Source organism: Sphingopyxis panaciterrae (genome assembly GCF_011762125.1).
In the GTDB taxonomy this organism is placed as follows: Bacteria; Pseudomonadota; Alphaproteobacteria; order Sphingomonadales; family Sphingomonadaceae; genus Sphingopyxis; species Sphingopyxis panaciterrae.
Genome location: NZ_JAASQN010000004.1, coordinates 225,398 through 283,068, shown reverse-complemented (window position 1 = coordinate 283,068; position 57,671 = coordinate 225,398). Strand labels below are relative to the sequence as shown.

Below are 57,671 nucleotides of genomic sequence, written 5' to 3'. Positions count from 1 at the left end.
GCGGCCGCGGAAGCGGTCGTACGGTTCCTTGTCGGAGCCAAATTCCTTGGGCGCGATCAGCATCCCCGATTCGACAAGCATCGCGGTCGGGAATTTCTTGAGCGCCTCTTTCAATGCGCTGCGGCTTTCGGGCGCGAGGCCGAAGCCGAAGGCGGCGCGGGTCGCATCCGATATGCCGCGCTTGGCGAGATATTCGCGCGCCGGGGCGCCGTTGCTGCTGCCGAGCTGCTGGGTGAACCAGTCGGCGGCGGCCTGCGTCACGTCGCGCAGGCTTGCCTGCTCCTCGGCCTTTTTCGCGGCGCGCGGGTCGGCGGCGGGGACCTCCATGCCGGCTTCGGCGGCGAGTTCCTTCACCGCGTCCATGAACGACAGGCCGCGCTGGTCGGTCATCCAGCGGATGGCGTCGCCATGCGCGCTGCAGCCGAAGCAGTTGCCGGTCAGGATATTGTCATCGAGCGCAAAAGCATGGTGGCGGGGAACTTCGGCGCAATAGACGGTTTCGACGCGATTGCTCGGTTCGACAGAGCGAACGACCCAGCGCAGGCGATCAAACTTCTTTCGTTGGAGCGCAAAGCGCTCGCGCGCGGTCTTTAAAAGAAACAGTGCGTCTGACAGGGTCGATGTGACGAAGTGAATTCGATGCAGCGCGCTCGGTCCGGCGCCATATCCTTTTCGCAATAGCGTCGTGCGACCGTAGGTTGCGATACCAAGTTTTGTCGCAATATCGCGAACCGCTTCCAGATGTTCCGGTCGCGCCGAATTCAGCATGACCGTCCCGTCCTTTGCCACATGCCCATCGGCGGCAAGATACCCAGCCAGAAACCCGAGCAAATAGGCCGTTGGACGATCCAGTCCGGGCAGGTTTTTCATATGGGAAAAGGCGCGACCTCCATATATTCGGAGGTAAAGCGCACCGCCCTTTCGTTCCTGCACATGACGCTCTTGGTCCGGAAACCAATGGCGCAGTTGCGCATCCTTCTCGCCATGGAGGTTCAGCGTGCCGTATACGCTCTTGTACATGCTGCCGTCGCCAAACACGATACCATGGCGAACGCCTTCGGGGTCGAGCGACCAATCCGTTACGGGTTGCGGCAGGATGGATTCGAGCGCGTGACCCGGCCGCAGTTCTTCGGTGGTATAGGCGCGGGCGCGGTCGTTGATGAACCAGCGGTGGCCTGCCGTGGCGTGGATTTCCTTTGCAACGCCGTTACGCGAGAGCGTGATTTTCCAAAGACGCTGCTTGCCATAGGATTTGAACGGAGCCGTTATCCATTCGCCGCCGCGTGACAGGATTGTTGCGGTCTTGCCCGCCAGATCGGCAATCGCCACGCGACCGTTGGCTGTGAGGACGGCCGTTTCGCCTGCCAAGCAGTGATAGAAGCCCTTCTCGTCGTTGATCGTGAAGCTGGGCGTCTTCTCGTTATGGAAGGGGCAGCAGGCCTTGTATTCGCGGCCGGCGCGGGTGACCTTCACCGTGCGACCGATGAGGGTCGACAGCGTGATCCGCGATCGCAGTTCGTCCAGCCATTGCGGGGTGAGCGCCATAATCCGGATATGCCCACCCCCGCGCCCGCCCGCAAGCGGGCGCGGCGCCAGATATCAGGAGAGCGCCGCCTTCACCCACCCGCTCGCCTTGCTCATATCGAGCTGGCTCCCGAGCCGGTCCTTCACCGCGGCCATCACCTTGCCCATATCCTTCAGGCTCTCGGCGCCCAGCTCGACGACGATCGCCTTGATCGCCGCCGTCGCTTCGTCGTCCGAAAGCTGCGCGGGCAGGAAATCCTCGATCACGGCGACTTCGCCCGCCTCGATATCGGCAAGCTCCTGGCGGCCACCCTGTTCGAACATAGTGATCGATTCGCGGCGCTGCTTCACCATTTTCTGCAGCACGTCGGTGACCAGCACATCGTCATCGGCCGGCGCGGTGCCGGTGCGCAGTTCGATGTCCTTGTCCTTGATCTTGGCCAGCATCAGCCGGATGGTGCCGAGCCGCGCCTTGTCGCCGCTCTTCATCGCGGTAACCTGCGCAGCCTTGATGTCGTCACGAATCATGCGTGTCCCCATGCGCTGCAAATTTCGGAAAGGCCCTCTCTAGCGAGAAGTTTCCTAATCCGATAGCTTGTGAATCACTTTTTTGCCGCCTACTTGGTCGGCCGTTTAGCCCCCCGTCCGGAGCATGTTGAATGGCACCTGCCAACCCCACAGTCGCGCCCAAAACCGCGCCCGCAAGCCAGCCCTCGGGCGCCACCGGCGTTCTCGTCCTTGCCGACGGCACCGTGCTGTGGGGCGTCGGTTATGGCGCGAGCGGTGCGGGTGTGGGCGAGATTTGTTTCAACACTGCGATGACCGGCTATCAGGAAATCCTGACCGACCCGAGCTATGCCGGGCAGATCATCACCTTCACCTTCCCGCATATCGGCAATGTCGGCGCGAATCCCGACGATATGGAGCGCGAAAAGCGCGCCGCGATCGGCTGCATCACGCGCGAATTGCCGACGCTGCCGAGCAGCTTTCGCAGCGTCCAGACGCTGCCCGAGTGGATGGCGGCGCAAGGCCTGATCGGGCTGGCGGGTATCGACACGCGCGCACTGACCCGGCGCATTCGCGATGGTGGAGCCCCGACCGGGGTTGTGGCGCACAATCCCGACGGCAAGTTCGACCTCGACAAGCTGTTGATGCTGGCGCAGGGCTGGCCGGGGCTGGAGGGCATGGACCTCGCCAAGACCGTGACCCGCGAGCGGCAGGGCGCGTGGGATGCGGGCGTGTGGCATCTTGGATCGGGTTACGAGGCGTCGGACCACAAGCGCGCGGGCGATCCCGCGCCGCACGTCGTCGCAGTCGATTATGGCGCGAAAGACAATATCTTCCGCAACCTGGTGAAGGCCGGCGCGCGCGTGACGGTGGTGCCCGCGAAGACCAGCCTCGAAGAGATCGTCGCGCTGCGTCCCGCGGGCGTCTTCCTGTCGAACGGCCCCGGCGACCCCGCGGCGACGGGTGAATATGCGGTGCCGGTGATCAAGGGGCTGCTCGAACGCAATGTGCCGATCTTCGGCATCTGCCTCGGTCACCAGCTGCTCGGCATCGCGGCGGGCGCCAAGACGGTGAAGATGCATCAGGGGCATCGCGGCGCCAATCATCCGGTGCAGCGCGTCGGCGGCGACGAGGGCGACGGCGTGGTCGAGATCACCAGCATGAACCACGGTTTCGCGGTCGACGCCGCGACGCTGCCCAAGGGCGTGGTCGAAACGCACAAGAGCCTGTTCGACGGGTCGAACTGCGGCATCGCGATCACGGGAAAGAACGCGTTCAGCGTGCAATATCACCCCGAGGCGAGCCCGGGGCCGCAGGACAGCTTCTATCTGTTCGAGAAGTTTGTTGGTGGGTTGAAGTGAGGCGGAAGCGCTTTCCCTATCCGCCCGAGCGTGTTCTCGAAATGCTCTATCATAGAGAGCTGGGTTATGGTCTGGGCCAAGGCGACGATACCCATTGGAGCTTCGCTAGCGCGTTCAAGGCATTGAATTTGAACGTGACGTCTGCCGATCTGGATAGCTACCGATCCCATTTTATAGAGTTTGGGTGGGGCAAGTTCGACGGTAAAGACGATCCGTGTTTCGGCATCACGCCTTTAGGCGAAGAGGCTGCTCGAACATCGATCTCGCGAAGGAAGCCGATCTATTCTTTCCGACGACTCCGCACTTATGACTGGTCGTTCATCGGTGCGATTGCCGCAATAATCGCAGCTATTTTTTCCATCGCCCCAATTTTCAAGGCACAATAATGCCCAAAAGAACCGACATCCAATCCATCCTCGTCATCGGTGCCGGCCCGATCGTTATCGGTCAAGCGTGCGAGTTCGACTATTCGGGGACGCAGGCGATCAAGGCGCTGAAGGAGGAGGGCTATCGCATCGTCCTCGTTAACTCCAACCCCGCGACGATCATGACCGATCCCGAGCTGGCCGACGCCACTTATGTGGAGCCGATCACGCCCGAGATCGTCGCCAAGATCATCGAAAAGGAGCGCCCCGACGCGGTGCTGCCGACGATGGGCGGGCAGACGGCGCTCAACACCGCGCTGGCGCTGTTCAACGACGGGACGCTGACCAAATATGGCGTCGAGATGATCGGCGCCGATGCCGAGGCGATCGACAAGGCCGAGGACCGGATCAAGTTCCGCGACGCGATGGACAAGATCGGGCTGGAAAGCGCGCGCAGCGGCATCGCGCACACGCTCGACGAGGCGTTCGCGGTGCTCGAACGCACCGGCCTGCCTTCGATCATCCGCCCCAGCTTTACCATGGGCGGCACCGGCGGCGGCATCGCGTATAATCGCGAGGAGTTCGAACATATCGTCCGCGGCGGCCTGATCGCCTCGCCGACCACCGAGGTCCTGATCGAGGAATCGCTCCTCGGCTGGAAAGAATATGAGATGGAGGTGGTGCGCGACCGCAAGGACAATTGCATCATCATCTGTTCGATCGAGAATGTCGATCCGATGGGCGTGCATACCGGCGACAGCATCACCGTCGCCCCGGCGCTGACGCTGACCGACAAGGAATATCAGATCATGCGCAACGCGAGCATCGCGGTGCTGCGCGAGATCGGCGTCGAGACCGGCGGGTCGAACGTGCAGTTCGCGGTCAACCCGAAGGACGGCCGCCTGATCGTGATCGAGATGAACCCGCGCGTGTCGCGTTCGTCGGCGCTCGCGTCGAAGGCGACCGGCTTCCCGATCGCCAAGGTCGCGGCAAAGCTCGCGGTCGGCTACACGCTCGACGAGATCATGAACGACATCACCGGCGTGACCCCGGCGTCGTTCGAACCGACGATCGATTATGTGGTGACCAAGATCCCGCGCTTTGCCTTCGAAAAGTTCAAGGGTGCCGAGGCGACGCTGTCGACCGCGATGAAGTCGGTCGGCGAGGTGATGGCGATCGGGCGCACGATTCACGAGAGCTTGCAAAAGGCACTGCGCGGGCTGGAGACGGGTCTTTCGGGCTTCAACTTCGTCGATCGTCTCAAGGGCGCGACGCATGACCAGCTGCGCAGCGAGCTTGCCAAACGCACCCCCGACCGGCTGCTCAACACCGCGCAGGCGATCCGCGAGGGGCTGCCGCTCGCCGAGATCAACCGCGTTGCGGGCTACGACATGTGGTTCCTCGAACGCATAGCGGAGATCGTCGCGGCCGAGCAGGATGTGTGCGCCAACGGCCTGCCGCGCGATGCCGAAGGGCTGCGGGGGCTGAAAGCGATGGGCTTCTCCGATAAAAGGCTTGCTTATCTGGCGCTCCAGTCGGCGAACCTGCGCCCCGGATCGAAGCAGGCGACCGCGCGCGGCAGCGGGCTGATCCACGAAGCGGTGAAGGCGATGACCGGCGGCGTGACCGAAGCCGAGGTGCGCGCGCTGCGCCACAAGCTGGGCGTGCGGCCGGTGTTCAAGACGATCGATACCTGCGCCGCCGAATTCCAGGCGAAGACACCCTATCTTTACTCGACCTACGAAGCGCCGACCTTTGGCGAGCCCGAGAATGAGGCGAACCCGTCGGATCGTAAGAAGGTCGTCATCCTCGGTGGCGGTCCGAACCGGATCGGGCAGGGGATCGAGTTCGATTATTGCTGTTGCCACGCCTGCTTCGCGCTCGAGGAAGCGGGGTATGAAACGATCATGATCAACTGCAACCCGGAGACGGTGAGCACCGATTATGATACGTCGGACCGGCTCTATTTCGAGCCGTTGACCGCCGAGGACGTGCTCGAAATCCTGCACGTCGAGATGTCGAAAGGCGAGCTGGTGGGCGTGATCGTCCAGTTCGGCGGGCAGACGCCGCTCAAGCTGGCGCAGGCGCTGAGCGAGGCGGGCATCCCGATCCTCGGTACCTCGCCCGACGCGATCGACTTGGCCGAAGACCGCGAGCGCTTCGCGGCGCTGGTCAACAAGCTGGGCCTGAAGCAGCCCGAAAACGGCATCGCGCGGAGCCGCGAGGAGGCCGTCGCGGTCGCGGCGCGCATCGGATATCCGGTGCTGACGCGCCCGTCCTATGTGCTCGGCGGCCGCGCGATGGAGATCGTTGACGATCAGGCGCAGCTTGAAAATTATATCGAGACGGCGGTGCAGGTGTCGGGCACATCGCCGGTGCTGATCGACCGCTATCTGCGCGATGCGATCGAGGTCGATGTCGATGCGCTGTGCGACGGCACCGATGTCGTCGTCGCGGGCGTGCTCCAGCATATCGAGGAAGCCGGGGTCCATTCGGGCGACAGCGCCTGCTCGATCCCGCCGTACAGCCTGTCGCCCGCCATTGTCGCCGAAATCGAGCGCCAGACCGAAGCGCTGGCCCGCGCGCTGGGCGTGCTGGGGCTGATGAACATCCAGTTCGCGGTCAAGGGCGAGGAAGTTTACCTGATCGAGGTCAACCCGCGCGCCAGCCGGACCGTGCCCTTCGTCGCCAAGGCGGTGGGTTCGCCGATCGCCAAGATCGCGGCGCGCGTGATGGCGGGCGAGAAGCTCGCCGACCTGCCGAAGATCAACCGCGACATCGCGCATGTCGCGGTGAAGGAAGCGGTCTTCCCCTTCGCGCGCTTCCCCGGCACCGATCCGGTGCTGTCGCCCGAGATGAAGTCCACCGGCGAAGTCATGGGAATCGACAGTGATTTCAACCTGGCCTTCGCCAAGGCGCAGCTTGGTGCCGGCGACCGGCTGCCGACCACCGGCCGGCTGTTCGTGTCGGTCAAGGACAGCGACAAGCCGCGCATCCTCGATGCCGTGCGGCGGCTGACCGGCTGGGGGTGGCAGGTGATCGCGACCGGCGGCACCGCCGACTATCTGGCGAGTGAAGGGATCGCTGTCGAGCGCGTGAACAAGGTCGCCGAGGGACGCCCGCATATCGTCGATCGGATCAAGGACGGCGACGTCCAGCTGATCTTCAACACGACCGAAGGATGGCAGAGCCTGCAGGACTCGCAATCGATCCGCGCGTCGGCGCTCGCGGCCGACGTCGCCTATTACACCACGGCGGCGGCAAGCGATGCATCGACCCAGGCAATTGGCGCTCTTCGCGCGCACTCTCTTGAAGTGAAGCCGCTTCAGGACTATTATTGAAATACCGCTCCACCCCCCGACATTGACGGAAAAAGCGGCGCAGCCGCCCGGCGATACTTCGCTGGCGGCGGATTATTGACGAAGGACAACAGGATAATGGCAAGCGTTGAAAAGGTACCGATGCTGGCAGAGGGCTATGAGAAGCTGAGCACGCAGCTTTCCGCCCTCAAAGCCGAGCGCCCCCTGATCGTCGATGCGATCGAGGAAGCGCGGGCGCACGGCGACCTTTCGGAAAATGCCGAATATCACGCCGCGAAAGAACGCCAGGGCCAGGTCGAAGCGACGATCGGCGACATCGAGGACAGATTGTCGCGCGCGCAGGTGATCGACCCGACGACGCTGACCGGCGACCGCATCGTGTTCGGCGCGACCGTCACCCTTGCCGACGAGGACGACAAGCCGGTCCGTTACCAGATCGTGGGCCAGGCCGAAGCCGATGCGAAGGACGGCAAGATCAGCTATAACTCGCCGCTCGGCCGCGCGCTGATCGGCCGCCGCGTCGAAGACGAGATCGAAGTCACCGTGCCCGCGGGCGACAAATATTATGTGGTGACGAAAATCGAATTCATCTGACGGGGCGGGGACGATGAAGCCGCAGGATGCACCGCTCGTCACGGGCTATGCGCTCGTCTGCGTCGTCGTCTTCGTGCTCCTTTCGATCACCGGATTCCAGGCCGATGCGATCGTGCGCGCAGGGTTCATCCCTGCGCGTTTCGGCAGCGAGCTGATCCTGCCGCCGGGGACGATGGTTCCCTTCGTGCTGACCCCGCTATCGTCCGCCTTTCTGCACGGCGGGGTGCTGCACATCGTCTTCAACATGCTTGTCCTGCTGTTCATCGGCCGCCAGCTCGAGGCGCCGCTGGGCGCGAAGGCGATGGCGGTGCTGCTCGTCGCAGGCGCCTATGGCGGCGCACTAGCCCAGTTTCTGGCCGATCCGGCGTCGGCGGTGCCGATGATCGGCGCCAGCGGGGCGATTTCGGCGGTGATCGCGGTGTTCGCACTGATCTTCAGCCGCAGCAAAGCGCCGGCGATCGGTCCGATTCCCGACCACTGGGTGCGCGCACTGTGGCTCGCCGCGGCATGGATCGGGGTCCAGCTGCTCATCGGTTTTGCCGGCGGCGGCGGTTTTGGCGCGATCGCGATCTGGGCGCATGTCGGCGGGTTTCTGGCGGGGCTATTGCTCGCGCGCCCGCTGCTGCGCTGGCGGTTCGGCGGTAGATAAGCCGGACAGGGCCTGCCGCTCAGGGATGGTTTGCTGGCCGTCTATCGTCTCGGCGCATCAGTTGATGATTTCGGCTCGTTCGTCCGAGCGCAGCGCGGCCAGTCGCTCTCTCCACATCTGCAGGGCTTCGGGCGTCAACCTGGTCCAATGCGTGATTTCGCCAAGGACCTTGAGCGGGGCGCTGCTGCGATACGACCGGGTGGGGTTGCCGGGAAATTTCTTGTCGGTCACGTTCGGGTCGTTCTCGAATGCCCCGGTCGGCTCTATGGCATAAACACGCGGGGCTGCATTGCCTTTGGTGAGCTCCGCCGCGATTTCAGCGGCCAGCCCCGCACCATCGACAAGGGCAGTGAAGTAGATGTGGTTCATCACCACGTCGGAACGATAGTTCGAGCGGAAGCCCGCTGTCAGGAAATCGCCCACGCGCAGATCCGCAATCGTGCCGTGAAAGAACGGACCCTCGTCCAGCACTTCGGTCATCGTCATCGTCCTTGTCTTGCGAGCCTGCTTTAGCCCGTGAGCCAAATGGTGCCAACGTCCGCGATCGGTCGAGAGCGGCTATCGGGTCAGCACCTCGCCCGCCAGCAACATCGCCACCCGTACATCGATGCCGCAGCCTTCGGCGCGTTTCGACGCGACAAAATCGGTGATGCCGTTCAGCGGTACGCGGTGGACGATGATGTCCTCACTGTCGACGCCGCCGCCTTTGCCCACCTTGGCTAGGCCGGTCGCGATGAGCAGGGTGAAGCTTTCGCTGACCATGCCCGGCGAGCTGAAGAACTCGCCGACCGTGCGCCAATTCGCGGCGCGATAGCCGGTTTCCTCCTCAAGCTCGCGTTCGGCGGCGACCCCGGCTGCTTCACCCGCGATGTCGTCGCCGACGAGGCCCGCGGGGAGCTCAAGGCAATTCATCTTCAGCGGTACGCGATATTGTTCGACGAGGATGACATGGCGGCCGTCCGGCGCCTCGTCGATCGCGAGGATCACCGCCGCGTGCATTCCGCGCGAGCGGGAGACATATTCCCATGTGCCCTGCTGTTTGACGGTGATGAACTTTCCTTCCCACCGGGTCTCGATGGGGGCGTCGGCAGCGGGGCGGGGCATCATTTGTCCTATCGTCATTGCGAGCGGAGCGATCCAAGGGCGGCTCCGTATCGCTCTGGATTGCCACGGGCCCGCGGCCCTCGCAATGACGAAGCGTCTATAGTTCGATCAGGCGGTCGGGCAGTTCGTTGGGATTGTCGTCGCTCTTGGGGAAGTGCTCGGCGAGGACGATGCCCATCTGGCGGACCGCTTCGGCCATGCCTTCGCCGGGGCGGCCCGCACGGACGCGTTCGACCAGCGCCGCCATCGCGTCGCCCCAGACTTCGGCTGTCACCTTCGCGGCGATGGCTTCGTCGGCGACGATGTCGGCGCGATGTTCCTTGAGGCTGAGATAGAGGAGCACGCCGGTGCGGCCCAATGTCTTCGCCTCGGTGCCGACCTTGAACAGGTCGACCGCGCGGGCGCGCACGCGCTGTGCCAATATCGTTCGCGGGGTCAGCGCCATGCGCAGCGGGCGCCACAGCAGGATCAACCACATACCGATCCATTTGAGCACGCCGACCGCGATCACTGTGCCAAGCCATTCATTGGCCGTCAGTTCATGCCCCCAGCCTCCGGTGACGCGATAATAGAGGCCTTGGTAGAAGTCGGGAAAGAGCGCGATGACCGACATGGCGAGAAAGGCGATGATGCTCGCCCAGACGAGCGCGACATCGTCATAGTCGTTCGATCTGCCCGCAACGACGGTGACGATCTCGCCGCTGGTATGCGTCTCGGCCGCCGCGACCGCTGCGGTGACGAGGTCGTGGTCGGCTTCGCTGACGTGGCTGATTTTCCTTGGCATGATCTGTGCTTCCTACCAGCCGCCCGACGCGCCGCCGCCGCCGAAGCTGCCGCCGCCACCGGAAAAGCCGCCAAAGCTTCCGCCTCCTCCGCCTCCTCCGCCCCACGACGATCCGCCGCCCGACCCCCAATGATCGTCGTCGTCGCCGCCCCAGATGATGATCGGAGCGCCGCCCCACGGGCGGTTCTTGCGATGCTTCTTGCCGCGCCGCCCGAGGCCGGAGAGCATCGGCAGGATGAAGAAGAAGAAGACGATGAAGCCGATGAAGATGAGCCCGCCGATGTCGCCATTGCCGTCGCGGTCGCGTTCCTGCGTCGCCGCAGCCTGCGCGCGGGCTGCGGCTTCCTCGGGCGGCAGCACGATCTGCTGCGCGATCGCGTTGACGCCGTCCTGAATGCCGCCGGGCATGTCGCCAGCCTTGAACTTGGGCGTCACCACATCGCGGATGATCCGCCCCGACAGCGCATCGGTGAGGACGGGTTCAAGCCCCAGTCCGACCGAAATATTCATGCGCCGTTCGTTGGGCGCGATCAGGAAGACGACGCCGTCGTCCTTCTCCTTGTCGCCGATGCCCCAGGCGCGGCCGAGCTTGTAGCCGTAATCGGCGATGTCATTGCCTTCGAGATCGCTGATGGTCGCGACGACGAGCTGGTGGCCGGTCGTTTTTTCAAGCTCGAGGAGCTGCGTGTTGAGCGCGGCTTCCTCGGCGACCGGAATGATGTCGGCCTGATCGACGACGGGGTTGCCCGCGAGTTTCGGGAAGGTTTGTGCGAGCGCCGGGGCAGCCGTCAGCAACAGCAGCCCGGCCAGGGCCGCTGTTGCGAGTGGACGGAAAAGAGTGGGCAGGCCCACCTTATTGCCCGAAGTCGACCTTCGGCGCCTGGTTGGCGTTCGGCGTGACCGCGCGATAGGGCGTCATCGGCTTGGCGCCATGGACGATCTTCGCCCCGATGATGTCGGGGAAGGTGCGGATCGTCGTATTATAGTCCTGCACCGCGCCGTTATAGTCCTGCACCGAAACGTTGATCCGGTTTTCGGTGCCCTCGAGCTGGGTCATCAGGTCGGCGAAGCGCGCCTGGCTCTTGAGGTCGGGATATTGCTCGACGGTGACGAGCAGGCGGCCGAGCGCGCTCGACACATTGCCCTGGGCCTGCTGGAATGCCTGCACCTTGGCGGGATCTTCCAGATCGTCGGTGCTGAGCTTGACCTGCGTCGCCGAGGCGCGCGCCTGAATGACGCCTTCGAGCGTCGATTGTTCGATCTTTGCCGCACCCTTGGCGGTTTCGACCAGATTTGGAATCAGGTCGGCGCGGCGCTGATAGGCCGCCTCGACATTGGCCCATTTGGCTTTTGCGGCTTCTTCCTTGGTCGGAACGCTGTTGATGCCGCAGGCGGAAAGGCTCATCGCGGCGACGGGCAGGATCAACCAGCGGGCGTTACGATAGGTCATGGTCATCAGACTCCCTCCGGCGGCGTTTTGCCGCAACAATACACATAATAGGATGGCGCTTGCCTTTGTGCAATCCACGCGGCAGTTTCGATGCGGACCACCAACCAGCCGGGGAGCAGCAACATGTTGGGAGAATTCAGGGAATTTATCGCGCGCGGCAATGTCATCGATCTCGCGGTCGGTGTCATCATCGGCGGCGCCTTTGCGACGATCACCGGTTCGCTGACCGAAGATCTGATCATGCCGGTCGTCGGCTGGATATTCGGCGGGGTCGATTTTTCGAGCCAGTTCATCCTGCTCGGCAGCGTTCCCGACGGGATCGCGGCGACGGATTATGCCGCGCTGAAGAAAGCGGGCGTCGCGATGGTCGGCTATGGTGCCTTCATCACCGCGGTGATCAACTTCCTGATCCTCGCCTGGATCATCTTCCTGCTCGTGAAGACGGTGAACAGGGTGATCCGCAAGGCCCCCGACGCGCCGGCTGGCCCGACCGAAGTCGAATTGCTTGCCGAAATCCGCGACGAACTGAAAAAGAAGTAGTTTCGTTTCCGCGACAAAATGCCCGCCCGCTCTTTCCAAATGTGGGCGGGCTCCCTATATAAGTCATGCCGGTTTCGGCCGGCTATGGTGATAAATGGTGTCGTGGAATAGACACAGCGGACCCGGGGGCAGTACCCGGCGGCTCCACCACAAACCCGCGTTTCTTGATGGGGACACGGGTTTCTGACGGGGCCGAACCAGGATCGACGTGTGTTCAAAGACGATATTTTTGCCCGGGCTGAGTAACCCGTTCAAGGCTCAAAACCAATAGGTGCTAACGATAACGAAGCACTCGCTCTGGCTGCCTAACCGATAAGCCTCACGGCCTAAGGTTAGACAAATAGAACGCGGTTCGGACCGAACCGGGCAACAGAATCGGATACCAGCGGCTGGGGACGAGCCGGGCAACAGAATCGTCCCACCTTTCCGTTTTTTTTGCGAAGCTGCAATGCGATGTCGGCTCCCGGCCGATGCGGACCCTCATCATCGTCACCCCCGGACTTGCTCCGGGGTCCCGCTTGCAATCGCGAGTTATGAGTGCAGCCAGAAAGCGGAATCCCGGGTCAGGCCCGGGATGACGAAACAAGACGGCGGGAGCAGCTGAACCCGCTTGCGTTGAAGGGGAGCGCTGGGCGGCGCTCCCCATCATGGCTCAGCTGCCCTGCGGCACGAACGACGTGTCGACGCGCAGGTTATTCTGCACATGTTTTACGCCGGTCACGTCGTCGGCCAGATCCTCGGCGCGGCGCTTGGCAATCTTGCTGTCGACTTGGCCGCCCAGCGTGACTTCGCCGCCCGCCACCGCAACGCTGATCGCCGAGGCGTCGACCCAGCGATCCTCGGTCAGGCGGTCGTTGACGTCGTCGCGGATGCGGTCATCCGAACGGATATAGTCCGAAGGGCCGCGTCCGCGGTGATCGCGCTCGCGGCGGCGCTGGGCATCTTCGTCGCCGAACCACGAAAGAAATTCGTCGCCGGCTCGCTCGAAGAAGCCGCGCTCATGATGGCGCCCGCTGCGCGGGTCGGGATCGCGGCGATAGGTCGACCGGCCGAAATCGGCGGCGGCGTAGGGCATGATGCCGGGTAAGCCGTATAGATCGGCGTAGCCGCCCGCGAACCATGCGTCATTGTCCCGTTCGCGTACGTCACGCGAGCGCTGGCTGCGGCCGCGATCATAATCGCCTTCGTAGCGCTCATCGAAACCATAGTTGGCCTGTTCGCCGCGCTCGCGGTTCGGGCCGTCGTTGCGCTGATCGCGGCGTTGGGCGCCGTAGCGCTGGGCGCGCTCGCTGCGATAGCGGTCGCTGCCTTGTGCGCGATCATATCCGCGGTAGCGGCCGCCCTGCGGGCCGAAACCGCTTTCGGGATAATTGCCGTAGGCATAATCACCATCGTCCCGGTCCGGACGCGTATAATGTTCGCTGTCTTCGTCGCGTTCGCCGCGACCCTTATAATCTTGCCGTTCCACCTTCCGTCTCCTGTCTCTCGTGAGGAAGCGGTTGACGGCGCGGCGCGGGGGCAGCGCCCCCAACCTGTCAGACCGACGCGTGCCGGCGCGGCAAGTTCCCCGCTGTTCGACGAACCGAGTGGAAACGGGCGTCGCCGCCCTGTGTCAGGGATGTTCGGCAGCGCAAAGACGGTGATCGCCGAGCGCCTCGATCACGCGGCAATCGGCGGCGACGCCGCCGCGGCAGCGTCCGACGATGCGGGTCAATTCGTCGCGCAGCAGCGCGAGCTGGGCGATTTTCTCCTCGACCTGCTCGAGATGCAGGCTGGCGATCCGGTCGGCTTCGCCGCAGTCGCGTTCGGGATGGTCGGACAGGTCGAGCAACGAGCGGATTTCCTCGATCGTGAAACCAAGGTCGCGCGAATGGCGTACGAAGGTCAGCCGCGACCGGTGCGCATCGCCATAGCTGCGGTAATTGGCGGCGGTACGATGCGGCGCCGGGAGGAGGCCGATCCGCTCATAATAGCGGATGGTTTCGATGTTGGTGCCGGTAGCACGCGACAGTTCGCCAATTTTCATCACTTGACCCTGTAGTTGCTACAGGCTCCATATAGGAGGTCGACTCGAAGAGCCAATAAGAAGAACCCACAAGGCGTCCTTCGGGAAGCCGATACGAAGACCAAGGAGCGACGGCGATGGCCGATCAATGCTGTGCAGGAAAAAGCGGCAAGACCGCGCTCAACGATCCGCGCTGGCGGCGTGTGCTGTGGATCGCGCTGCTGATCAACGCCGCGATGTTCGGGGTCGAGATCGTCGCCGGGGTCGCCGCGGATTCGCGGGCGCTGCAGGCGGACGCGCTCGATTTTCTTGGCGACAGCGCCAATTATGCGATCAGCCTGGGCGTCGCGGGCATGGTGCTGGCGTGGCGCGCCCGCGCAGCGCTGCTCAAGGCGGTGACGATGCTCGCCTTCGGGCTCTGGGTGTTCGGCTCCGCAATCTGGGGTTTCGTGACCGGCAGCGCACCGCATGCCGAAACGATGGGCATCATTGGCGCGTTGGCGCTCGCCGCCAATGTCGTGGTCGCGCTGATGCTCTATCGCTACCGCACCGGCGACGCGAACATGCGGTCGGTGTGGATCTGCTCGCGCAACGATGCGATCGGCAATGTCGCGGTGATGGCGGCGGCGCTCGGCGTCTTCGGTACCGGGCGGAGCTGGCCCGACCTTGCCGTCGCGGCGATCATGGCGGGACTGGCGATCTGGGGCAGCCTCGACGTCTTCCGGCAGGCGCGCGGCGAACTCGCGGGCGTCCCCGAAGCCGCTTAAAAGGCGACGCCGGGTCGCAGGACGATCTGGAAGAAAGCGAGCAGAGCGGCAAGAGCTGTCGCTGGGGCTGCGAGCTGCAGTGGAGCAACCGTCTTGTTCGCTCGCGGTGTCGTCGCCAGTCCCAGCGTCAGCCAGCCGAGCCCGATGATGTGCACGACGAGCGGGATCAGCACGACCTCTACCGGCTCGCGCGGGACCCGGAAGGGGATGATGAGGAGGATGGCGAGCGCGAGGGTTGCGAGAAGTGCGGTCGCCGCCCGTCGATCATGTCCGTCATCCCCGAACGGATAGCGCCGCGCGAGGGCGCGGCCGGCGGCGAACAGGCCGATGACGGCAAGCGGCAGGATCGCGAGGCGGGCGAGCGAACCGAGACCGAGATAGGTCATCGCGCGTCCGACGTCGTTGCCCGCGATCAGGCTGCCGACCGCCCATTGGCTGAGCGACTGGAACAATCCCTGAAACGCCATCCAGAAGGCGAAGAGTCGCCACGTCGGGCGCGCGGCTCCGACCCGTCCGGCGAGCCACAGGAAGATCAGTCCGCCGAGCAGCGTCGCGAGCGCCCCGCCGCCCTGGAGCAACTCAGCGACCGGCGCATCGCCGCGCCAGTCATGGTCGTTGTGATAGAGGATCGGGTCGAGCCCCGGCACCAGCGCCTTGGGTATGACCAGGCCGACCTCCTGGATGAAGAAGGTCAGGCTGAAGGCGAGGGCGCAGAGCAGGGTCGATGCGGCGAGGCTGCGTATGTCGCGGCGTTCTGCGCCGACCCTCGCGGGCAGGCGCAGCATCGCTATCGCAAACGGCAGAACGCCGATCGTCACGATCAGTCCGAGCAATATTTCCATGATTGTCCCCGCCGCTGCGCCGTTCCCGCCGCCTCAATAGGCGGGCGGGTCGCTCGCGGGAAAGGATTCGTCGCTCGCCTGATCGACCCGGTCCCAGCGCCGCCGCGCCGGGTCGCGCATTGCGGCGGGGCCCGCCGAGCGAGTCTGCGCGAAATTTTCGGGATCGGTCTCGGCGGCTGAAAAGGCGGCGGCATGCCCCGGTTCCGCCGCGCCTCGCCGGCGGCGCCACAGCGCGAAGACGCCGGCACCCGCCGCCAGCCCGGTCGCGAGCGCGGGAAGAATATATTTCAGCGGGAAAGGTCGCGGGCGTTGCGGCATATCGGTCCACTCCTGCGGTCTTAACGGAGCCCGCGCGGTGCGGGTTCCCTCGGTGCGAAGATATCGCGGTCGTGTGGACTGATCCAGCCCGGATCGGGGGCGCTGTTCAGCGGATCAGCGTTCGAGCTTCGTTACCAATATCACCGAGGTCGTCGTCCGCTCGACGCCGTCGAGAAGTCCGATTTCGTCGATCAGTTCGTTGAGCTGGGCGCTGTCGTCGGCTTCGAGCATCGCGATGATGTCATATTCGCCGCTGATCGCGTGGATTGCCTGCACCAGCGATAGATTGGCGAGCGCCTGTTCGACCTCACGGTGATAGCGTGGCAGCGTCTTGATCATCATGTGGGCGCGGATGCGCCCCGCGGCAAAGGCGCGGCCGAGCCGCACCGTGTAACCTGCCACGACCTGCTCCTCTTCGAACCGGGCGAGGCGCGAATAGATGGCACCGCGCGACAGGCCGAGTTCCTTCGCGAGCTGCGCGATGGTCTGGCGCGCATCGTCGCGGAGCAGCGCGAGCAGCCGTTCGTCGATCTCGTCGAGCGTGACGCCGCCGTTCGGCATCAGTCGGCGAGCTTTTCGTCGGCGAAGATTGCCGTTGCGGGTGATCCTCCCGCCATCATCCGGCCGCGGTACATGCCCAGGTCGTTGATCGCAAAGGCGGGGCGGCCGTCGGGGCCCATCGCGATCAGCCCGCCGTCGCCGCCGATCGCGCCGACCGCCATGATCGTGCCCTGGGCGGCGTCCTTCAGGCTCTCTCCCTTCCACGCAACGCGGTCGCAGACCTGCCGCGCGGCGCTTTCGCGGATGAAATATTCGCCCGATCCGGTCGCCGACACCGCGCACTGGCCGTTCTTGGCATAGGTGCCCGCGCCGATCACGGGCGAGTCGCCGATGCGGCCCCAGCGCTTGCCGGTCATGCCGCCGGTCGAGGTCGCGGCCGCGAGATTGCCGTCGGCGTCGAGCGCGACCGCGCCGACGGTGCCGAACAAATGGGTGGGATCGATCGCCGCCTGCTGCTTCGCGCGCCATGCCAGCAACTGCTGCCAGCGCTCCTCGGTCCGGAACCAGCCGGGTTCGACCTGTTCTAGCCCGCGTTCGAGCGAGAAGCGGTCGGCGCCATCGCGTGCGAGCATGACATGCGGGCTCTGGTCCATCACGGCGCGGGCCAAATCGACCGGATGGCGGGTGCGCGTGACGCCCGCGACCGCACCGGCCTTTTGCGTCTTGCCGTCCATGATCGCGGCGTCGAGTTCGTTCTTGCCCTCCGCGGTGAACACCGCGCCGCGGCCGGCGTTGAACAGCGGGTTGTCCTCGAGCACGCGCACGGCTGCGGCGACCGCGTCGAGCGCGGCGCCGCCCTTGTCTAGCACTGCGCTTCCTGAGCGCAGCGCCGCGTCGAGCCCGGCGCGATAGGCCTTCTCCTTTTCGGGCGAGAGCGTTCCCCGCTCGATCACCCCGGCGCCGCCATGGATCGCGAGCGACCAGCGCGGCACCTCGGCAATCTCGCCGGCGCGGGCGGCGTAATGGCGTTCGAAGACCGGATTGTCGACGCGGCCCGAGGGGAGGTGGACGACCGACCCCGGCCCGACCCCGGTGACCTTGACGCGCGGCGCGTCGAGCGGACCGCGCGTGGGCAGGCCGCGCAGCGTCGATCCGTCGACGACCCAGGCATAGCCGTCGGGTTCGGTTGCATAGATGCGCCCGCTGCCATCGGGCTCGACCGCCAGCGCTGCGCTTTCATCGACGCCAAGCCCGATCATCGCGGGTTCGCGGTCCGGCCGGCCGGCCTGCGCTTTCGCCACAAAGGCGAACAGGCGGCCGAGCCGATCGCGTTCCTTGAAGTGGGTGTCGGTAACAATGCCTTTCAGCAGCGCAAAATGGACGAAATCGCCCTCGATCGTGTTCGCGGGACCGAACGGGTCGGCGAGCGCCTCGGGGCTTTTGATGCTGCCGTCGTCCATCGCGCCGTATAGCTTCTCACCCTGCATCGCGAGGCCGGCGCTCGTCCCTGCGAGCGGCTTGCCCGCCGCGACATGCGCGTCGAGGATTTCGGCAACCGGCGTTCCACGCCAGTAACGGACGTAGCGCGACTGGTCGCCGCCCGCGATGAAGATGCCATCGGCCTTGCGCAGGCGGTTCAATATCTTCTTGTCGGTCGCCTGCGCGCGGTCGTGGAAGACGAAGATTTCGGCCGACTGGATGCCGCCGATCTGCCGGTAGAATTCGTCGCCGATTTCCTTGCCATAGGAGGCGCTGATCACGACGATGTGGCCATTGCCGGCCTTGCCGAAGAACCATTTCATCGAATCGATATTGCGGTCGCCGCCGCCCATCAGCAGCAGCCCGCCCGAAACCGGCCCAGGCGTCGGCGTGTCGAGTTTGCCGAAGACATAATGTTCGTAGGGCTTGGCCCTGGGTTCCTTGGCGGCGGCGGGAGCCAGCGCGAGGCCCAGCGCCGCAAGGAGCGGTAACAGCACCCCTCGCACGATCGAACGCAGCATCAAAATCTCCCCCGGCGCGATGGTGTGAAGGCAGGATGTTACATAATAAGCACGGATAAAGACAATATGATTCCGAAATTCGTCATATTGATTGAAATTATCAAAGCTATCTGGTGAAGTGACAACGCGTCAAATGGGCACAGGCGCGCCGGGGCGTGGCGCCAGGGGGACATAAGGGGTGTTATGATGAAAGCTGTGGGAACGCGGTCGCTTCGAATCCTGTTGGGGCTGGGTGTCTGCCTGCCCGCGATGGCCGCGCCCGCCTGGGCGCAGGACGGCGCGGGCGAGGGCGGCAATGACGAGATCATCGTCACCGGATCGCGTATCCCGACCATCCGCGACCAGGGGCCGTCGCCGGTCACGACGATCGATTCCGATACGATCCGCGCCAATGGTTATACCAGCGTTCCCGAACTGCTCGCCGCGATGACGCAGAACAGCGGCGAAACGCAAAGCCCGCAATCGGGCAGCAGCGCCGACTTCACCCCCGGCGCGCAGCAGGTCGACCTGCGCGGGCTGGGTCCCAATCACACGCTGGTGCTGGTCAACGGCCGCCGCATCGCCGATTTTCCGCTGCCCTATATCGGGCGCAGCAATTTTACCGACATCTCGAACATTCCCGTCAGCCTGATCGACAAGGTCGAGATTTTGAGCGGCGCGGGGTCGGCGATCTATGGGTCGGATGCGATCGCGGGCGTCGTCAACTTCAAGATGAAGGAAAAGCTCGACGGCATCACGCTCGACTACCGGCATGGGCGGACCGAACATGGCGGCGGCCTGTCGCACCGCTTCACCGCGACCGGCGGCTGGTCGTCGGGGCGCTTCAACATCGTCGGCGGGATCGAATATCTCGATCAGCGTCCGCTGTGGGCCTATGATCGCAGCATTCAGGACAGTACCGATGATAGCCCGGTAGCCTCCACGAGCAGTCCGCGACGTACCTTTTATCGCGCCGACTATTATGATGATTATATCACGCCGCCCGACGGTGCGTGCGATGCGCTCACCTATCTCAATCGCGGTTCGACCATGCTTTCTAATCGTCCGCGTTACGGTGACTATTGTGGAAGCGCAGCGTCGGTCGCCTATGGCACGATCATTTCGGGCCGCAAGGGTTTCAACAGCTTTGGCACGCTGTCCTACGAACTGTCGGACAATGCGAAGCTGTTCACCGATTTCCAGTTCGGGATCAGCAAGGTCCGGCTGATGTATGACGTGACGAGTTGGGCATTCGAGCAATCGTCGAGCAGTTCGGACAATTATTTCTATAACAATACGACGGAGCAGATCGAAGATTGGGGCCGCCAGTTCACGCCGGAGGAAACCGGCGGGTTCGAGATGCAGCGCAGCAAGCAGACGACGTACAGCATCACGCCTGGCATCCGCGGCAATTTCGGCAAGGCCTGGAACTATGAACTGTCGTTCAATTACAGCCGCTATCAATCGACTGTCCGCTGGCCGCAGATCATCAACAGCAAGGCGAAGGCCTTCTTCCTCGGAGAGCAGGAGGGGACAGGCGATCGTGGCTATCCCGCGTTCAGCCCCAATCTGGAGCGCCTCTACACTGCGCTGACCCCCGCCGAATATGACAGCATCTCGGCCGACACTGTCTATCGCCCCTACAGCTGGACGAACAATCTTCAGGCGACGCTTACCAACGGTGAACTGTTTCAACTGCCCGCCGGCCCGGTCGGTTTTGCAGCGGTCGTCGAATATGGTAAACAGGGCTATAACCTCCGTCCCGATGCGCTCGCGCTCACCGATTATTATTACAGCTGGAAAGACAGCGACGGGAAAGGCAAGCGCAGCCATGCTGCAATCGGCGGCGAAGTGCGCGTACCGCTGCTCGATTTCGTGACTGTGACCGGCGCCGGGCGCTATGATCATTTCCGCTTTGGCGGCGGAAGTACTGGCAAATTCACCTACAACGGTGGGCTCGAGATTCGGCCGATGGACAGCCTGTTGTTCCGCGCGGCCTATGGCACCGCGTTTCGCGCGCCCGATCTCCACTATGTCTTCACCGGACCCGGTAACATCGAAGGCAGCGTCAACGACTACCGGCTCTGCGCCGAGAATGACCAGGAACTCGAGGATTGCGATTATGCCGATATCGGCGTTGTCGTAAATCGCAACGGCAACCGCGATCTGAAGTCCGAAACCGGCCGCACGCTGACCGCCGGCCTTGTCTTTTCTCCGTCGAGCCGGCTGCATGTGTCGGTCGATTATTTCCGCGTCACGCTCGACAATCAGGTCGACGACCTCAGCATCGATACGCTGGCGCGCACCGAAGCCGACTGCGCGGCTGGCGACCTCGATCCAAGTTCGCCCACATGCGTCGATGCCTTCGCGCGGATCCAGCGTTTCCCCGGCGATGTTCGTGACGGCCGGATCGAATCCATCCGCGTCAATCCGATCAACATCGCGCGCGAAAAGACGAGCGGGATCGACGTTGCGTTCCGTGGAACATTGCCGACCAGCTTCGGCGACTTCACCCTGTCGCTTGCGCACAGTCACGTGTTCAAACATAGTTTCGTGCAATATCCGGGCGATCCGGTGATCAACAAGCTTGCGTTCGACAGCGGCTATTATCTGCCGCGCGACAAGTCGAACGGCAGCATCACCTGGGCGGCAGACGGGCTGCAGTTCACATTTTCGGGCACGCGCCTCGGCAAGCTGCCGAACTATGACGAGGATGCGTTCATCAAGGCGAGCTATTTGTTCAACGCGACGCTGCAATATGATTTTACCGACCATATGCGCGGGTCGCTGACGATCCGGAACCTGTTCGACACCAACCCGGTCAAGGACCCGACCTGGTCAAGCTATCCCTATTATAACACCAGCTGGTTCGACAGCGTCGGGCGCAGCGTCTTCCTCCAGCTGACCTACAAGCTCGACGGATCGGCGCTGTGACGCCCCGGCGCGGAATGCCGAAAGGCAGCCGCCGCGCCGTCGATCATGTTCAAAAAATGAGGTGACGTTCGATAGTCGATTGAGCCGATAGGGGGTAAGTTCCATGAAGCCCGTGCTTGCTATGTCCGCCCTGCTGGCCGGTGCCAGCTGGATCACCCCCGCGCTCGCGCAGCAAGAAGGCGCGCCCCCGGCCGGGCAGGCTGGCGGCGGCGGCGCCGAAGAGGCGCCGCGCGAAGACATTGTCGTCACGGGGACGCGCATCGCGCGGCCCGAGCTCGACTTCGCCAATCCGGTCACGTCCTATTCCGCTGCGACGATCGAGCAGTCCGGCCAGACGAGCCTTGCCGACTTCCTTGTGCAGAGCCCGGCGCTCGTCGGTTCGCGCACCGGCGACCTGACCGGCGGGTCGAACCCCGATTTCGGCGAAGCGGGGCTCGACCTTCTGAACCTGCGCAACCTTGGTACCGATCGCACCCTCGTGCTCGTCGACGGCCGGCGCCATGTATCGGGGCTCGCGGGGTCGGCGGCGGTCGATATCAATGCGATCCCGACCGACCTCGTCGAGACGGTCGACGTACTCACCGGCGGCGCGTCGGCCATTTACGGCGCCGACGGGGTGTCGGGCGTCGTCAATTTCCGGCTGAAACATGATTTTGAGGGGCTGACCGCGCGCGGCCAGATCGGCATTTCGGAATATGGCGACGGCGGCAACCAGTTCGGCGCGATCACCTTCGGCAAGAATTTCTCCGAAGGCCGTGGCAATTTCGCCATCGCCTATGAATATAATCGCGATGCGCGGGTGTCGGACCAGGACCGGCCCTATCTGCGCAATCCGGTGTCGGCGAACCTCTATCGCAACCAGCGCGATATTCCCGATGATCCCAATATTCCCGACAACATCGTCTACAACGACGTCCGCTATGCCGACAGTTCGCGCGTCGGCGCGGTCGACGTCGATTTCGACCTCGCCGCTGATTTCGAGGGTAATGGCAGAGTTTATGACCGCGGGCTCGTGCTCGAGGAATCGGGCGGCTATACGCAGGGCGGGTCGAGTACCCCGGTCGACGGCTATCAGGGCGATCTTTTTCCGGGGGTCGAGCGTCATCTGGTCAATGCGCTTGGCCATTATGAATTCAGCGATGCGTTCAACCTGTTCGCCGAAGGAAAATATGTCCGCACCCGGACGCGCAGCCTGTCGCAGCCCAACTACGACTTCTATCTGTTCCAGACCGCCGAAAATCCGTTCATGCCGCAATCGATCCGCGACGCGATCGTCCCCGGCGCTGCGGCCGAATATTTCGAGGATCCCGATTCCCCCGATGGGGTGCTCATCACCCGCGACAATTTCGACATGGGGATCAATACCGAGGATGTGACGCGCAAGACCTTGCGCGGGGTAATCGGTGCGAATGGCGCGATCTCCGAGCATGCGAAATACGAGATTTCATACGTCTATGGCCAGACGAAGACGCGCGTGCTGACGCGCGGCAACCGGCTGGAGGCGCAGTGGCAGGCGGCGATCGACGTCGTCACCGATCCCGACACGGGGCTGCCCGTCTGCCGGTCGTCGCTCGACCCCGACGCACCGCCCGAGCTTGCGGGCTGCATCCCCTATAATATCTATGGCGAAAATGTCCGCGATCCGGCGGCGATCGATTTCGTGACCACCGACAGCGTCAGCTTTTCGAAGGTGACGCAGCAGGTTGTGTCGGGGTCGATATCGGGCGATTTCGGGGCGCTGTTCGAGCTTCCCGGCGGCCCGGTCGGTTTCGCGATCGGCGCCGAGTACCGGCGTGAACGCAGCCGCTTCGACCCCGACCCCCAAATCGCCGCAGGGCTCACCTGGACCGGCGCGGTACAGCCCGCGTCGGGCGGGTTCACGGTCAAGGAAGCCTTCGCCGAGCTTAATGTCCCGCTGCTCAAGGAGATGCCGTTCGCACATCTGCTGTCGTTCGGCGCGGCGATCCGTTTTTCGGATTACAGCACGATCGGCAATACGACGACGTGGAAGGTCGACGGCGTTTATGCGCCGGTACGCGATATATCGTTCCGCGCGACCTATTCGCAGGCGGTGCGCGCGCCCAATATCGCCGAACTCTTCGCGCCGGCGAGTTCGTCGTTTAACTTCATCGTCGATCCGTGCGACACTTCGGAAACGAACAATGGCACCGCGAACCGCGAAGCGAATTGCGCGGCGCTGCTGACCGGACTGGGGGTTGATCCAACGACCTTCAGTCCGTCGAGCACCCCGCAGGCGAGCGTGTTTACCGAAGGGCTTGCGGGCGGCAACCCGAACCTCACCGAAGAGACCGCGAAAACCTGGACCGCAGGTGTGGTGCTGCGGCCAAGCTTCCTGCCCGGGTTCAGCCTCTCTGCCGACTGGTACGACATCAAGATCAAGGATGCGATAAACACCCCCTTTGCCGAGGAACTGGCCGAGCTTTGCGTCGATCAGCCGAGTCTCGACAACCAATTCTGTCCCGGCATCACCCGCGACCCCGACACCGGCTATATCATCGGCTTCAATGTAAAGCCGGACAATGTCGCAGGGTTTCGCACCGCCGGGCTCGACCTGACGCTCGCCTATCGGCTGCGCACCGCTTCGCTTGGTACCTTCAACATTTCGCTCGTCGGCAATTATCTCGACCGGCTCGAATTTGTCGCGAGCCCCGGCGCGACGCTCGATTCCGACCGCGGCGAACAATATATCCCGAAGTATAGCGCGAGCTTCGACCTCAATTGGCAAAAGGGCCCCGTGACGGTCGCTTACGGGATCACATGGTTCGCCAAGACCGACCGCTTCGTTGCCGAGGATCTTGCCGGCGATCCCGATTACAGCGATCCGCGCTTCTTCAAGGTGAAGGAGAAGTGGGAGCATGACCTGCAGATCGGGGTCGACGTCGGCGATCGCTTCAATGTCTATGCGGGGGTCAACGACCTGTTCGATGAAAAGCCGGCCTTTGGCTACGCAAGCTATCCCGTTTCGGCGATGGGCCGTTACTTCTATACCGGGGTCAAGGTCGCGCTGGGGGGAGCGAAGTGAGTATCGGCCGCCTGGTCCTTGCCGGCCTTGTCCTCTGCGCGCTGCCCGTCGCAGCCGCAGCGCAACCGACCCCGATCGTTCTCGACGACATCCACAAGCTCGCCGATGTCGCCGGGCCGAGCTTTTCGCCCGACGGTAGCCGCATCGCGTACAGCGTCGCGGTCAACGACATCAAGCTCGACGCCGAAAAGAGCGATTTATGGACGGTGCCCTGGGAGGGCGGGGCGCCGGTCCAGCTGACCCGGACCCCCGCGGCCAGCGAATGGCAGCCACGCTATGGCGCCGATGGGAAGACGATCCTTTTCCTCAGCGACGCGGGTGCGAAGAAAAAGCCCGGCGCCGATCCCGACGACAGGAAGGAAGAGGAAGACGAGAATACGCAATTGTGGCGTATGTCGGCAGGCGGCGGCGTCGCGCGGCCGGTGACGACGCTCGCGGGCGGGATCAGCGACTATGCGTTAGCGCCCGACGGCAGGCGCGCGGTCGTGGTGGCCGAGATCGGCAAGAGCGTCGGCAGCAAGGCGAAGACCCCGCCGCCGGTCGAGACCGAGCGCTTCTTCTTCAAGCAGGACGGCCGCGGCTATCTCGACGATCGCACCCAGCAATTGTTCGTCGTCGACCTCGCGACCGGAAAGGCGACGCAGATCACCGCGGGCGCACGCGACCATTGGCATCCCGCATGGTCGCCCGACGGCAAGCTGATCGCCTTTACCGCCAAGGATCATGGCGAGGCCGACCGGACGCTGAACTATGATATTTTCGTTGTCGCCCCCGAAGGCGGAACGCCGCGCAAGGTCAGCACCTCGCCGGGCGCGGACGGCGATCCCGACTGGGGGGCGGGGGCCGCCTGGTCGCCCGATTCGCGCAAGCTCGTGTGGCTCGAAGGCGCCGAGGACAAATGGATCTATTATGGCTCGCCGCAGATGGTGGTCGCCGATGTCGTCGACGGGACCGTTACGCGGCCGGCGCGCATCGACCGCTGGTTCTATCACCCGCGCTGGACGCCCGATGGCAAGCTGATCGCGCTGATCGAGCAGGACCGTGATACCTGGCTGGCAAAGATCGACCCCGATAGCAGCGCGATCACCTATCTCACCGAGGGCGCGCGCCTTGGCTATGATTATGCGGTAGCGAAGAGCGGGCGGATCGCGGTGCTCGACACCGATGCGAGCAGCCCGGCCGAGATCAAGGCGGTGGACGGCATGCGCGCGCTCACCCATCATAACGACTGGTTGAAGACGCGTGCGCTCGGCGAAATCCGCGATGTTGCATTCAAGAGCGGCATCGCGGAAATCCATGGCTTCCTGACCCTGCCGCCTGATTATGATCCGGCAAAACGCTATCCGCTGATCACCGATCTTCACGGCGGGCCCGTCTATCAGCACAGCCATGAATTCGATATCGATGCGCGGCTCTATGCGGCCGCAGGCTATGCTGTGCTCAAGATCAATCCGCGCGGTTCGTCGGGGCGCGGCTTCGACTTCTCGCGCGCCATCTATGCCGACTGGGGCAATCTCGACGTCAAGGACATCAGCGCCGGGATCAGCCATGCGATCGACATCGGGGTCGCCGATCCCGAGCGGATCGGGGTCGGGGGCTGGAGCTATGGCGGGATATTGACCGATTATATGATCGCCAGCGACAAGCGCATCAAGGCAGCGGTATCGGGGGCGGGGGTCGGCAATGTGCTCGCGACCTTCGGCGTCGACATGTATGCGCGCGAATATCTTCTCGAGCTTGGGACCCCGTGGGAGAATTTCGATGCCTGGCGTAAGCTGGCCTATCCCTTCCTTCACCCCGAACGGATCACCGCGCCGACCCTGTTTCAGTGCGCCGATGCCGACGATAATGTGCCGTGCGTCGGCGCCGAGCAAATGTATCTTGCGCTCAAGACACGCGGCGTGCCGACGAAGTTGATCGTCTATCCCGGCGAAAATCACGGCCTTACGGTGCCGAGTTACCTGGTCCACCGGATGCGTGGTAACATCGCCTGGTACGATCGCTGGCTCAAGAAATAGGCGCGATTTGAATTTTGGGTAACCGCGGCATGCGGTCGATCCGCGCGACCATGTGCTCGCGGCGGAAGTGGCCCGGCGTCGGCCAGATATAGAATGTTTACCGGGATGGATTTCCTTTATAAGGGAAAAATTAATAGTAATATCTATAATTTTTACTAAAAAATATGATTATTATACATAATCAACATGATAAAATTTTATTTTATATTTATGATATATATAATATGTAAATGATTTATATAGACCTCATTCAATAAATTTCCCAGATCGTTGATTTGAACAGTCCTCGCCCTTTGGGCGCGGGGAGTATTTCGTCGTTGACGAAGCGAAGAGCTAGAATCGCTAACGCTGTGGACGAAAATTATTGGTTTGCGAATGCAACCGGCTGATCCGAAATATGGGAACGGTAGAGATACCGGGCACGAATCCGGCATCGCACAGACGCAGGCAATCAGGATCGTTGGAGTAGAGCTATGAAGCTTTCGCAGGAACTTTTGAACGAATATCAGGAAAACGGGTTTCTCGTCATTCCCGACCTCTTCTCGGCGGAGGAAATAGCCGAAATCCGCAGCGCGATGGATCGTGTGTTCGATCAGGACGATCCGGCGAACATCCGGGAGAAGAAGAGCGGCGTCGTCCGCACCGCGATGGGCCTGCATCTTCGCGACGAACTCTTCGACCGGTTGATCCATCATCCGCGCCTTGTCGAGCCCGCGCAGCAGATCGCCGGGCCGGAACTCTATGCCCAGCAGGCGAAGATCAATGTCAAGGCGGCGTTCGAAGGCGAGCAGTGGCAGTGGCACCAGGATTTTTCGACGCATCATCACGATGATGGCGTACCCCAGCCGCTGGCGCTGAACCTGCACATCTTCCTCGACGATGTGACCGAATTCAACGGCCCGCTCTATTTCTTCAAAGGCTCGCACAAGTTCGGCAGCGTCGCGACCTGGCATGACACGGTGTCGACCAGCTTCGCGCTGTGGGTGGTCGAGCAGGAAAAGGTCAAGGAAATCGCCGAAACCTGCCCGCTCGTTGCCGCGACCGGCAAGGCCGGCACTGCGCTGATCTTCGGCGATTGCCTCGTCCATGGTTCGCCGCCGAACATGTCGCCGTGGAACCGCAGCATCTTCTCGCTGATCCTCAATCCGGTCGAGAATGCGCATACCAAGGTCGATCGCAAGGATCATTTCCACCATCGCGATCTGACCCCGGTGCAGGCGCTCGACGACGATTGCCTGCTCGAAAAGGTCGCCTGACCCCCTTTTAAGCGCTTTTTGGATTTTGACTGCGACGAGCCGCGCGCCTGCGTGCGCGGTTCGTTCCTATAGGGATATATTGATTATGACGATGTTGGCGCGGCGACCCTGGGTAGGCGATGCGAGCGAGGATCTGATCCAGAGCATCGCATTTGCGGTGGCTGGCAGCACGTCGGATGCCGTCGATGAGCGGCTGGCACAGCTGGTCGAGGAAAACCGGCAAATCCATGACGTTGGCGCGATCAACCTCAATCCGGCGACGAACGCCATGAATCCCCGCGCCGAAGCGCTGCTTTCCAGCGGCCTCGGTAGCCGGCCGTCGCTCGGTTATCCGGGCGCGAAATATGAAATGGGCCTTGAGGCCATCGAGCAGATTGAAGTGCTCGCCGCCGAAGTCGCGGCCGAAGTCTTCGGTGCGAAATATGTCGAATTCCGACTGGCATCGGGCGCGCTGGCCAATCTTTACACGTTCATGGCGACCTGCAAGCCCGGCGATGCGATCATCGCGCCGCCCGATACGATCGGCGGCCATGTGACCCACCACCGCGCGGGCGCGGCCGGTCTTTATGGCCTGGAAGTCCACACCGCCCCCGTCGATGCCGATAATTTCACGGTCGACGTCGCGGCGCTCGCCGATCTGGCGCGGCAGGTGCGGCCGAAGCTGATCACGATCGGCGGCAGCCTCAACCTTTGGCACCATCCGATCCGCGAGATCCGCGCGATCGCCGACGAAGTCGGTGCCTATGTCCTGTTCGACGCCGCGCATCTGTGCGGGATGATCGCCGGCAAGGGCTGGCAGCAGCCGCTCGAAGAGGGCGCACACCTGATGGGCTGCAGCACCTACAAGAGCCTGGGCGGTCCGCCCTCGGGCCTGCTGATGACGAACGACGCGACGCTGGCCGAACGCATCGACAAGATCGCCTATCCGGGGCTGACCGCGAATTTCGACGTCGCCAAGACCGCGTCGCTGGCGCTCGCGCTGCTCGACTGGAAGGAATATGGCGTCGATTATGCCAAGGAAATGGCGGCGACGGCGTCGACCCTGGCCGGGCTGCTCGAAGAGCAGGGCCTGCCCGTCTTCCGCACGTCGCGCGGGATCACCGGATCGCACCAGTTCGCACTGCGCGCGGAAAGCCTTGGCGGCGGTCATCAGGCGGCGCTGCGCCTGCGCGAGGCGAATATCCTGACGTCGGGCATCGGCCTGCCGATCGATCCGGTCGCCGGTGATTTCAACGGCCTTCGCTTCGGGACTCCCGAGATTGTGCGCTGGGGCATGACGACCAATGATATGCCCGAACTCGCGAGCCTGATCGTCGAGGCGCTGACCGCCAATGACGCCAGCGCAGTGAAGGAGCGCGCGACGGCTTTCCGGAAGAAGTTCCAGACCCTGCATTTCGTCCGCAACTAGCCGGTCGTCTCCCGCAATCGGCCAAGAGTCGCCCCCGCGCCAGGTCTCTCCCCCAGGCGCGGGGGCGGTGCTTTTTGGGCGGTGTGTGGCAAGAGAAGAATGGCTGCATTGGGGTGGGAAGCAGGCATCGCGTTCTACAGCTTCGTCATCTCGGGCTTGACCCGGGATCCCGCCTTTTTTGGGGGGCGCCAGCAGTTTTCGAGGTCAAGCGGGACCCCGGATCAAGTCCGGGGTGACGATGGACGGGACGGCAGCTTCCGGCAGGAACCCGCCATCGCGATGGCGGATTTGCAAAGGGCATAGTCGCCCTGCCCCGGGAAGGCTGGGGCGTTCAGCCGGCGGTCGGCCGAGCCTGTTCGAGCAGCCATTCGACGAAGGTTTCGGCGGCGGCGGTCAGCGGCGTTGCCGTCTTCGTCAGCAGATAGAATTGGTTGCTCGACGGCACCCGCTTGTCGGACAGCGTCTGCAGCTGTCCCGACTGGAGCAGGCCGCCGAGCAGCGCGGTATGGCCGATCATGAAGCCGCGGCCCTGCAAGGTCGCGTCGACCGTCATCGAATAGAGTGAAAAGGTCTGCGTTTTCAGCGCCTTCGGCGGGGTTGAGCCCGTGCGCGCGATCCAGTCGGCAAAATCATGCTCCCAATAAGGGTCGATCATCAATGACGCGCCGATCGGCAGGCCCTGTTCGTCGAGCGTCGCGGACTCGATGAGCTTGGGGCTCGCCACCGGGACCAGTTCGTCGAAGAAGAGTTCGCGATAATCGCACCCCGGAAAGGGCGGCTTCCCGTAACGGATCGCAATGTCGAAGTTCGAGGTGCGCAGGTCGATGATCGTGGGGTCGGCCCAGATTTCGACAGTTGTATTGGTTTCGAGCGCGTGAAATTCCTCCATCCGTGGGCCAAGCCACAACTGGGCGAGCGATGGCAGCATGGTGACGCGCACCGATTTGGATGCGCTCGTCGACGTGATCTCGCGCGTCGCGGTGGTGAGTTGATCGAGCGCCGGAGCAACGCGCTGCGCATAGCGTTTCCCCGCCTCGGTCAATTTCACGCCCTGCGGATAGCGCTGGAACAGGTCGATGCGGAGAAAGGCCTCGAGCGCCTTGATCCGCTGGCTCACCGCGCCGGGGGTGACGCCCAACCGCACGGCGGCCAGCGCAAAGCTTTCGGTTGCGGCGGTTTCGGCGAAGACGCGAAGCCAGTCGAGATTGGGGGTTTCGCGCAGCATCAGTATGCCTGTCGCTCAGATTTAAGATTAGTCATTTGCATACCTTCCCGGATTCCCGATTAGATCGGTTCATCAAGAGGTGGTCTACAGAAGTGAGACCTTCTGTCGACATGGCCAATTCTGGGGGATAGGCTTAGACTTTCTAGGCATATGCCGCCATCCGGCCCATTTCGCCGATTTCGTGGGACCGAGACCAACTGGCCGCTTGCAAGGGCGAGCATAAGAACAGCTACCCCTGTGAGCGAGCATTATTGGGTTGCTCCGGCATGCTGAAACATTCCTAATCGGGCGCTGCTCAGATCGCATGATTTTGCGATGCCACGGAGCCGTGGCAGAGTTTTTTCAATATTATTGGAGGATATTTGAAATAAAAAATGAATATACAGAATATATATAAAATAATCCAGAAAAATAAAAACATAATTATGAAATATAACTTCAGAATTATTCCAAATAATAATTATAATATGGTCTGCGGGAAGAATTTTGTTGAAAATTTCAGAAAAAGGGATTGGCATGATTGTTAAGTATGATTCTCCCCAAGTGACGGGTATGTTTGCGGGTGGCCGGTTGAACGGACGCGTTCTCGGCCAAGTTTCCCCCCGCCGCGCGGCGATGCTGGCGCTGCTGACCTCAGCCGCCCTGATTGGCACGATCACCGATGCCGCCGCCCAGGAAGCGCGCGAGGGCGCCGAAAACACCGACATCATCGTCACCGCGACGCGGCGCGAGACGACGTTGCAGGAAACGCCGGCGGCGGTCAGCGTGCTCGGCAGCGATGCGATCGAGAAGCGCAAGCTCGTCGGCATGGAAGATTATCTGGCGGCGCTGCCGGGCGTCAGTTTCGCCGATCGCGGTGCGGGTCAGAACACGATCACCATTCGCGGCATCGGGCAGGGCGATCAGCTTTCGGCGAACACCCCCGTCGGCAGTTATTTCGGCGAAGTCCCCGTGACGGGTCTCGGGCCGCCGCTCAACGGCAATGGCGCTGGCAATTCCGATCTCAAGATGGTCGATATCTCGCGGGTCGAGGTGCTGCGCGGCCCGCAGGGCACGCTTTACGGTTCGGGGTCGATGGGCGGCACGGTCCGCGTCATCCCCAATGCCCCCAATTTGCGCGATGTCGAGGGCAGCCTTTCGGCCGGCTATTCGCATACCGGGCGCAGCGGCAGCCATAATTATTCGGTCGAGGGTGTGGTGAACGCGCCGCTGGTCGAAGACCGGCTCGCCGTCCGCCTCGTCGCCTATCGCATGTTCAACGACGGTTATATCAACAACACCGCCGCGAGCGACCCGACCCCCGAGGTCGAGGATGCGGTCGCGATCGGCGCCGTCGCCCGCGACGACAAGCATGCGGGCAGTGAAAAGATCACCGGCGTACGCGGAAGCATCCTCTGGCGGCCGGTCGACGATCTGTCGATTACGCTGACGCATGCTTATCAGGCGCTGCGCCAGGACGGTTTTCGCGAAGTGCAACTCGACCTGCCCGGTGCCTATCAGCAAGCGCGCGTCCGCGTCGGCGAGAATGGCGGACGCAACGGCTATGTGAACATGGACCTGAACGTCAGCAATCTGGTCGTCGAATATGACGCTGGCTTCGGTTCGTTCCTCAACTCGACCTCGCTGATCAAGAGCCATGGCGAGAACGACATCGACTTCAGCTTCTTCGGTTTCGCCGACCCGACCCTGCTCGCGGTCTCGTCGGTGACCGAGGCCGACAAGCAGTTGTTCGTCAACGAATTTCGTTTCGCGTCGAAGTTCGAAGGACCGTTCCAGCTGATTGCGGGCCTCTATTATGAGGACCGCGAGACGAAAGCGAACGCGTTCACCCGTTACACCGGAACCGATAATCCGCCGCCCGCCGGCGCGCCACGCGAGACGACCCGCAACAAGAACAAGCAAAAGCAGTTCGCGGCGTTCGGCGAGGCTTCGCTGACCCCCATCGACCCGCTGACGCTGACCGTCGGTGGCCGTTATTACAAGTTCGAGCAGGATATATTGATCGCGCGGGTCGACGATGCGCCGACCACCGCCGAGGGACGGAGCGCGACGACGGATGGCTTCCTGTGGAAGGCTAACGCATCCTACAAGGCGAGCGACGACGTCTTCCTCTATGCGCAATGGGCCCAGGGCTTTCGCCAGCCGCAATTCCAGCGGGCGATCCTGCCCCAGGACGATGTCGACAATGACGGACTGGTCGAGTTCGCCGATGGGATCGAGCGTGCGGTCAATCCGGGGCTGCTCGCCCCCGACAAGGTCGATACCTATGAAGTCGGCGTCAAATTCCAGTCGCCCGACGGGCGGCTGCGGAGCAGCCTGACGGGCTTCTACACCGATTGGACCGGCATCCCGGTTTCGCCAGCACTGTCGCTCGCACGCGGCGAAGCCTTTTATTTCAATGCCGGCAAGGCGATCTCGAAGGGCGTCGAGTTTGAGGTGTTCGGCGAGGTCGGTGACCGGCTGTTCGCCGAATTCTCGACCTCGTGGGTCAAGTCGACGCTCGACGAGACGGTCCCGGGGCTTGGAAACAAGGGTACCAACCTGCCGGGTTCGGCCGACCATAATGTCAAGGCGGCGCTCGAGAAGCGCTTCGACCTGGGCGAGAACGAGGCCTATATTCGCGGCGATTACACCTATGTCGGCGGATATTATACCAACTTCACCGAAACGGGGCTGAAGTCGGGGGACTATAATCTCTTCGACGTCAGCGCCGGGGTGACGGTCAATAATTTCAAGATCGGCATCTATGCGAAGAATCTGTCGAACCGGAAAGATTTCACCTGGGTCGACAATATCTTCGGCGCGGCGGCCGGACGTGCCTATCGGCTGCGTCCGCGGACGATCGGTGTGAACGTCGGGGTCAATTTCTGATCGTGACGCTTTCGATCCCCTTACGACGCATCCTTGCCGATGCGGGTGCCAGCGCTTTCGGGCGCTGGCATTCCCTTTTGCCTTGAACCGCCGCGAGCTTCTTATCGCGGCGGCGGCCACCGCCGGTGCCGGGCAATCGCTGCTGGCGGTTCCTGCGGGAGCCGCAGCGCCGCCGCCGGGGGGCAACCCCGCCGATCTGACGCTGGCGGAAGCATCAAAGGCGATCCGTTCGGGCGCGTTGACCGGCACCGACCTGACGCTTGCCTGCCTTGGCCGGATCGAGGCAGGCAACCCCCGCATCAATGCGATCATCACGCCGATGCGCGAGCAGGCGCTGGCGCAGGCGGCGATGCTCGATCGTGAGGCGAAGGCGGGAAAATATCGTTCGGCGCTCCATGGCGTTCCGATCGCGCTCAAGGATAATATCGATACCGCCGATGCGCCGACGACGAACGCCAGCGCGCTGCTGAAGGACCACGTCCCGGCAGAAGACGCCCATGTCGTGCGGCGGCTGCGGCAGGCGGGTGCGATCATTGTCGCCAAGGCCAATCTGGCCGAATTCGCGGTCAGCCCGACGAATGCGACCTCAAACTATGGGCCGGTGCGCAACCCTTGGAACCCCGATCATGTCTCGGGCGGGTCGTCGGGTGGTTCGGGCGCAGCGGTGGCGACAGGCATGTGCCTTGGCGCGCTGGGAACCGACAGCGGGGGATCAGTGCGTATTCCCGCGGCATGGTGCGGCGTGGTTGGATTGAAGCCGACCGCCGGGCTGGTGTCGAACGGCGGCGCCGGACCGGGCATCGCGATCCTCGATACGATCGGCCCAATCGGGCGGACGGTCGAAGATGTGGCGCTGCTGTTCGATCAGATGACCGGCTATGATCCGCGCGATCCGATGAGCGTCGAGCGTCCGCGTCCTGATTATGCGACGGGCCTTCGCCAGCCCGTGTCGGCGCTTCGCATCGGGGTGCCGCGGCGGCTGTTTTTCGAGCAGCTCGACCCCGAGGTCGCGACCGCAGTCGATGCGGCGCTGAAGGCCCTCGCGATGATCGTCGGCAGCGTGCGCGATGTCGCGTTCGAATGGGGCAGCCTTCCCGAAGGTGCATTTACCGCGCCCGACCTGCTCAGCTATCATGGCCGCCCTTTCGCCGAGCGGCCTGATGCCTATCAGCCGCGCACCCGCAATATCATGCGCATGCTGACCAACCTGCTCGACGATCCGCAGGGAGGATCGACATCGCAGAAGATGGCGCTCCACGCCGCTACGATCCGCTCGATCGCACAGCGGCAGCGGACGATCGATGCGGCGTTCGACGGTTTCGAGGTGCTGGCGCTGCCGACGACGAAGACCCTGCCGCCGACGGTCGAGGCGGCGGTCGCGTCCGAATATGGGCCGGGCACAGAGCCGCTGTTCTCGATCGAGAACACGATGATTTTCAATCTGCTCGGGCTGCCCGCGCTCAGCGTGCCGTGCGGGCTGTCGAAGGACGGTCTGCCGATCGGGCTGATGATCGTCGGGCGGCGGTTCAGCGAGGCGACCTTGCTCGCGCTCGGCGCCGCCTATGAACGCAGGACGGATTGGCGGGGACGCCGCCCGGTCGAACCCGGCGCGCGCAACAATATGGTGGAACGAGGAGAGAGACGATGAACCGGAGAGAGGCATTTATGGCCGGGCTGGGTGCGGCGGCGGCGCTCGCGGCACCGGGCGCGCTGGCGCAGGGGCGGCGCGTCAGCGTGCAGGACGCGCGCAAGGTGCAGGATGGGGCGCCGCTGGTCGAGGGGCTCGACGGTTCGACGCTCAACGACGAATATCTCGCCATGCTCGAAGCGGCCGGGCTGGACGTCCTGTGCCAGAGCCGGGGCGGGTTCGACAGCTTTGTCGAGCTGCATAATTTCCTCGACCGGCACCCCGATCGCATCGTCCAGGCGCTGACCGTTCGCGACATTCGCGCCGCCAACCAGGCGGGCAAGATCGCCCATGTCTCGGGCTGGCAATCGGCCGAATTTCTGGTGCGCGACGGCGACCCTGTGATGCCCGCGATCGGCAATCTGCGCGGTTACAAACAACTGGGTCTGCGTATCGTCGGGCTGGTCTATAATGTCGCGGGGCCGTTCGGTGGCGGATCGCTCGACCCCGATGTCGGCATCACCCGCGCCGGCAAGCGGTTGGTCGAGGAGATTCACAAGGAGCGGCTGGTGCTCGACGTCGGCGGGCATACGGCGGAGGCGACGTCGTTCGGGGCGCTCGAAATATCGAAGGGCGTGCCAGTGATCTGCTCGCACACCAATTTGCGGTCGAAAGTCGATAATGCGCGCAACATGACCGACAAGCTGATCGAGGCGATCGCCGCGACCGGCGGCGTGATCGGGCTGACCAAGGTCAATGATTTCCACGCGCGCGTGCGCAACTCGCCCGAGCCGGTCACACCGCAGGTCGGGATCGAAAAGCATCTCGATCAATATGATTATCTGAAGAAGCTGGTCGGCGTCGATCATATCGCGCTCGGCTCCGATTTCATGTGGGGCCGCAAGGATCTGGTCGCGATCATTCCCGAACTGTGGCCCGGCGACGTCTACAGCAACAACCCGCCGTGGTTCATGGTCAAGGATACCGGGACGGTCACCGAATATCCCAATGTCACCAAGGGGCTGATGGAACGCGGCTGGACCGACGAGGAAATCCACAAGATCCTCGGCGGCAACCTGCTCCGCGTGTTCGAAAAGGTGTGGGGCGCCTGATCGCGTCGCAACGAAAACAAAAATAGCTTGGGGGCGTCATGAAAATCCTGTCCGGTCGGGGAAAATATTTCATTGTCGCGGTGGTGCTTGTCGCCGTCGCGATCATTGCCGGCCAATTCGTTTCGTTCGGGCCGCGCAAGGGAGCCGAGGGTGTCGATCAGGCGCGGTTGCTGGTCGCGGCGGGTGAGCCGGCGAACTGGCTGGCGCACGGCGGGAGCTTCCTCGAGCAACGTTATAGCGCGCTCGATCAGGTCAACGCGGGCAATGTCGCGAAGCTGGGGCTGGCCTGGACCTTCGAGTTCGACACCAATCGCGGGCAGGAAGCGACGCCGATCGTCGTCGACGGGGTCATCTATACCTCGACCGCCTGGTCGAAAGTCTATGCGCTCGACGCCAAGACCGGCGCCGAAATCTGGCGTTTCGACCCGAAAGTCGACGGCGACCGCGCCGTCTATGGCTGCTGCGACGTCGTCAGCCGCGGCGTCGCGGTGTGGAAAGGCAAGGTCTTCGTCGCCACCTTCGACGGCCGGCTGATCGCGGTCGATGCCAAGACCGGTAAGCCAATCTGGTCGGTGCAGACCACCGACAATGCGAAACCTTATACGATCACCGGCGCCCCGCGCGTGTTCAAGGACAAGGTGGTTATCGGCAATGGCGGCGCCGAACTGGGCGTGCGCGGTTATGTCACCGCTTATGACACCGAAACCGGCAAGCTCGTCTGGCGTTTCTACACCGTTCCGGGCGATCCGGCGAAAGGCCCCGACGGCGCCGCGTCCGACCCGATCATGGCGAAGGCGGTGAAGAGCTGGGCGGGCAAATGGTATGATTATGGCGGTGGCGGCACCGTCTGGGATTCGATCGTCTACGACCCGGATTTCGATCAGCTTTACCTGGGCGTCGGCAACGGATCGCCATGGAATCGCCGGATCCGCTCGGATGGCAAGGGCGACAATCTGTTCCTCGCCTCGATCGTCGCGCTCGACGCCGACACCGGCAAATATAAATGGCATTATCAGGGGTCGCCGGGCGACAGCTGGGATTATACGCATACCCAGCAGATGATGCTCGCGACGCTGCCGGTGGACGGCAAGGAGCGCAAGGTGCTGATGCAGGCACCGAAGAACGGTTTCTTTTACGTCATCGATCGCGCGACCGGAAAGCTCGTTTCGGCCAAGCCGTTCGTGAAGCAGAGCTGGGTCGATCATATCGACCTCAAGACCGGCCGCCCGGTGATGAGCGCCAACGCCTATTATGAGGACGGCGTGAAGATGATCGAGCCGGCGTCGGTCGGCGGTCATAACTGGCAGCCGATGTCTTACAGTCCGCGCACCGGCCTGGTTTATATCCCGACGGTCCAGTGGAGCCTGAAATATGATCAGGATCCGGCGTTTAAATATCGTCCCGGCCGGCTCAATATCGGCGCGCAGGTGATGCTGAACGAGAAGGATCCCAACGGATCGGGGGCGCTGATCGCCTGGGATCCCGTCAAGCAGCGCGAAGTGTGGCGCGTGGCGCAGCCCGAAATGATCAACGGCGGGACGCTGGCGACCGCGGGCGATCTGGTCTTCGCGGGCAATGCGCATGGCGAGTTCACGGCGTTCGGCGCGAAGGACGGCAAGAAGCTGTGGACCTACAAGCAGCCGGTCGGGATCATGGCGGGGCCGGTGAGCTACAGCATCGACGGCGAGCAATATGTCGCGGTGCTGGTCGGCAAGGGCGGCGGCGCGATGGGAATTCCCGATACCAAAAGGCCGCGCCTGCCGCAGCCCAACGGGCGGATCATGGTGTTCAAGCTCGGCGGCAATGCCGCCTGGCCGAAGCAGGATTTGACCCCGGCGCCCGCCAATCCGCCCAAGGAGCGCTTCGCGGCGGACACGGTCACGGCGGGGGCAATGGTTTACGGCGAAAATTGCGCCGCGTGCCACGAAGGCCTCGCAGCCCCCGATCTTCGCCGTTCGGGCGCGCTCGCCGACGCCGCGGTCTGGAAGAGCATCGTCATCGACGGCGCGCTCAAGGACAATGGCATGGTCAGCTTCGCGCGCTGGGTCACGCCTGAACAGGCTGAATCCATCCGCGCCTATGTGGGCGAACAGGCGCGCCTGCTCCAGCAGGAAGAGGCGAAGAAATAGTTATCGGGCCGCACTGGCCTTTCGACATCGAACAACCGGGAGAAAATCTGTGACTGCAATCGAACCGAATAAGCCTGCACGCCGACGCGTGAAACCATTCCATCTCGCCGCGGCGGGCGCGCTGATTCTTGCCGGATTTGGCGGGGCCGGGCTTGGCGCGGTGCCTGCCTGGGCCTTTGAGGTGCCGAGCGCGGCGGCTCCGGCAGCTGACGCCGAAACCGCGCGGCTGAACGCGTGGCTCGACGCGAAATTCGAGGAGGAGCTGGCCTTCAGCCCGATGGCGCGTGGCTATCAGGGCGAGAAGGTCGATTATGACAAGATCGACGATTCCTCGGAGGAGGCCGAAGACCGGAAGATCGAATGGCAGCGCCAGTCGGTCGAGGAAATGAAGGCGAAATTCGACCGCGCGAAGCTGCCCGAAGATGCGCAGCTTTCCTACGACCTGTGGATCTATCGTTACGAGGATGCCGCCGGCTATGTGAAGTTCCGGCGCAACAATTACGTCTTTCAACAGATGTACGGGCCGCACACGCGCATCCCGCAGTTCCTGATGCAGGTCCACAAAGTTGACGAACCGGCGGACATGGACGCCTATATCGCGCGGATCGGCGGCGTTGCCCGTGCCGAAATGCAATTGCTGGAAATCGCCAAGAAAAATGCCGACGCGGGATCGCGGGTGCCGCGTTTCTCCTATGAAATGATGATCGACCAGGCGCGCGCGCTGATCACCGGCGCGCCGTTCGGCGGCGAGGGCGATAGCGCGATCTGGGCCGACGCGACGGGGAAGATCGACGGGCTGGTCAAGGCCGGCAAGATTGATCAGGCCAAGGCCGATGCCTATAAGGCGGCGGCGCGCAAGGCTCTGCTCGAACAATGGCTGCCCGCCTATCAGGCGCTGCTCGCCTGGTTCGAATCCGAAGTGCCGAAGGCCGATGCGGTGGCGACCGGGGTCGGCAAGAATCCGAACGGCAAGGCCTATTACGACATGTTGCTCGTCAGTTCGACGACGACCAATCTCACCGCCGAGCAGATCCACCAGATCGGCCTCGACGAAGTCGCGCGGATCAAGGGCGAGATGGAGGCGATCAAGGAGAAGGTCGGCTTCAAGGGCACGCTGCAGGACTTCTTCAAGTTCGTCCGCGACGATCCGCGCTTCTATTATCCGAACACCGATGCGGGGCGGCAGCAATATATCGACGCCGCGACCGCGCACATCGCGTTCATGAAGCAGCAACTGCCGAAATATTTCGGCATCCTTCCCAAGGCTGATGTGATCGTGAAGCGCGTCGAATCCTATCGCGAGATCGCGGGCGGGGCGCAGCATTATTATATGTCGACCCCCGATGGCTCGCGCCCGGGCGTCTTCTACGCTCATCTCCTCGACATGAAATCGATGCCGATCCCGCAGCTCGAGGTGATCGCCTATCATGAGGCGCTGCCCGGCCATCACATGAACTTCGCGATCGCGCAGGAACTGACCGATATCCCGAACTTCCGCAAATTCCTGTACATCAACGCCTATCAGGAAGGGTGGGGTCTCTACACCGAAAAGCTCGGCAAGGAGATGGGCGCGTATAAGGATCCCTATTCGGACTTCGGCCGCCTGACGACCGAGATCTGGCGCGCGATCCGCCTGGTCGTCGACACCGGCCTTCATTCGAAGGGTTGGACCGAAGAACAGGCGGTCAAATATTTCACCGAAAATTCGGCCGCTTCCGAGGGACAGATCAAGGCGGAAGTGCGGCGCTACATCATCATGCCGGGGCAGGCGACAGGTTACAAGATCGGCATGATCCAGATGGAAAAGCTGCGCAAGAAGGCCGAGGACCAGTTGGGCAGCAAATTCGATATCAAGGGATTCCACGACACGATCCTGGGGCGCGGGCAGATGCCGCTCGACCTGCTCGAACAGCGCGTCGACCGGTGGATCGCGAAACAGAAAGCGAGCTGATCCGCCGGAGTGGCTTTCCGCCAGCCATGTCATCCCGGCGAAGGCCGGGATGACGATATTCCCAACGGCTGCTATCGGCCGATTGCGGACCTTTAAATTCTCGTCATCCCGGGCTTGACCCGGGATCCCGCTTTTTGACCGCATAATCCGTCTTTGACTTCAAGCGGGACCCCGGATCAAGTCCGGGATGACGGAGGTAGGTTAAGCAACGGCAGCAATCCACCCCAACCTGACGTTGCGACAAGTCGTGAATTTGTCCGCGCGACCTGGCAATGCCCAGAATTTCTGATCCTCTGGGTCAGCTTTATTACGTTGCCTCCGGCTTTGTCTGTCACCCATTAGGGGCACATAGGCCCAAGAGAAACTAGGGCTGCAGAACAGATATTCGGCGTGCGCTACCGGGTCCGCAGGGACAGCGTGTCGTTCGAACGACAAGAGGGGACAGCATGAAGATCACCGCACTGGTTTCCGGGCTATTGCTTGCCGCCGCCGTGATTGCCGTGCCGGCTGTCGCGCAGGATGGCGGGCCTGAAGCGCGTCCGCTCTACAATCGCGACCAGTGGCTGCCGAAATCGGTGCCGACGTCGGACGATGTGCTGCGCATTCCGGTACCCGCCGACTACAACGCGCCCAAGGGATCTTTCGTGCTGGTCGGCGGCCGGCTGTTCGACGGGACCGGCAAGGTGGCGCGTCCGGCGACGATCGTGGTCCAGGGCAAGACGATCACCGCGGTGCTGAACCCGGGCGACAAGAATTGGCCGGCCGATGCGGTGGTCTATGATGTCACGGGCAAGACGGTGATGCCGGGGCTGATCGACCTGCACACGCACCTGACCTTCCTCGATGTCGCCGACTCGAGCGTCTATTCGGCCGCGCATCTCAGCGGCGCGGAATCGGCGATGCGCGGGCTGCGGCGGATGGGCATCCACCTGCAGGCCGGGGTCACCAGCGTGCGCGACGTCGCGTCGCACGGTGACACGCCCTTCGTGCTCAAGCGGTTGCAGGCGGCGGGCGAAATCGCGGGGCCGCGCATCTTCACCGCGGGGCAGCTGATCACCCAGACCGGCGGCCACGCCGCGCTGCACGCGATGATGCCGGGCTATCCCGAAAAGCCGAACGACAATCCCAATTCGATGGTGCGGATCGCGTCGGGTCCCGACCAGTGGCGCGAGGCGGTGCGAATCCAGTTCGCCAAGGGCGCCGACCTGATCAAGCTCGCCAGCGAATATTCGCAGGCGGAGATCACCGCGGCGGTCGATGAAGCGCATTCGCTCGGCCTGCCCGTGACCGTCGACAGCGAAACCCAATATATCGACATGGCGATCAAGGCCGGCGTCGACTCGATCGAACATCCGCTGCCGCGCAGCGATGCGGCGGTCGCGCTGATGGCGAAGCGCGGCATTGCGTCGGTGCCGACCTTCGTCCCCTATCGGATCATCAGCCGCTCGTCGGGTGGCTATTTCGGCTCGACCTCGCGCCGCTTCGAGCTCAACGAGCGCACGATCCTGGAGATGGGCAAGAAGATGCGCCGCGCCGGGGTGAAGATGGGGATCGGGCTCGACCTGATCGTCAACTGGCCCGAATATATGCCCGGCGCCTACATCAACGAACTCGAGAGCTTTACCCAGATCGGCTATACCAAGGCCGAGGCGCTGGTCGCGGCGACGAAGACGAGCGCCGAGATCATGCATATGGGCGACCGGCTGGGGACGATCGAGACCGGCAAGCTGGCCGACATCATCGTCGTCGACGGCAATCCCGACGAGGATTTCAAGGCGCTGGAAAAGGTGCGCACCGCTTTCGTCGGCGGGCGGCTGATGCTCCAGGACGGCCGCCTCTATAAACCTGCGCACGAAGAAGTGCCGATGCCTGCCGCAAAATAGGACCGATGGCCGATCACGGCGGGGAGCCGCCTGTCGAATGCGAAAGGGTGTCGATGCCCGCCAGCCTGTCAGGAGTTTTCGATGATGCGTAATTTCCTTGCACCGCTGCTCTTCGCCGGTACCGCGCTGGCCACCGCGGTCGGCGGCGTTTCGGCGCAGGAGGCATCCCCGCCGCCCGCCGCCGGGGAGTCCGCAAAGCCGCAGCTCGGCAGTTTCGGGTTCGACACCGCGGGTATGGATCGCACAGCCAAGCCCGGCGACGATTTTTATGAATATGCCAACGGCACTTGGGCGAAGAACACGCCGATTCCGGCCGACAAGGCCAATTATGGCATGTTCATCGCGCTTGGCGACCTGTCGCAGCAGCGGGTCAGGGGGATTCTCGATGCCGCGGGGGCCGACGATGCGAGCCTGATCGGCCGCGCCTATGCGAACTATCTCGATGGCGCGAAGGTCGAGGCGCTTGGCCTGGCGCCGATCCAGCCGTGGCTTGGCAAGATCAAGGCGCTGAAGGATCGCAAGGGCTATTCGGCGCTGGTCGCCGAGGCGGCGCAGCGCGGGGTGAGCGGCGTCTATGGCTCTTCGGGCGCGTGGGCAGGGTACCGCCTCCCTTACACCTGGCCCGACGACCAGCAGCCCGATCGGATGATCCTGGTGATCGAGCAGGGCGGCACCGGCATGCCCGACCGCGACATGTATCTGGCCGATACGCCGAAGATGGCGGCGATCCGCACCGCTTATGTCGCGCATCTCGCGAAGCTGCTGACGCTGGCGGGCGAAACCGGTGCCGAGGCGCGCGCGCAGGCGATCATGGAAGTCGAGACCGAGATCGCCAAAGCCTATTGGAACCGCGACGACGCGACCGATTCGACCAAGACCTACAACAAGTTCACCCTGGCCGAGACCGCGCAATTTTCGACCCCGACGCTCGACATGGCGGCGGTGCTGAAGGCGTGGAACCCGGCGATCACCGAGGTGCAGGTCCGTATGCCGAGCGCGACAAAGGCGGCGGCGCAGATCCTCGACCAGGCGCCGCTCCAGGTGCTCAAGGATCAGTTGCTGGTGCGCAGCCTCGACGATCTGTCAGCCGCGCTTCCCGATGCGATCGAGCAGGAAAATTTCGCCTTTTACGGCACGGTGATGAAGGGCGCGCCGGAGCGCGCTCCGCGCTGGCAGCGCGGCGTCAACTTCATGGAGGAGGCGTTCGGCGAAGCGATCGGCAAGGAATATGCCGCGCGCTATTTCCCGCCCGAATATAAGGTCGAGCTGCGCGGGCTGATCGACAATATCCTTGCCGCGATGGATCGCCGCATCGACAATCTTGCCTGGATGCAGCCGGAGACCAAGGCGCGCGCGAAGGAAAAGCTGAAGGGCTTTACCGTCAAGATCGGCCACCCCGACCAATGGCGCGATTATAGCGGTCTGCAGATCGACCGCGGCGATCTCTACGGCAATATGGTTCGCGCCAACCGTTTCAACTTCGACTATATGATCGAAAAATCGGGCCAGCTGGTAAGGCGCTGGGAATGGCTGATGACGCCGCAGACGGTCAATGCGCATGCCCATTACAACCAGCTGGAGATCGTGTTCCCGGCCGCCTTCCTGCAACCCGCCTTTTACGATCCCCATGCCGATCCGGCCGTCAACTATGGCGCGATCGGCGCGGTGATCGGCCACGAGATCATCCATCATTTCGACGACCAGGGCGCACAATATAACGAGAAGGGCCAGCTCGCGAACTGGTGGACGCCGGAGGACAAGGCGGCCTTCACGAAAGCGACGCAGGCGATGGTCGCGCAGGCCGAGACCTATGAGGTGCTGCCGGGCGAGCATATGAAGGGCGAGTTCGCGCTGGGCGAGAATATCGGCGACCTCGCCGGATTGACCCTGGCCTATGACGCCTATCGCGCTTCGCTGGGCGGCAAGCCGGCGCCGGTCATCGACGGCTTCACCGGCGATCAGCGCTTTTTCCTCGGTTGGGCGCAGATATGGCGGCGCAATTATCGCGAAGCGGACCTGCGCCAGCGGCTGATGACCGACGCGCACGCCCCGTCGATCCAGCGCGTCTGGGTGATGCGCAATCTTGATGCCTGGTACGACGCCTATGGCGTGAAGCCCGGCGACAAGCTGTACCTCGATCCGTCGCAGCGCATCCGGGTCTGGTGAGGAGAGGGCGATGAACCATCCCGCCGACCCGCCGGCCGCGGCGAGCAAGGGCGTCCTCAAGGGGCGCTTTGGCCGCACCATCGCCTTTTCGGTGATCGTGCTCGCGGTGCTGAGCTGGATCGCCGTCGCGGCGTTTCTATGGCTGTTCGAGCCGACGCTGGGGCAGCGGGTGGGGGCGATCACAGCGGCGGCGCTGGTGACCGAGGGCGCGATGTGGACCTGCGCGGCGGTCTTCGGCATTTCTTTGTTCCAGAAGCTGAAGAGCCTGTTCCGCCGGTCGGACAGGGACTGAAATTTGCGATTTTTGCGGTGGGTGTTCGATGCCGAATGAAGGATTTTCGATGATGGGTGGATGGCGGAACCTGGTCTTGAGCGTCGCTGCGGCGCTGCCGCTTGCGGCTTGCGGCGGCGGATCGGACGGCGATGCCGGCAGAACGGCGGACTGGATGCGCTCCACCGCGCAATATTATGCGGCTTCGCAAGTCGACGCAGCGAATGTGGATAAGCTTGGCGTCGCGTGGGAGTTCGACGGGTTCGTCGTGCGCGGCCGGACTAACCGCGGGGTCGAGGCGACGCCGATCGTCGTCGATGGCGTGATGTACACGACCGGGCCGTGGAGCGTCGTCTATGCGCTCGATGCCAAGACGGGCAAGCTGCTCTGGCAATATGACCCCGAGGTCGACGGCCAGTTCGCGCGGCGGACCTGCTGCGACGCGGTCAACCGCGGCGTCGCGGTCGACGATGGCATGGTCTATGTCGCGACACTCGACGGCTATCTGGCTGGTGTCGATGCCAAGACCGGCAAGCAGAAGTGGAAGGTCGACACGATCACCGACCGCAGCCGCAGCTATGCCATCACCGGCGCGCCGCGCGTGTCGGGCAAGAATGTCGTGATCGGCAATGGCGGCGGCGAAATGGGCGTGCGCGGCTATGCTAGCGCCTTCGACAAGAAGACGGGCAAGTTCGCGTGGCGCTTCTTCATCGTCCCGGGCGACCCGGCGGCGGGCCCCGACGAACATCCCGAGGTGACCGAGGCGCGCAAGACCTGGGATCCCAAATCGGCCTGGGATCTGGGCGGCGGCGGCACCGCGTGGGATTCGATCGTCTATGACCCCGACACCAACATCGTCTATGTCGGCTCCGGCAACGGCAGCCCGCATTCGGTGTGGCAGCGCAGCCCCGCGGGCGGCGACAATCTGTATCTGTCGTCGATCCTCGCGCTCGACGCCGACACGGGCCGCAAGAAGTGGCATTATCAGACGACGCCGCAGGATAGCTGGGACTATACCGCGACGCAGAACATGATCCTGACCGACATGGAAATCGGCGGCAAGCTGCGTAAGGTGATCATGCAGGCGCCGAAGAACGGCTTTTTCTATGTGCTCGACCGTGTGACCGGCGAGCTGTTGTCGGCGGAAAAATATACGACCGTCACCTGGGCCGACCGCGTCGACATGAAGACCGGGCGCCCGGTGCTGACCGAGCAGTCGGACTTTTCGAAAGAGAAGAAGATGGTCTGGCCGTCGGAGGCGGGCGGACATAACTGGCCGCCGATGGCCTATAATGAACAGACCAAGCTCGTCTATATTCCGGTCCTCGAAACGCCGATGACCTTCCAGATGAAACCGATGCCGTATCGGCCGTACAGCGTCGTCCAGGGCACCGAAACCGGCCTGCCGGCGTTTGCCGACCCGAACGACAAGGCGATGGCGCCGATCCTGAAAGGGCAGCCCAAGCCGCGCTTCGAACAGGTGTTGAAGGCCTGGGATCCGGTGAAGCAGAAGCTCGTCTGGAGTTCGAAGGTGATGCCGTTCTGGAGCGGCGGCGTGATGACGACGAGCAACGGGCTGGTGATGCAGGGATCGGCCGATGGCTATCTCAACATCTATGACGGCCGGACCGGCAAGGTGCTTCGCCGCGTCAACATCGGCACTGGCATCATGGCGGCTCCGATGGCCTATGAAATCGACGGGGAGCAATATGTCGCGGTCGCGGCAGGGTTCGGCGGTGCGTTCAACAGCTATTTCATGCCCGGATGGGCAGCGGCCGAGCGTGAAAATCATCCGCGCCTGATCGTTTTCAAACTGGGCGGCGCGCCGGTGAAGCTGGCGGCGCTGCGCAAGCCGATGCCGTTGCTGCCGGCACCCGCCAAATTCCGCGGCACGACGGCGCAGGTGGCGCGCGGCGGGCAGTTGTTTGCGGAGAATTGCGCGCGGTGCCACGGCGATTCGACGGGCTCGGGCGGTTATCCGAACCTGTGGAAAATGCCCCCGGAAACGCACGAAGCCTTTAACAATATCGTGCTCGACGGCGCCTTTGCCTATGCCGGAATGGCGGCGTTCGGCGATATTCTGAGCAAGGAGGATGTCCGCGACATCCACGCCTATCTGGCCGAGCCGGTCGCGACCGAGGACCCGACCGCGCCCACGCGTATTCATTGAGGATCGAACCAATGACCCGACTGCCGTTTATCGCCGCGATTGCGGCAAGCCTGTTCGTCGCGCCGGCGTTTGCCGAGCCGGCGAGCGACGCGATGGTCGGACTGGCCGACGCTCAGCAGATCGCGCAGCGCGCCCAGCGCGCCGCCACCGAAAAGGGGCTCAACATGTCGATCGTGGTGGTTAATCGCGAGGGCCGGGTCATCCTGTCGTACCGGATGGATGGTTCGTCCTTCATCAATCTCGCGCTCGCCGAAAAGAAGGCGGCGACCGCAGCGGCGATCGGGGCACCGACCTCGCTGCTCGAACAGGCGGCCGATGCCGGCAAACCCTCGCTGTTGTCGGTGCCCGGCGCGGCGCTGGTCGGCGGCGGGCTGCCCGTCATGCGCGCCGACAAGGTCATCGGCGGCATCGGGGTCAGCGGCGGATCGCCGCAGGACGACGAAAATGTTGCGAAGGCCGGCCTCGACGGCGGCGCGGTTGCCAAATGAAGGCACGCTAGATACGTCTGCATTCGACCGCTTCCCGCTCGTCCCTTCGTCACCCCGGATCAAGTCCGGGGTGACGCAAATAGAGAGCGGCAAATAACGACCATATCTCGCCGACCCCATCCGGGTTTGCCCAGGATATAATCGCCAAGTGAAGCGGGTCGCGCCAGGATAGGCGCTGACCACCTTATTTTTTGGGTCTCCGCCAGGGGCGGCGAAAGGGTGCGATCCCGTGTCGGCCGCCATATGAGCGGCCGTGTCCTGTCCCGAGCCTTGCCGAAACCCCGCGCCGAAGCGGGACGGGCACCTGCCCGGTGCCGATCGACAGTCCCAAAATCCGCCTTTCGCGGCGGCGAACGAGGCAAGAAACCCGGACTGCCTCTACCCTTAGTCTATCTGGGCCTACGGACCAGAATTACTGTGTTTTGCGTGCCGCCATTTTGGTGCAGCAAGATGTTACGAATAAAAGTCGGAGAGGCATCGAGAATTCCTGTTTGCAGGATGTTGGCGCTTGCATTGCGAGCGACCCAAAGTCGTGAAGTAATAAAAAGTAACAAGAATAAATACTTCGACGCTTTTCAATAAGAAAGCTTCAGAGTTTTCCCATATTATACATTACCGCGGGGACCCCAATGCTCCATATCGAGAATCTTACCCACGTATATCCGAACGGAACGCGTGCACTCGACTCGGTGTCGCTCGATGTGCCGAGCGGGATGTTCGGGCTTTTGGGGCCGAACGGGGCGGGCAAGTCGACGCTGATGCGGACGATCGCGACGCTGCAGGTGCCGACGTCGGGCGCGATCCGGTTCGATGCGATCGATGTGCTGGCCGACCCCGATGCGCTACGCCGGACGCTGGGTTATTTGCCGCAGGATTTCGGCGTCTATCCGCGCGTGTCGGCGTGGGACATGCTCGATCATCTCGCGGTGCTCAAGGGATATAGCAACCGCGGCGAACGCCGCGATGCCGTCGCGACATTGCTCAACCAGGTCAATCTGTGGAGCGTGCGCAACAAGGCGGTCGCCGGTTTCTCGGGCGGCATGCGCCAGCGTTTCGGCATCGCGCAGGCCCTGATCGGCCAGCCGCGCCTGGTGATCGTCGACGAGCCGACCGCCGGCCTCGACCCCGAGGAAAGCAACCGCTTTCTCAACCTGTTGTCCGAAGTCGCCGAGAATATCGTCGTGATCTTTTCGACGCATATCGTGCAGGACATCGCCAATCTCTGCCAGAATGCGGCAATCATCGCAGGCGGCAGGATCATCACCACGGGCTCGCCGAACGAACTGGTCGCGCAGGTCAAGGGCCGCGTGTGGACCAAGACGATCGACAAGCACGAGCTCGACGCGCACCGCGCGCAATATGATGTCATCGCGACCCGGCTCGCCTCGGGCCGCACGGTGATCCATGTGCTCGCCGACAATCATCCCGGGAACGGGTTCGAGGCGGCCGAGGGCGACCTCGAAGACGTCTATTTCTCGACGCTGCTGCCGCTGCGCCGCGCGGCTTGAGGACATAGACATGTTTGGCCACGTCGCTGCATTCGAGCTGAAATACCAGCTTCGCTCGCCCATGTTCTGGGGCACGTTCCTGATCTTCTTCCTCCTTGCTTTCGGCATGGTGGCGTCGGACGATATCCGGATCGGCTGGGGCGGCCAGGTTTTCCGCAACGCGCCGTTTGCGATCGCGCTGCAGTCGGTGATCTGGACGATCTTCGCGATGTTCATCGTCGTGGCCTTCGTCGCCAGCGTCGTGCTGCGCGACGACGAAACCGGCTTTGGCCCGATCATCCAGGCGACGCGCCTGTCCAAGTTCAACTATCTGTTCGGCCGCTTCACCGGCGGTTTCGCCGCTGCCTCGCTGGCGTTCATCAGCGTGCCGCTTGGCCTGCTGGCAGCGTTGATCATGCCCGGAGTCGATCCCGAAACAATCGGCCCGATCAACATCGGCGATTATCTTTACGCCTATTTCCTGTTCTGTCTGCCGACCCTGTTCCTGCTTTCGGCGGGCTTCTTCGCGCTGTCGACGATCACGCGCTCGCTGGTGGCAACCTATGTCGGTGCGCTTGTCGTGCTGGCGATCTATCTGTTCACCAGCATGTATCTGCGGCGTCCTGAATTCGGCGCGCTCGCAACGCTGAGCGATCCGTTCGGGCTCTCCTCGCTCTCCTATGCGACCAAAAACTGGACCGCGAACGACCGCAATATCCTGTTGCCGCCGTTCGTCGGCCTGGTCCTGCAGAGCCGCGCGATATGGTTTGCCGTCGCGCTGGGCTTCCTCGCGCTGGCGTGGCGTTCGTTCATCCGTACCGGTTTCGCGACGCGCGCCGACCGCCGGCCCGCGCGGGGCAAGCTGAACGAAGATGAGTCAGACAATGCGGTCGTCTCGACGGCCACTGCGCCGCCGCCGACCCATCGCGGGCTGGGCTGGGGGCCGCTGGCCGCCTTGACGCGTTTCGAAATGCTCGGCGTGCTCCGCAGCCCGGTGTTCATCGTGTTGCTGGGCTTTGCCTTTCTGAACCAGCTGATCGGCCTGTGGCTTGCCGGCGACGATACGGTGACCGTCATCTATCCGGTCACGCGCGTGATGATCCAGGCGCTCAACGAGCAGTTCATCACCATTCCGTTGTTCATCGCCGCCTTCTACGCCGGTGAACTGGTGTGGCGCGACCGCGAGCGCCGCATGCACGAGATCGTCGATTCGACGCCGTCGCCCGACTGGGCGTTCATGGTCCCGAAGATTCTTGCGATCTGCGCTATCCTGCTGGCGATGGGCCTGATGTCGATCGTCGCCGCGATCGCCGTGCAATGGCTCAAGGGCTTCACCGCGATCGAGTACAGCCATTATTTCACCTGGTTCCTGGCGCCCTGGTTCCTCACCATGGTGATGTATGCGGTGCTCGCGGTATTTGTGCAGACGCTCGCGCCGCACAAGTTCGTCGGGCTGCTGTTCATGCTGCTCTATTTCGTCGCGGAAACGATGCTGCCGACGATGGGATTCGAGAGCCATCTTTACATCTATGCCACCACGTCGCCGACGCCGCTGTCGGACATGAACGGGCTGGGCGATTATGCGGGCTATGCCGCCTGGTATCGCCTCTATTGGACGGCCGGAGCGGTCATCCTCACCGTACTGGCATGGGGGCTGTGGCGCCGCGGCGCATCGGCGCCGCTCAAGGTGCGGATCCGCAAGCTGCCGCAGCGTCTGACCGGAGCGGCGGGTGCGATCGGCGGCGTTGCGGCCCTGATGATGGTCGCGGTCGGCAGCTGGATCTATTATAATAATTATGTGCTGAACGATTTTCCGACGTTCAACGAGAGCCAGCGCTGGGCGGCGAATTACGAAAAGGCACTGCTGCCCTATGAGGCGCATCCGCAGCCGCACATCACCGACATGACGCTCGATGTCGATCTGTATCCCGATCAACTGCGCGCCGTCACGCGCGGCAGCTATGTTATCGAGAACAAGACCGGCAAGCCTCTGACCCAGGTCTATCTCGCCTGGGCGCATCCGTCGGTCACCAAGAGCTTCCTCGGCACGACGATCGAACCGGGGATCAAGCTGCTGTCGCTCGATGTACCGGGCGCGCGGATGACCAAGGAGCTCAAGGACTATAATTTCCGTATCTATACCTATGACAAGCCGATGGCGCCGGGAGAGAGGCGCGAAGTGCGGTTCGAGACGGTGCGCGAGCAGCACGGGTTCCGCAATTCGGGCAATGAGGACCGCATCGTCGGCAACGGCATCTTCCTCAACAATTTCGCGCTGACGCCGAACCTTGGCGTGTCGCGCTGGCCGCTGCTGCAGGATCGCGCCACCCGCCGCAAATATGGGCTCGACCCCGATCTCAAGATCAGCAAGCTGGAGGACGAGCATGCCCGCGCCTTCACCTACCTGCGCCACGACAGCGATTATGTGAACGCCGACGTCACCGTCCGCGGTCCAGTCGATCAGGTGCTGGTGGCGCCCGGCCAGCGCATCTCGCGCACGGTGACCGGCGGCCGCCAGATCGCGCGCTTCCGCACCGAAGCGCCGATCCTCAACTTCTTCTCGATCAACGCCGCCAAATATGCGGTGCGCAAGGATCAGTGGAACGGCATCGGGATCGAAATCTATTACCACCCGACGCACACCTATAATGTCGACCGGTTCGTCGACATCGCGAAGGACGGGCTGGCCTATTATTCGAAGAATTTCGGCCCGTACCAGTTCAAGCAATTCCGCGTCATCGAATTCCCGGTCTACAATAATTTCGCGCAGGCGTTCCCGGGTACCGTACCCTATTCGGAAGGCGCCGGTTTCATCACCAAGATCGATGAGAAGGACGGCGTCGACTTCATCGCCTATGTCACCGCGCATGAACTGGCGCACCAATGGTGGTTCCATCAGGTGACCGGCGCCGACATGGAGGGCAGCACCGTCCTGTCGGAAACGCTCGCCCAATATTCGGCGATCATGGTGATGGAGAAGCGTTACGGCGAAGCGATGATCCGCAAGTTCCTGCGCCGCGGCATGGACGGTTATCTGCGCCAGCGCGGCAAGGAGAATGTCGCCGAACCGACGCTCGAACGCGTTCAGGAGCAGGCCTATGTCCGCTACCAGAAGGGCGGGAACGTCATGTACCTGCTCAAGGACCAGCTAGGCGAGGCCGAGGTCAATCGCGCCCTGCGCAATCTGGTGCAGCAGTTCGCGTTCAAGGGCCCGCCCTATCCGACCGGCCGCCATCTGGTGAACCTGTTGCGCGCCGAGGCGAAGACGCCGCAGCAACAGCAGCTGATCACCGACATGTTCCAGCACATCACGCTCTATGACCTCAAGGTTGCCGGTGCGCAGACGAGCCGCCGCCCAGACGGCAAGTGGAACCTGACGATGACCGTTGAGGCGCACAAGCGCTACGCCGACGGCAAGGGTGTCGAAACCGACGCGCCGCTGGATGCAATCATCGATGTCGGCGTGTTCACTGCCGACCCGGGCGCGAAGGCGTTCGGCCAGGCGAATGTCCTGTCGTTGAAGGCTGAGCCGATCCGATCCGGCAAGCGCAAGCTGACGATGGTCGTGGACAAGCAGCCCAAGTTCGTCGGCCTCGACCCCTATCTCAAATACATCGACCGGAACGTGGAAGACAATGTTGTAGTAGTTGGAGCCAATTAGAAATTTAATATAATTAAATTATAATCTTAACTTAAAATACTAGGGGGATAGTATGAATCATGGAAAGAAATATTGGGTTGGCGGCATCTCGGCTCTGGCGCTGAGCTGTCCGTTTGCGGCGTTGGCGCAGACGATGCCGAACGAACGCGAAGAGCGCGTAGCTGCCGACGAGCGAGCGCGGTCCGACAGCGATATCGTGGTCACGGCGACCCGGCGGGATGAATCGATTCTCCAAGCGCCAATCAGTATCACGGCTTATTCGCAGGAGTCGCTCGATCTGAAGGGCGTGCGGAATATGGAGGATCTCGCCCGCATGACGCCGGGCATCTCGATCAACCAGGGCACATTCGGCATCAAATATCTGGTGATCCGCGGCCTGTCGTCGTCGGTCGGCGCGACCATGAACGGTGTGTATATCGATGACACTCCGGTGCAGGTCCGCTCGGTCAGCCTGACGACCAACTTCTATCCGGCGATGTTTGACCTCGAGCGTGTCGAAGTGTTGCGCGGCCCGCAGGGTACCTTGTACGGCGCTGGCGCGATGGGCGGCGCGGTGCGCTTCATTTCGGCAAAGCCGGGCTTTAGCGAATTTACCGGTTATTCGCGCGCCGAACTGGCGACTACCGAAGGCGGCGGCCTTAGCTATGAAGGCGGTGCGGCTGTTGGCGGCCCGATCATCAAGGACAAGCTCGCCTTTCGCGTGAGCGCCTATTACCGCCGCGACGGCGGCTATATCGACCGCGTGCCGATTGTCGCCAATCGCGGCACGGCGCGGAAGAATCATAACGAACGTGATACCTTTGTCGGGCAAGCGCAGTTGGCGTTCAAGCCGACCGATGATACGACGATTACGGCGGGCGTCTTCCATCAAAAGGCCAATCGCGACAACAGCGACCAGTTCTGGGAATGGCGCGAGAGCAATCCGTATGACCGGCCAGCATATCCCAAATTCACCAGCGGCGAGGGTCTTGATTCCTATGGCCGCGACCGCGCGACGATCTATTCGCTCAAGGTCGAACAGGACCTCGGTCCGGCGACGTTGATCAGCAATACCTCCATTACCGATCGCCGGGTCGTCAACAAGGACGATGCCACCGCATTTTATATCGACATATTTGGTGCCCTCGGTCCGGTGTTTGGTTTCCCCGGTCCGATTCCCGCCGATCTCGACTTTCCCGGCATCGACGAACGGGCGGTCATCAATCTCCAGATGCGCCAGCGCGCCTTCACCCAGGAATTGCGGATCCAGTCCAATCCGGACACGGGCCCGCTCAGCTATGTCGCGGGCGTGTTTTATCAGAACTCGCGTCAGACGGCCGAGGAGTTCGACACCGCACCTGCCACCGACGGGCCGTTCTTGTGGGATGCTTTGGGACTGGTGCCCGTGGTGAATGGCACCGTTGGTTATCTGCTCGACCAAGCGCGCGACAAGCAATTCGCCGTGTTCGGCAATGTGGAGTACCAGTTGACTGACAAGTTGTCGGTGAACGCCGGCCTTCGCTATTCGTACGTGACGTTCGACTTCAGGCAGGTCAGCGGTTATAAATTGCCGACCGATGATGTGAATACCGGCCGCACGTCCGAGAGCCCGATCACGCCGAAGTTCGGTATCGAGTACGAGCCGAACGAGAATTTGATGTTTTACGCTTCGACGGGCAAGGGCTTCCGCCCAGGCGGCACCAACTCGATCCCGGCCCCCGGCACCCTCGACGATGCTTGTCAGGCCCAGTTGCGAAGCCTCGGCTATCCCGATGGATATCCGCCTCGCCAGTATCGGTCCGACAGCACCTGGAGTTATGAGGTCGGGGCCAAGGGGCGCGCCGGTGGCTGGCTGACTTTCGCCGGCGATGTGTTCCAGATCGACTGGACTGACGTGCAGCGGACTCGCAGCGTGTTAAGCTGTGGAAATCCCTTCCTAGACAATCTGGGCAAGTCACGCGCGCGGGGCGTCGAGGGGAAAATCACGGTGACGCCGATCACCGGTCTCTCGCTCGATGCCAACTTCAGCTACACGAACGCGAAGGTGCGAGAGACGCTCACGGTCCCGACCAATCCGCTTCCGATCGTCACCAAGGGCGACCGTTTCGCGCCGCCTTGGATTATTTCGCTGGCGGCGGACTATGAGACTGCGTTGGGAACGGGCGACGCGATCGGCTATGGCCACGTGCAGTATGATTACCGCAGCGGCTATACGACACCAAAGGGCAACGCTGGTTACGACCCAAATTATGCCCTTATCGAAGCCCGCAACTTTGTCAGTGCGCGACTTGGTGTTCGTAGTGGTGGTGTCAATGCCTCCGTGTTCGTGGACAACCTGCTTAATTCGCAGGACGAACTGGGCCGGCTCGCGTTGGGCGGGGGTGAGCGCTTGCTGCGGCAGACCTATCGCCCGCGGACTTGGGGCGCGACATTAAGCTATAGCTTCTAGGGCTCGATCAATCGAGGTCGTCCGGATCCCTTGCTTCCCGGACGGCGTCAAAGACCGGTCCGGTCATTGTGCAGCGCACGATGGCCGGGCCGTTCGGCTATGTCAGGATCATGGAATGGCCGACGCGCCGGTCGTCCCGTGGCTGAGAAAGAAGAAAAGACATGAATATCGCCGCCGTCCTTGCCCCCCCTTCGCTCCGCCCGGACAGGAACGGACGGCCTTGGCGGGCGTGGGGATCGATGGCGGCGCTGTTCGCGGTACCGGCGTTGCTCGCCCCGGCGGCGCAGGCGGCATCGCGTTATGAAGCGACGATTACCCGCACCACCTTCGGCATTCCGCACGTCGAGGCAAAGGATTTCGGCGGACTGGGGTTCGGCGCCGCCTATGCGCAGGCGCAGGACAATATCTGTTTGATGGCGGACGGGTATGTCAGCGCGTCGGGCCAGCGTTCGCGCTATTTCGGTCCCGACGGCGCGACGGTGATCGGGCTCGTCCCCGCGAAGAATATCGACAGCGACCTCTATTATGCGACGATGCAGGACATCAAGGCGCTGCGCGCCGGTTTCGCCAAGACATCGGCCGATTCAAGGGCGCTGATCGCCGGCTGGGTCGCGGGCTATAACCGCTTCCTCCGCGACAATCGGGACAAGCTGCCGGCCGGATGTGCCGGCCAGCCGTGGGTGCACGAAATCACCCGCGACGATGTGTTGCGGTCGTTGAATGGCTTCACCATGCTGGCGGGATCGGCGATGGCGGCGGCGAAAATCGCCGAGGCCGCGCCGCCCGTTGCCGAGGCCGAACATGCCAGTGCGCAGCCGGTCACGTCGGCGCCGCAGTTCGCCGACGAGGTGCGCGCGTCGATGAAGCTGGGCAGCAACGGCTGGGCGTTCGGCGGCGATGCCACGACCGACGGCAAGGGCATGGTCGTCGGCAATCCGCATTTTCCCTGGTACGGTCCCAACCGCTTTTACCAGATCCACCTCACCATCCCCGGCAAGTTCGACGTCGCCGGCGCCGCGATCACCAATCAGCCCTATGTCGGGATCGGTTTCAACAAGGACGTCGCCTGGACGCATACCGTCGACACGGCGGCGCATATGAGTCTGTTCAAGCTGACGCTCGATCCGGCCGACCCGACCGCCTATATCGTCGACGGCAAGCGCGTGCCGATGGAGCGCCGCGAGATCAGCGTCGCAATGAAGGACGGGGCGCCCGTCGTGCGGACACTGTATCTTTCGCGCTACGGCCCGATCCTGTCGATGCCGGGCACCGCCTATGCATGGACGCGCCAGAATGCCTATGCCATCGCCGATGCCAACAAGGGCAATGTGCGCAGCGGTGAAGGCTATCTCGCCATGGCGCGGGCGCGGAATGTGCGCGGCGTCCACGATGCACTGGCCAAATATCTGCACGCGCCGTTTCTTAATACGCTGGCGGCGGACCGGGATGGCAATGCGCTCTATGCCGACATCAGCCCGGCGGTCAATATATCGGCTGAACGCTTCGCCGCCTGCGGTTCGATGTCGCCGCCGACGCCCGGCTTTCTGCAGCGGCTCTATTTCCTCGACGGCAGCCGCTCGGCCTGCGAATGGGAAAAGACGCCGGGCGCGCCGGTGACGGGGCTGCTCCCCGCGGCGCAAATGGCAGCGGTCTATCGGCGCGATTACGTCCAGAACAGCAACGACAGCTATCGCTGGGCGAATATCGAAGCACCGATTGCCGAACTCGGGCCGATGATGGGCCCCGATTTCCATCTGCTGCCCAGCATGCGCACGCGGTCGGGGCTGCAGGAAATCCGGCGCGTCCTGCAATCGGGCAAGTTCGATATCGACCTTGGCATCCAGACGATGCTTGGCAACAAGAATTTTGCCGGCGCCCTTGCGATGCCTTCGATGCGGAAGCTTTGCGAACGTTCCGATGCGCCGAAGCCGGCGTGTGCGGCGCTTGCCAAATGGGACGGCACGGCTGATCTGGGCAGCCGCGGTGCGATGCTGTTTGCGATCTTCTGGGGCAAGACGGGATTGCGGGCCGACCTGTGGACTGACACATTCGATCGCAGCGACGTGATCGGCACACCGCGCACGATCGCGGTCGACGGGGCCGCGGGCGACGCGCTGCTTGCCGACCTTAAATTTGCGGCCGATACGCTGACCAAGATGGGCATCGCGCTCGACGCGCCGCTCGGCGAGGTGCAGTTCGCCGAACGCGGCGAAGAGCGGATACCGATTTCGGGATCGCCGGTGGGCACGCTCAACTATACCGCCGCCTTGCCGGTCAAGGGCGGCTTCGGCGTCGTCCATGGCGCGAGCTATGTGCAGTCGGTCGGCTTCGACGACAAGGGGCCGGTCGCCAAGGCGATCCTGACCTATTCGCAATCGACCGACCCCGCGTCGCCGCATTATGCCGATCAGACGCGCGAATTTTCGAAGCTGGCGCTGCACCCCTATCCCTTCTCGAAGGAAGAGATTGCGGCGCAGGCGATCAGCGAGCCGGTGACGATCCGTCAATGAGCCTGCCGCCGAAGAGGCGGGCCGGAAAAAGGGGAGCAATCATGAATGACGCGCGCCAGGGATCGGCGATCCTGACCTATCTTGTGCTGACGGTAGTTTTCTGTGCGCTGCCCTATTTCCTGATCGGCTATACCGGCGAGGTTGGCGGGGGGAATGCCGGTTATGTCACCGCGCTGATGTGGGGGCCGGCGCTGGCCGCGATCGTTACCGTGTGGCTCAAGAAGCTCGACTGGGCTTCGCTCGGCTTCGCGTGGCGCGATACGCGGTCGTCGTGGTGGAGCTATTTGCTGCCGATCTTCTATGCCGCGGTGGCCTATATGGTCGTCTGGGGCACGGGCATGGGCGGCTTCGCGGAGCCTGAGAGCATCGCGGCGCTCGCCGATCGACTCGGCTGGACCTTCACCGATCCGGAGCGCTTCGTTC

The 57,671-nt window shown here is 63.0% G+C and carries 41 protein-coding genes, 1 other RNA gene and 1 pseudogene (2 of these 43 running past the window's edge); 28 read left to right on the top strand and 15 right to left on the bottom strand.

What is annotated here, in order from left to right; translation table 11 throughout:
- The 3 genes and pseudogenes from dnaG to FHR22_RS15520 form a co-directional block, all read right to left on the bottom strand.
- Positions 1–870, bottom strand: partial view of a DNA primase gene (dnaG, locus tag FHR22_RS22685; protein ID WP_425057461.1) — the beginning only. It extends 1,284 nt beyond the left edge of the window; the window shows 870 of its 2,154 coding nt (coding positions 1–870); its start codon is at positions 868–870; its stop codon lies off the left edge, out of view.
- 498 nt (positions 871–1,368) lie between these two features.
- A pseudogene (locus FHR22_RS22780) lies at positions 1,369–1,545 on the bottom strand (CHC2 zinc finger domain-containing protein); the annotation flags it as partial.
- 54 nt (positions 1,546–1,599) lie between these two features.
- Complete coding sequence (locus tag FHR22_RS15520) at positions 1,600–2,052, bottom strand: GatB/YqeY domain-containing protein (protein WP_166944459.1); 453 nt, start codon at positions 2,050–2,052, stop codon at positions 1,600–1,602.
- 131 nt (positions 2,053–2,183) lie between these two features.
- Between FHR22_RS15520 and carA the strand changes: the two genes are divergently transcribed.
- From carA to FHR22_RS15495, 5 genes are all read left to right on the top strand, one after another.
- Entirely contained in the window at positions 2,184–3,392 is a 1,209-nt protein-coding gene (carA, locus tag FHR22_RS15515; RefSeq protein WP_166944457.1) for a glutamine-hydrolyzing carbamoyl-phosphate synthase small subunit, read from the top strand.
- On the top strand, positions 3,389–3,778 hold the full coding sequence (locus FHR22_RS15510; protein ID WP_166944455.1) for a hypothetical protein: 390 nt from the start codon (positions 3,389–3,391) through the stop codon (positions 3,776–3,778). Before carA ends, FHR22_RS15510 begins: the two co-directional genes overlap by 4 nt.
- Positions 3,778–7,098, top strand: a complete 3,321-nt coding sequence (gene carB / locus FHR22_RS15505; RefSeq protein ID WP_166944453.1) for a carbamoyl-phosphate synthase large subunit — start codon at positions 3,778–3,780, stop codon at positions 7,096–7,098. The genes FHR22_RS15510 and carB overlap by 1 nt, the downstream gene beginning before the upstream one ends.
- A gap of 96 nt (positions 7,099–7,194) precedes the next feature.
- The gene (gene greA / locus FHR22_RS15500) at positions 7,195–7,671 is read left to right on the top strand and encodes a transcription elongation factor GreA (RefSeq protein WP_166944451.1); all 477 of its coding nucleotides are present in this window, start codon (positions 7,195–7,197) and stop codon (positions 7,669–7,671) included.
- Positions 7,672–7,684: 13 nt separating this feature from the next.
- Positions 7,685–8,320, top strand: coding sequence for a rhomboid family intramembrane serine protease (locus FHR22_RS15495; RefSeq protein WP_166944449.1), 636 nt, complete (start codon positions 7,685–7,687; stop codon positions 8,318–8,320).
- A 57-nt stretch (positions 8,321–8,377) separates the two neighbouring features.
- Here FHR22_RS15495 and arr read toward each other — a convergent pair whose 3' ends face one another.
- The 5 genes from arr to FHR22_RS15470 form a co-directional block, all read right to left on the bottom strand.
- Positions 8,378–8,800: an NAD(+)--rifampin ADP-ribosyltransferase gene (gene arr, locus FHR22_RS15490; RefSeq protein ID WP_166944447.1), complete on the bottom strand. Its 423-nt coding sequence runs from the start codon at positions 8,798–8,800 to the stop codon at positions 8,378–8,380.
- Positions 8,801–8,878: 78 nt separating this feature from the next.
- Positions 8,879–9,424, bottom strand: a complete 546-nt coding sequence (locus FHR22_RS15485) for an NUDIX hydrolase (protein WP_166944739.1) — start codon at positions 9,422–9,424, stop codon at positions 8,879–8,881.
- A gap of 97 nt (positions 9,425–9,521) precedes the next feature.
- Positions 9,522–10,208, bottom strand: coding sequence for a TPM domain-containing protein (locus FHR22_RS15480; RefSeq protein ID WP_166944445.1), 687 nt, complete (start codon positions 10,206–10,208; stop codon positions 9,522–9,524).
- A 12-nt stretch (positions 10,209–10,220) separates the two neighbouring features.
- A complete protein-coding gene (locus tag FHR22_RS15475) occupies positions 10,221–11,060 on the bottom strand; it encodes a TPM domain-containing protein (RefSeq protein ID WP_341786636.1) in 840 nt (279 codons plus the stop codon).
- Position 11,061: 1 nt separating this feature from the next.
- Positions 11,062–11,664 carry a LemA family protein gene (locus FHR22_RS15470; protein ID WP_166944443.1) on the bottom strand — a complete coding sequence of 201 codons (603 nt, stop codon included), beginning with the start codon at positions 11,662–11,664 and terminating at the stop codon, positions 11,062–11,064.
- Between the two features lie 117 nt (positions 11,665–11,781).
- On the opposite strand from FHR22_RS15470, the gene mscL reads away from it, so the two are divergent.
- The gene (mscL, locus tag FHR22_RS15465) at positions 11,782–12,198 is read left to right on the top strand and encodes a large conductance mechanosensitive channel protein MscL (RefSeq protein WP_166944441.1); all 417 of its coding nucleotides are present in this window, start codon (positions 11,782–11,784) and stop codon (positions 12,196–12,198) included.
- Positions 12,199–12,226: 28 nt separating this feature from the next.
- Positions 12,227–12,582, top strand: a transfer-messenger RNA (tmRNA) gene (ssrA, locus tag FHR22_RS15460).
- Positions 12,583–12,850: 268 nt separating this feature from the next.
- Here the strand turns inward: ssrA and FHR22_RS22680 are convergent.
- Both FHR22_RS22680 and FHR22_RS15450 read right to left on the bottom strand, forming a co-directional pair.
- A complete protein-coding gene (locus FHR22_RS22680) occupies positions 12,851–13,666 on the bottom strand; it encodes a BON domain-containing protein (protein ID WP_208417730.1) in 816 nt (271 codons plus the stop codon).
- 144 nt (positions 13,667–13,810) lie between these two features.
- Positions 13,811–14,224, bottom strand: coding sequence for a MerR family transcriptional regulator (locus tag FHR22_RS15450; RefSeq protein WP_208417729.1), 414 nt, complete (start codon positions 14,222–14,224; stop codon positions 13,811–13,813).
- A 116-nt stretch (positions 14,225–14,340) separates the two neighbouring features.
- Here FHR22_RS15450 and FHR22_RS15445 point away from each other — a divergent pair, with 116 nt between their 5' ends.
- Entirely contained in the window at positions 14,341–14,970 is a 630-nt protein-coding gene (locus FHR22_RS15445; RefSeq protein ID WP_166944437.1) for a cation efflux transmembrane domain-containing protein, read from the top strand.
- On the opposite strand, the gene FHR22_RS15440 is transcribed toward FHR22_RS15445, so the two are convergent.
- The 4 genes from FHR22_RS15440 to FHR22_RS15425 all read right to left on the bottom strand — a co-directional run bounded on the left by FHR22_RS15440 (position 14,967) and on the right by FHR22_RS15425 (position 18,631).
- Positions 14,967–15,812 carry a hypothetical protein gene (locus FHR22_RS15440; protein WP_166944435.1) on the bottom strand — a complete coding sequence of 282 codons (846 nt, stop codon included), beginning with the start codon at positions 15,810–15,812 and terminating at the stop codon, positions 14,967–14,969. The two genes, FHR22_RS15445 and FHR22_RS15440, sit on opposite strands and share 4 nt — an antisense overlap.
- Positions 15,813–15,845: 33 nt before the next feature.
- Entirely contained in the window at positions 15,846–16,130 is a 285-nt protein-coding gene (locus tag FHR22_RS15435) for a hypothetical protein (RefSeq protein ID WP_243853755.1), read from the bottom strand.
- Between the two features lie 114 nt (positions 16,131–16,244).
- Entirely contained in the window at positions 16,245–16,691 is a 447-nt protein-coding gene (locus FHR22_RS15430) for an Lrp/AsnC family transcriptional regulator (RefSeq protein ID WP_166944433.1), read from the bottom strand.
- Entirely contained in the window at positions 16,691–18,631 is a 1,941-nt protein-coding gene (locus tag FHR22_RS15425) for an isoaspartyl peptidase/L-asparaginase (RefSeq protein ID WP_166944431.1), read from the bottom strand. Before FHR22_RS15425 ends, FHR22_RS15430 begins: the two co-directional genes overlap by 1 nt.
- A gap of 186 nt (positions 18,632–18,817) precedes the next feature.
- Between FHR22_RS15425 and FHR22_RS15420 the strand changes: the two genes are divergently transcribed.
- The 5 genes from FHR22_RS15420 to FHR22_RS15400 all read left to right on the top strand — a co-directional run bounded on the left by FHR22_RS15420 (position 18,818) and on the right by FHR22_RS15400 (position 29,269).
- A complete protein-coding gene (locus tag FHR22_RS15420) occupies positions 18,818–21,544 on the top strand; it encodes a TonB-dependent receptor plug domain-containing protein (RefSeq protein WP_166944731.1) in 2,727 nt (908 codons plus the stop codon).
- A gap of 103 nt (positions 21,545–21,647) precedes the next feature.
- Positions 21,648–24,587 carry a TonB-dependent receptor plug domain-containing protein gene (locus FHR22_RS15415; RefSeq protein ID WP_243853754.1) on the top strand — a complete coding sequence of 980 codons (2,940 nt, stop codon included), beginning with the start codon at positions 21,648–21,650 and terminating at the stop codon, positions 24,585–24,587.
- Positions 24,584–26,605: a prolyl oligopeptidase family serine peptidase gene (locus FHR22_RS22675; RefSeq protein ID WP_166944429.1), complete on the top strand. Its 2,022-nt coding sequence runs from the start codon at positions 24,584–24,586 to the stop codon at positions 26,603–26,605. Before FHR22_RS15415 ends, FHR22_RS22675 begins: the two co-directional genes overlap by 4 nt.
- A gap of 473 nt (positions 26,606–27,078) precedes the next feature.
- On the top strand, positions 27,079–27,861 hold the full coding sequence (locus FHR22_RS15405; protein ID WP_166944427.1) for a phytanoyl-CoA dioxygenase family protein: 783 nt from the start codon (positions 27,079–27,081) through the stop codon (positions 27,859–27,861).
- Between the two features lie 85 nt (positions 27,862–27,946).
- A complete protein-coding gene (locus FHR22_RS15400; RefSeq protein WP_166944425.1) occupies positions 27,947–29,269 on the top strand; it encodes a serine hydroxymethyltransferase in 1,323 nt (440 codons plus the stop codon).
- A 331-nt stretch (positions 29,270–29,600) separates the two neighbouring features.
- Here FHR22_RS15400 and FHR22_RS15395 read toward each other — a convergent pair whose 3' ends face one another.
- On the bottom strand, positions 29,601–30,494 hold the full coding sequence (locus FHR22_RS15395; RefSeq protein WP_166944423.1) for a LysR substrate-binding domain-containing protein: 894 nt from the start codon (positions 30,492–30,494) through the stop codon (positions 29,601–29,603).
- 552 nt (positions 30,495–31,046) lie between these two features.
- On the opposite strand from FHR22_RS15395, the gene FHR22_RS15390 reads away from it, so the two are divergent.
- The 15 genes from FHR22_RS15390 to FHR22_RS15320 all read left to right on the top strand — a co-directional run.
- Positions 31,047–33,365, top strand: a complete 2,319-nt coding sequence (locus tag FHR22_RS15390; protein ID WP_243853776.1) for a TonB-dependent receptor — start codon at positions 31,047–31,049, stop codon at positions 33,363–33,365.
- Positions 33,366–33,447: 82 nt separating this feature from the next.
- Entirely contained in the window at positions 33,448–35,013 is a 1,566-nt protein-coding gene (locus FHR22_RS15385) for an amidase (RefSeq protein WP_166944419.1), read from the top strand.
- Positions 35,010–36,104: a dipeptidase gene (locus tag FHR22_RS15380; RefSeq protein WP_166944417.1), complete on the top strand. Its 1,095-nt coding sequence runs from the start codon at positions 35,010–35,012 to the stop codon at positions 36,102–36,104. Before FHR22_RS15385 ends, FHR22_RS15380 begins: the two co-directional genes overlap by 4 nt.
- A 38-nt stretch (positions 36,105–36,142) precedes the next feature.
- On the top strand, positions 36,143–38,233 hold the full coding sequence (locus FHR22_RS15375; RefSeq protein WP_166944415.1) for a PQQ-dependent dehydrogenase, methanol/ethanol family: 2,091 nt from the start codon (positions 36,143–36,145) through the stop codon (positions 38,231–38,233).
- Positions 38,234–38,321: 88 nt separating this feature from the next.
- Positions 38,322–40,184, top strand: coding sequence for a DUF885 family protein (locus tag FHR22_RS15370; RefSeq protein ID WP_166944413.1), 1,863 nt, complete (start codon positions 38,322–38,324; stop codon positions 40,182–40,184).
- 446 nt (positions 40,185–40,630) lie between these two features.
- Positions 40,631–42,067: an amidohydrolase family protein gene (locus tag FHR22_RS15365; protein ID WP_166944411.1), complete on the top strand. Its 1,437-nt coding sequence runs from the start codon at positions 40,631–40,633 to the stop codon at positions 42,065–42,067.
- Positions 42,068–42,151: 84 nt separating this feature from the next.
- Positions 42,152–44,233 carry a M13 family metallopeptidase gene (locus FHR22_RS15360; RefSeq protein WP_425057460.1) on the top strand — a complete coding sequence of 694 codons (2,082 nt, stop codon included), beginning with the start codon at positions 42,152–42,154 and terminating at the stop codon, positions 44,231–44,233.
- Positions 44,234–44,243: 10 nt separating this feature from the next.
- Complete coding sequence (locus FHR22_RS15355; RefSeq protein ID WP_166944407.1) at positions 44,244–44,525, top strand: hypothetical protein; 282 nt, start codon at positions 44,244–44,246, stop codon at positions 44,523–44,525.
- A 49-nt stretch (positions 44,526–44,574) separates the two neighbouring features.
- Positions 44,575–46,674 carry a PQQ-dependent dehydrogenase, methanol/ethanol family gene (locus tag FHR22_RS15350; protein ID WP_243853753.1) on the top strand — a complete coding sequence of 700 codons (2,100 nt, stop codon included), beginning with the start codon at positions 44,575–44,577 and terminating at the stop codon, positions 46,672–46,674.
- Between the two features lie 11 nt (positions 46,675–46,685).
- Positions 46,686–47,162, top strand: coding sequence for a heme-binding protein (locus tag FHR22_RS15345; RefSeq protein ID WP_166944403.1), 477 nt, complete (start codon positions 46,686–46,688; stop codon positions 47,160–47,162).
- A gap of 629 nt (positions 47,163–47,791) precedes the next feature.
- A complete protein-coding gene (locus FHR22_RS15340) occupies positions 47,792–48,670 on the top strand; it encodes an ABC transporter ATP-binding protein (RefSeq protein WP_166944401.1) in 879 nt (292 codons plus the stop codon).
- Between the two features lie 10 nt (positions 48,671–48,680).
- Positions 48,681–52,310: an ABC transporter permease/M1 family aminopeptidase gene (locus FHR22_RS15335; protein ID WP_166944399.1), complete on the top strand. Its 3,630-nt coding sequence runs from the start codon at positions 48,681–48,683 to the stop codon at positions 52,308–52,310.
- Between the two features lie 52 nt (positions 52,311–52,362).
- Positions 52,363–54,738, top strand: coding sequence for a TonB-dependent receptor (locus tag FHR22_RS15330; protein ID WP_166944397.1), 2,376 nt, complete (start codon positions 52,363–52,365; stop codon positions 54,736–54,738).
- A gap of 239 nt (positions 54,739–54,977) precedes the next feature.
- Positions 54,978–57,248, top strand: a complete 2,271-nt coding sequence (locus tag FHR22_RS15325) for a penicillin acylase family protein (protein ID WP_166944395.1) — start codon at positions 54,978–54,980, stop codon at positions 57,246–57,248.
- Positions 57,249–57,289: 41 nt separating this feature from the next.
- On the top strand, positions 57,290–57,671 hold the 5' end (the start) of the coding sequence (locus FHR22_RS15320) for a CPBP family intramembrane glutamic endopeptidase (protein WP_166944393.1). 512 nt of this gene lie beyond the right edge of the window; only the first 382 of its 894 coding nucleotides appear in the window; its start codon is at positions 57,290–57,292; its stop codon lies off the right edge, out of view.

Bases quoted from the DNA above. Each gene is read 5' to 3' on its own strand.
- FHR22_RS15520 (WP_166944459.1), bottom strand. From the start codon at position 2,052: ATGATTCGTGACGACATCAAGGCTGCGCAGGTTACCGCGATGAAGAGC.
- carA (WP_166944457.1), top strand. From the start codon at position 2,184: ATGGCACCTGCCAACCCCACAGTCGCGCCCAAAACCGCGCCCGCAAGC.
- carB (WP_166944453.1), top strand. From the start codon at position 3,778: ATGCCCAAAAGAACCGACATCCAATCCATCCTCGTCATCGGTGCCGGC.
- greA (WP_166944451.1), top strand. From the start codon at position 7,195: ATGGCAAGCGTTGAAAAGGTACCGATGCTGGCAGAGGGCTATGAGAAG.
- FHR22_RS15495 (WP_166944449.1), top strand. From the start codon at position 7,685: ATGAAGCCGCAGGATGCACCGCTCGTCACGGGCTATGCGCTCGTCTGC.
- arr (WP_166944447.1), bottom strand. From the start codon at position 8,800: ATGACCGAAGTGCTGGACGAGGGTCCGTTCTTTCACGGCACGATTGCG.
- FHR22_RS15485 (WP_166944739.1), bottom strand. From the start codon at position 9,424: ATGCCCCGCCCCGCTGCCGACGCCCCCATCGAGACCCGGTGGGAAGGA.
- FHR22_RS15480 (WP_166944445.1), bottom strand. From the start codon at position 10,208: ATGCCAAGGAAAATCAGCCACGTCAGCGAAGCCGACCACGACCTCGTC.
- FHR22_RS15470 (WP_166944443.1), bottom strand. From the start codon at position 11,664: ATGACCATGACCTATCGTAACGCCCGCTGGTTGATCCTGCCCGTCGCC.
- mscL (WP_166944441.1), top strand. From the start codon at position 11,782: ATGTTGGGAGAATTCAGGGAATTTATCGCGCGCGGCAATGTCATCGAT.
- FHR22_RS15450 (WP_208417729.1), bottom strand. From the start codon at position 14,224: ATGAAAATTGGCGAACTGTCGCGTGCTACCGGCACCAACATCGAAACC.
- FHR22_RS15445 (WP_166944437.1), top strand. From the start codon at position 14,341: ATGGCCGATCAATGCTGTGCAGGAAAAAGCGGCAAGACCGCGCTCAAC.
- FHR22_RS15440 (WP_166944435.1), bottom strand. From the start codon at position 15,812: ATGGAAATATTGCTCGGACTGATCGTGACGATCGGCGTTCTGCCGTTT.
- FHR22_RS15435 (WP_243853755.1), bottom strand. From the start codon at position 16,130: ATGCCGCAACGCCCGCGACCTTTCCCGCTGAAATATATTCTTCCCGCG.
- FHR22_RS15430 (WP_166944433.1), bottom strand. From the start codon at position 16,691: ATGCCGAACGGCGGCGTCACGCTCGACGAGATCGACGAACGGCTGCTC.
- FHR22_RS15425 (WP_166944431.1), bottom strand. From the start codon at position 18,631: ATGCTGCGTTCGATCGTGCGAGGGGTGCTGTTACCGCTCCTTGCGGCG.
- FHR22_RS15420 (WP_166944731.1), top strand. From the start codon at position 18,818: ATGAAAGCTGTGGGAACGCGGTCGCTTCGAATCCTGTTGGGGCTGGGT.
- FHR22_RS15415 (WP_243853754.1), top strand. From the start codon at position 21,648: ATGAAGCCCGTGCTTGCTATGTCCGCCCTGCTGGCCGGTGCCAGCTGG.
- FHR22_RS15405 (WP_166944427.1), top strand. From the start codon at position 27,079: ATGAAGCTTTCGCAGGAACTTTTGAACGAATATCAGGAAAACGGGTTT.
- FHR22_RS15400 (WP_166944425.1), top strand. From the start codon at position 27,947: ATGACGATGTTGGCGCGGCGACCCTGGGTAGGCGATGCGAGCGAGGAT.
- FHR22_RS15395 (WP_166944423.1), bottom strand. From the start codon at position 30,494: ATGCTGCGCGAAACCCCCAATCTCGACTGGCTTCGCGTCTTCGCCGAA.
- FHR22_RS15390 (WP_243853776.1), top strand. From the start codon at position 31,047: ATGTTTGCGGGTGGCCGGTTGAACGGACGCGTTCTCGGCCAAGTTTCC.
- FHR22_RS15380 (WP_166944417.1), top strand. From the start codon at position 35,010: ATGAACCGGAGAGAGGCATTTATGGCCGGGCTGGGTGCGGCGGCGGCG.
- FHR22_RS15375 (WP_166944415.1), top strand. From the start codon at position 36,143: ATGAAAATCCTGTCCGGTCGGGGAAAATATTTCATTGTCGCGGTGGTG.
- FHR22_RS15365 (WP_166944411.1), top strand. From the start codon at position 40,631: ATGAAGATCACCGCACTGGTTTCCGGGCTATTGCTTGCCGCCGCCGTG.
- FHR22_RS15360 (WP_425057460.1), top strand. From the start codon at position 42,152: ATGCGTAATTTCCTTGCACCGCTGCTCTTCGCCGGTACCGCGCTGGCC.
- FHR22_RS15355 (WP_166944407.1), top strand. From the start codon at position 44,244: ATGAACCATCCCGCCGACCCGCCGGCCGCGGCGAGCAAGGGCGTCCTC.
- FHR22_RS15350 (WP_243853753.1), top strand. From the start codon at position 44,575: ATGATGGGTGGATGGCGGAACCTGGTCTTGAGCGTCGCTGCGGCGCTG.
- FHR22_RS15345 (WP_166944403.1), top strand. From the start codon at position 46,686: ATGACCCGACTGCCGTTTATCGCCGCGATTGCGGCAAGCCTGTTCGTC.
- FHR22_RS15340 (WP_166944401.1), top strand. From the start codon at position 47,792: ATGCTCCATATCGAGAATCTTACCCACGTATATCCGAACGGAACGCGT.
- FHR22_RS15335 (WP_166944399.1), top strand. From the start codon at position 48,681: ATGTTTGGCCACGTCGCTGCATTCGAGCTGAAATACCAGCTTCGCTCG.
- FHR22_RS15330 (WP_166944397.1), top strand. From the start codon at position 52,363: ATGAATCATGGAAAGAAATATTGGGTTGGCGGCATCTCGGCTCTGGCG.
- FHR22_RS15325 (WP_166944395.1), top strand. From the start codon at position 54,978: ATGGCGGCGCTGTTCGCGGTACCGGCGTTGCTCGCCCCGGCGGCGCAG.